At 33.5% G+C, this 44,923-nt stretch carries 38 protein-coding genes and 1 pseudogene; 13 read left to right on the top strand and 26 right to left on the bottom strand.

Annotated elements, in window-relative coordinates; translation table 11 throughout:
* The 9 genes from HDR40_RS06835 to HDR40_RS06795 all read right to left on the bottom strand — a co-directional run.
* Positions 1 to 5,714, bottom strand: a 5,714-nt coding sequence (locus tag HDR40_RS06835; protein ID WP_290627738.1) for a YSIRK-type signal peptide-containing protein, incomplete at its 3' end; no start/stop codon positions are given.
* A 683-nt stretch (positions 5,715 to 6,397) separates the two neighbouring features.
* Complete coding sequence (gene thrS / locus HDR40_RS06830; RefSeq protein WP_290625203.1) at positions 6,398 to 8,329, bottom strand: threonine--tRNA ligase; 1,932 nt, start codon at positions 8,327 to 8,329, stop codon at positions 6,398 to 6,400.
* Positions 8,330 to 8,614: 285 nt separating this feature from the next.
* Positions 8,615 to 9,517, bottom strand: a complete 903-nt coding sequence (gene dnaI, locus HDR40_RS06825) for a primosomal protein DnaI (protein WP_290625205.1) — start codon at positions 9,515 to 9,517, stop codon at positions 8,615 to 8,617.
* A gap of 12 nt (positions 9,518 to 9,529) precedes the next feature.
* Positions 9,530 to 10,912, bottom strand: coding sequence for a DnaD domain protein (locus HDR40_RS06820; RefSeq protein ID WP_290625207.1), 1,383 nt, complete (start codon positions 10,910 to 10,912; stop codon positions 9,530 to 9,532).
* A 4-nt stretch (positions 10,913 to 10,916) separates the two neighbouring features.
* A complete protein-coding gene (gene nrdR / locus HDR40_RS06815; protein ID WP_290625209.1) occupies positions 10,917 to 11,384 on the bottom strand; it encodes a transcriptional regulator NrdR in 468 nt (155 codons plus the stop codon).
* A 5-nt stretch (positions 11,385 to 11,389) separates the two neighbouring features.
* Complete coding sequence (coaE, locus tag HDR40_RS06810; RefSeq protein ID WP_290625211.1) at positions 11,390 to 11,986, bottom strand: dephospho-CoA kinase; 597 nt, start codon at positions 11,984 to 11,986, stop codon at positions 11,390 to 11,392.
* On the bottom strand, positions 11,983 to 12,813 hold the full coding sequence (gene mutM / locus HDR40_RS06805; RefSeq protein WP_290625213.1) for a DNA-formamidopyrimidine glycosylase: 831 nt from the start codon (positions 12,811 to 12,813) through the stop codon (positions 11,983 to 11,985). Before mutM ends, coaE begins: the two co-directional genes overlap by 4 nt.
* Before the next feature lie 16 nt (positions 12,814 to 12,829).
* Positions 12,830 to 15,496, bottom strand: coding sequence for a DNA polymerase I (polA, locus tag HDR40_RS06800; protein WP_290625215.1), 2,667 nt, complete (start codon positions 15,494 to 15,496; stop codon positions 12,830 to 12,832).
* A gap of 99 nt (positions 15,497 to 15,595) precedes the next feature.
* Entirely contained in the window at positions 15,596 to 17,050 is a 1,455-nt protein-coding gene (locus HDR40_RS06795; RefSeq protein WP_290625217.1) for an amino acid permease, read from the bottom strand.
* Positions 17,051 to 17,245: 195 nt separating this feature from the next.
* On the opposite strand from HDR40_RS06795, the pseudogene HDR40_RS09930 reads away from it, so the two are divergent.
* Positions 17,246 to 17,508: pseudogene (locus tag HDR40_RS09930) on the top strand (pyridoxamine 5'-phosphate oxidase family protein).
* A 62-nt stretch (positions 17,509 to 17,570) separates the two neighbouring features.
* Here the strand turns inward: HDR40_RS09930 and HDR40_RS06785 are convergent.
* A complete protein-coding gene (locus HDR40_RS06785; protein ID WP_290627736.1) occupies positions 17,571 to 20,564 on the bottom strand; it encodes an HsdR family type I site-specific deoxyribonuclease in 2,994 nt (997 codons plus the stop codon).
* Between the two features lie 272 nt (positions 20,565 to 20,836).
* Here HDR40_RS06785 and HDR40_RS06780 point away from each other — a divergent pair, with 272 nt between their 5' ends.
* On the top strand, positions 20,837 to 21,772 hold the full coding sequence (locus HDR40_RS06780) for a restriction endonuclease subunit S (RefSeq protein ID WP_290627734.1): 936 nt from the start codon (positions 20,837 to 20,839) through the stop codon (positions 21,770 to 21,772).
* Positions 21,773 to 21,805: 33 nt separating this feature from the next.
* Here the strand turns inward: HDR40_RS06780 and HDR40_RS06775 are convergent, their stop codons facing one another.
* From HDR40_RS06775 to HDR40_RS06760, 4 genes are all read right to left on the bottom strand, one after another.
* Positions 21,806 to 22,741, bottom strand: coding sequence for a site-specific integrase (locus HDR40_RS06775; RefSeq protein WP_290625225.1), 936 nt, complete (start codon positions 22,739 to 22,741; stop codon positions 21,806 to 21,808).
* A 68-nt stretch (positions 22,742 to 22,809) separates the two neighbouring features.
* A complete protein-coding gene (locus HDR40_RS06770) occupies positions 22,810 to 24,018 on the bottom strand; it encodes a restriction endonuclease subunit S (protein WP_290627732.1) in 1,209 nt (402 codons plus the stop codon).
* Positions 24,015 to 25,664, bottom strand: a complete 1,650-nt coding sequence (locus HDR40_RS06765) for a type I restriction-modification system subunit M (RefSeq protein WP_290625229.1) — start codon at positions 25,662 to 25,664, stop codon at positions 24,015 to 24,017. The genes HDR40_RS06770 and HDR40_RS06765 overlap by 4 nt, the downstream gene beginning before the upstream one ends.
* A gap of 369 nt (positions 25,665 to 26,033) precedes the next feature.
* Entirely contained in the window at positions 26,034 to 26,465 is a 432-nt protein-coding gene (locus tag HDR40_RS06760; RefSeq protein WP_290625231.1) for a hypothetical protein, read from the bottom strand.
* A gap of 117 nt (positions 26,466 to 26,582) precedes the next feature.
* Between HDR40_RS06760 and HDR40_RS06755 the strand changes: the two genes are divergently transcribed.
* The 3 genes from HDR40_RS06755 (at position 26,583) to HDR40_RS06745 (ending at position 27,803) form a co-directional block, all read left to right on the top strand.
* A complete protein-coding gene (locus HDR40_RS06755; RefSeq protein ID WP_290625233.1) occupies positions 26,583 to 26,987 on the top strand; it encodes an NUDIX domain-containing protein in 405 nt (134 codons plus the stop codon).
* Positions 26,988 to 27,061: 74 nt separating this feature from the next.
* Positions 27,062 to 27,199, top strand: a complete 138-nt coding sequence (locus HDR40_RS06750) for a hypothetical protein (protein WP_290625235.1) — start codon at positions 27,062 to 27,064, stop codon at positions 27,197 to 27,199.
* A 238-nt stretch (positions 27,200 to 27,437) separates the two neighbouring features.
* Positions 27,438 to 27,803, top strand: coding sequence for a pyridoxamine 5'-phosphate oxidase family protein (locus tag HDR40_RS06745; RefSeq protein WP_290625237.1), 366 nt, complete (start codon positions 27,438 to 27,440; stop codon positions 27,801 to 27,803).
* Positions 27,804 to 27,850: 47 nt separating this feature from the next.
* On the opposite strand, the gene HDR40_RS06740 is transcribed toward HDR40_RS06745, so the two are convergent.
* Positions 27,851 to 28,723: an alpha/beta hydrolase gene (locus tag HDR40_RS06740; RefSeq protein ID WP_290625239.1), complete on the bottom strand. Its 873-nt coding sequence runs from the start codon at positions 28,721 to 28,723 to the stop codon at positions 27,851 to 27,853.
* Positions 28,716 to 29,978: a PTS sugar transporter subunit IIC gene (locus tag HDR40_RS06735; protein ID WP_290625242.1), complete on the bottom strand. Its 1,263-nt coding sequence runs from the start codon at positions 29,976 to 29,978 to the stop codon at positions 28,716 to 28,718. Before HDR40_RS06735 ends, HDR40_RS06740 begins: the two co-directional genes overlap by 8 nt.
* Before the next feature lie 449 nt (positions 29,979 to 30,427).
* On the opposite strand from HDR40_RS06735, the gene HDR40_RS06730 reads away from it, so the two are divergent.
* The 3 genes from HDR40_RS06730 to HDR40_RS06720 all read left to right on the top strand — a co-directional run bounded on the left by HDR40_RS06730 (position 30,428) and on the right by HDR40_RS06720 (position 33,341).
* Positions 30,428 to 31,540, top strand: a complete 1,113-nt coding sequence (locus HDR40_RS06730) for a 5-methyltetrahydropteroyltriglutamate--homocysteine S-methyltransferase (protein WP_290625243.1) — start codon at positions 30,428 to 30,430, stop codon at positions 31,538 to 31,540.
* A 19-nt stretch (positions 31,541 to 31,559) separates the two neighbouring features.
* Positions 31,560 to 32,036 carry an S-ribosylhomocysteine lyase gene (locus HDR40_RS06725; RefSeq protein WP_290625245.1) on the top strand — a complete coding sequence of 159 codons (477 nt, stop codon included), beginning with the start codon at positions 31,560 to 31,562 and terminating at the stop codon, positions 32,034 to 32,036.
* 309 nt (positions 32,037 to 32,345) lie between these two features.
* A complete protein-coding gene (locus HDR40_RS06720) occupies positions 32,346 to 33,341 on the top strand; it encodes an alpha/beta hydrolase (protein WP_290625247.1) in 996 nt (331 codons plus the stop codon).
* Between the two features lie 122 nt (positions 33,342 to 33,463).
* Here HDR40_RS06720 and HDR40_RS06715 read toward each other — a convergent pair whose 3' ends face one another.
* The 3 genes from HDR40_RS06715 to HDR40_RS06705 form a co-directional block, all read right to left on the bottom strand.
* A complete protein-coding gene (locus HDR40_RS06715; protein ID WP_290625249.1) occupies positions 33,464 to 34,312 on the bottom strand; it encodes an N-acyl homoserine lactonase family protein in 849 nt (282 codons plus the stop codon).
* Between the two features lie 82 nt (positions 34,313 to 34,394).
* Positions 34,395 to 34,913, bottom strand: a complete 519-nt coding sequence (locus tag HDR40_RS06710; protein WP_290625251.1) for a hypothetical protein — start codon at positions 34,911 to 34,913, stop codon at positions 34,395 to 34,397.
* Between the two features lie 55 nt (positions 34,914 to 34,968).
* Positions 34,969 to 35,394, bottom strand: a complete 426-nt coding sequence (locus tag HDR40_RS06705; protein ID WP_290625252.1) for a MerR family transcriptional regulator — start codon at positions 35,392 to 35,394, stop codon at positions 34,969 to 34,971.
* 90 nt (positions 35,395 to 35,484) lie between these two features.
* On the opposite strand from HDR40_RS06705, the gene HDR40_RS06700 reads away from it, so the two are divergent.
* Positions 35,485 to 36,207, top strand: a complete 723-nt coding sequence (locus HDR40_RS06700) for an SDR family oxidoreductase (protein WP_290625254.1) — start codon at positions 35,485 to 35,487, stop codon at positions 36,205 to 36,207.
* Between the two features lie 196 nt (positions 36,208 to 36,403).
* Here the strand turns inward: HDR40_RS06700 and murC are convergent, their stop codons facing one another.
* The 6 genes from murC to HDR40_RS06670 form a co-directional block, all read right to left on the bottom strand.
* The gene (gene murC, locus HDR40_RS06695; RefSeq protein WP_290625256.1) at positions 36,404 to 37,720 is read right to left on the bottom strand and encodes a UDP-N-acetylmuramate--L-alanine ligase; all 1,317 of its coding nucleotides are present in this window, start codon (positions 37,718 to 37,720) and stop codon (positions 36,404 to 36,406) included.
* Positions 37,721 to 37,868: 148 nt separating this feature from the next.
* Entirely contained in the window at positions 37,869 to 38,516 is a 648-nt protein-coding gene (gene ytpR, locus HDR40_RS06690) for a YtpR family tRNA-binding protein (RefSeq protein WP_290625258.1), read from the bottom strand.
* Between the two features lie 26 nt (positions 38,517 to 38,542).
* Positions 38,543 to 38,863 (bottom strand): thioredoxin family protein, encoded by a 321-nt coding sequence (locus HDR40_RS06685; RefSeq protein ID WP_290625260.1) that lies wholly within the window; start codon positions 38,861 to 38,863, stop codon positions 38,543 to 38,545.
* Positions 38,864 to 39,041: 178 nt separating this feature from the next.
* On the bottom strand, positions 39,042 to 39,695 hold the full coding sequence (trmB, locus tag HDR40_RS06680; protein WP_290625262.1) for a tRNA (guanosine(46)-N7)-methyltransferase TrmB: 654 nt from the start codon (positions 39,693 to 39,695) through the stop codon (positions 39,042 to 39,044).
* 14 nt (positions 39,696 to 39,709) lie between these two features.
* Entirely contained in the window at positions 39,710 to 40,912 is a 1,203-nt protein-coding gene (locus HDR40_RS06675; RefSeq protein WP_290625264.1) for an ABC transporter permease, read from the bottom strand.
* Entirely contained in the window at positions 40,905 to 41,651 is a 747-nt protein-coding gene (locus HDR40_RS06670) for an ABC transporter ATP-binding protein (protein WP_290625266.1), read from the bottom strand. The genes HDR40_RS06675 and HDR40_RS06670 overlap by 8 nt, the downstream gene beginning before the upstream one ends.
* Positions 41,652 to 41,753: 102 nt before the next feature.
* Here HDR40_RS06670 and HDR40_RS06665 point away from each other — a divergent pair, with 102 nt between their 5' ends.
* The 4 genes from HDR40_RS06665 (at position 41,754) to HDR40_RS06650 (ending at position 44,128) form a co-directional block, all read left to right on the top strand.
* Positions 41,754 to 42,191 (top strand): HIT family protein, encoded by a 438-nt coding sequence (locus HDR40_RS06665; protein ID WP_290625268.1) that lies wholly within the window; start codon positions 41,754 to 41,756, stop codon positions 42,189 to 42,191.
* Positions 42,192 to 42,257: 66 nt separating this feature from the next.
* A complete protein-coding gene (locus HDR40_RS06660; RefSeq protein WP_290625270.1) occupies positions 42,258 to 42,764 on the top strand; it encodes a hypothetical protein in 507 nt (168 codons plus the stop codon).
* Between the two features lie 3 nt (positions 42,765 to 42,767).
* A complete protein-coding gene (locus HDR40_RS06655) occupies positions 42,768 to 43,109 on the top strand; it encodes a hypothetical protein (protein ID WP_290625273.1) in 342 nt (113 codons plus the stop codon).
* A gap of 101 nt (positions 43,110 to 43,210) precedes the next feature.
* Complete coding sequence (locus HDR40_RS06650) at positions 43,211 to 44,128, top strand: peptidylprolyl isomerase PrsA (protein WP_290625275.1); 918 nt, start codon at positions 43,211 to 43,213, stop codon at positions 44,126 to 44,128.
* A gap of 59 nt (positions 44,129 to 44,187) precedes the next feature.
* On the opposite strand, the gene HDR40_RS06645 is transcribed toward HDR40_RS06650, so the two are convergent.
* Positions 44,188 to 44,923 (bottom strand): HD domain-containing protein (locus HDR40_RS06645; protein WP_290627730.1); only part of this gene is annotated, 736 nt, incomplete at its 5' end.

Genomic DNA, 44,923 nt, shown 5'->3' with positions numbered 1-44,923 from the left:
TTGTCACCTGCTCCAACGTAATGGATAGTTTGCTTACCTGTCTTAGTTAAGCTATCTGCATCAGTACCATCTGGGTACTTAGGACCATCTGGATCGTTAGGGTTGATTGGTTCACCTGGTTTGCCTGGATTTTCTGGTGTTACAGGTTGAGTACCATGATTGAAAGTTACATAGAAAGTTTGATTAGTTGAGCTATCGTTATCGTATGCAGTTCCTTCTGGGAAACCATCGTTAACGAGAACATAACCTTGATCTTCTAAAGCCTTGATTTGATCAGCTGTACTGTAGTTGATCTTGTCACCTGGTTTACCAGTTAAGTTACCAGAAGTTGCTAATTGAATTGGGTTTGCTGGGTCATTTACATCTTGGTAAATAACTTGTGCAGTTTGATCTTGAGCTTCTGGAGTTGAGTCCTTAACATAAGGAACTTCTGTATCCTTAGTTGGGTCTTCAGGAGTAATTGGTGTTGGATCAACTGGTCTATAGTCTGGTACATTTGGTACTGGCTCATTTGGCACAACCTTAGTTGGATCTTCTGGATCATTAGAATAACTTGGGGTTGGGGAATTTGGAATAGGTTTATCTGTATCTTTATCAACTGGTACAATCTTACCGATCTTACTATAAACAATAGTAATTTCTTTGTTTGGATCGTCAGGAGTAGCAGTTTGACCAGTAACAGTCTTTTCTTTAGTTACGTAACCAGTAATTACTGGTGCAGTTGCATCGTTGTACTTGTGACTAGTTTCATTCCATTGTTTAGTATCAGCGTCTTGAGTAAATACAAAACTATCATTTACTTCATCTGGACGTAAAACATTACCTTGGTCATCAACATAATGAACAGTTTGTGTACCTGTTACTTTAGTGTCATCAGCCTTAGTATAAGTTACTGGTGTATCCTTAGTTGGATCATCTGGAGTAACACTTGGAGTATTTGGTGTGTATCCTGGAATTTCAGGCACTGGTTCATTTGGTGTTACCTTAGTTGGATCATCTGGATCATTAGTATAAGGCTTATCTGGTACATCCTTTGATGGATCACTTGGATCTGGAACTGGATTACCACTTGGATCTTGTGGAACAATATTTCCGATCTTGTCATAAATTACAGTATCTTCAAGATTTTCTTGAACAGCCTTGTCACCAGCAACAATTGAAGAAACAGCTTTGCCGTTCTTAGTTTGTTTTCTAGCAACATAACCATTAATTACTGGAACTTGTGCATCTTTATAGGTATCAATATCTGATGTCCAAGCTTCATCAGGGTTTTGTACTTCACCAGTTACCTTATCAATAGTTAAAGTACGAGTCCAAGTTGAAGTTTGTGTATTATCAGGAGCAGCAGTTGTACCGTCTGCATATTGATAATGAAGAGTTGAAGTGTATTGTTCAGTATATGTATCTTTAGAAGGCCACTTAGGTTGATCATCTGGATCACGTGGATCATCAGGGTTAACTGGAGTATCAGGATCATGTGGATCATTTGGTCCAACTGGAGCAGTACCATGCTTCAAGTGAACTTCAAAGTTATTACCATTTTCTTGGAAAGTTTCATTTCCATCATTGAAGTCATTTGAAACTAATACATAACCTTCATTTTCATAATTTTGAATCTTATCTTGAGTAGTGTAATCAATCTTATCACCAACATTACCATTCAAATCATCAGCTTTAAGGGTCTTGTTAGTTGTATCATCAATATAAGTTACTTTACCCGTAGCTGGTGTTTTATCAGGAGTTGTTGGTGCATCAGGTTCATAAGTTACAGTAACTGTGTAATCATTTGCATCATGGCTAACAGTTGCTGCATCAACGTTTACATTATCAGTAGTATCCTTGTCAACACTCACTACATGGTAGCCATCTACCTTAGGTGAAGTTTGAGCAGTAAAGGTTTGGTCTTCGGACCAAGTAAGTGGAGTAGTCCATTCACCGGTTACCTTATCTAACACACCACTTTGAGTAAACTTAACAGTTTGATCAACTGAAGCTGGAGTCTTATCGCCTGCACCCTTGTAAACAATGGTACGAGTTACATCTTTAGTTAAACTCTTATCATCAGTACCATCTGGGTACTTAGGACCATCTGGATCATTAGGATTAATTGGATCACCTGGTTTACCTGGATTTTCTGGAGTTACAGGTTGAGTACCATGTTTAACATTGATAACAATGTTTTGATCGCCCTTTTCAATGGTTGTTGGGATAGTTGGTACACTTGAATCTGCTAATACATAGCCTTCATCTTCAAGCTTAGTTAAATCTGTTTGTGGATCATAACTAACAGGAGTATCAACATCTTGTTCACCTGAAGTGTATCCTGCTTCATCTTGTGGAATATCTTTGTTATCAGTTACATCATGGAAAGTAACAGTTACGCTACCTTTATCCTTGACAGGTTCTCCTAACACAACTGTAAATGTAGGACCAGTAGTAGGTAAAGTAGCAGTGCCGTTAGCGATAGTTTCCTTAGTAAAGTTATCACCTACATCAAACTTATCTGTACCGTTGTTAACTGCTTCTTGCCATCCATCAGAAATTACTACTGGGTATGACTTTTGTGCATTAGCCAAATCAGTTGCATAATTTGTGTAATCAATGGTATTAGCTGTTACATTACCATCTGAATCAAAAATAACGTTATTATCTGCATCAACTGCTACAGGTGAATCAGTCACAGTACCTACAATAGCATTGCCGTCTGAATCCTTAACTGCTTCATAAGTTGGATTACCTTGAGCATCTGTACCAGTTTGGTGAACGTAATTAATAGTTGCAGTTTGTGGACCTACTTCGATGATTTCATCTTGCTTTTCGTTAAGAACAGTAGTAGTAGTTTCTACACCATTATCACCTTTAGTAGTATCAAGAGTCTTATTACCACTTGAAGGATCAACATTGTAGTAAGTAGTAGTGGTGGTACGCTTTAAACCATCAACACCCTTTTGAACAACTCGAACTTCACCTGGTTTAAGTTCATCATTTTCTTTGACAATTACTTGGTATGGATCCTTAACTTGTTCAGTTTGATCTTCTTGAGTAGGAATAATAGTTGCAACTAAAACTAAACGTTGTGAACTTTCAGGATCGAATCCATCATCTCCACCTTTAAAGTTATTAAGTGCAGTACCATTCTTCATACCAGCAGTGGCATCACCATTCATAGAAACACTATCAACATAGTGACCTGGGAATTCTGAAGAATTACCGTTCTTACTGTAAGAAGTTGCCAAGTGAGTAACATTTTGCCAATATTCACTTGAACTATTAATAAAGTTTTGTAATGATTGCTTAGTTGAATCTACAGTTGAATCATCAAAAGTATCTGTTTTACCGTTAAAGTCTTTATTGTTCCACTTGAAGACGTAGTATGATTGACCATCTTGAGAAGTAGCATCAATCAAACTCTTACCCATTGAGTAGTACAAGTTACCATGGTTAGAGTGAGCATATACAGTAGCAGTCTTTTGCCAGTTAACATATTTTGCACCATCAATTTGGAATACACCATTAGTACTACCACCTAGTGGGAAGGCAAAAATTTCACCATAGTAGTCTGTGTAGTCACTTTGACCATCAAAGACTGCGTTATTACCAACATAAACTAAAGGCTTAGATTTACTGTTGGTTGAGATAATATTCATGTTATCGTCATATGCGTTTGGATCTGGAGTACCTTTACGGTTAACTAAGGTATATTTAAATGTAGCATCGTGTTCTACACGGAATTGACCATTTTCACCAAGTCCAATAAAGTTACCACCACTCCATTGACCTGATCTATCTTTACCGTCAGAAGTTAAAATAAGTTCTGATTGAGGTGATACTTCAACAACACTGAATGCATCACCTAAAAGTCCAGCACCATTACCCTTAGAGTCAATGTGAACTTTACTGTGATCACCAGTTTGGAAAAGACTTCTATTACCAATTAAAATACCATCACGACCAGTAATATTAACTACGTTTGAATCACCAAATACTACTGAGTTATTAGTGTCTTGAGCGTAAGATTTATCACGTGTAGTACTTCTATTTCTGTACCAGCCAGTTTCCAAATTACTACTTTGTTGTACTGAAGTTGTACCACCAAATGGTTCATTAAATACAATAGCACGTCCATGTCCTGCATTAATTGTAATTTGAGCACTATCACCAGTAGTTACGTGACCATTATTAACTGCACGAATACCAGCAGAAGCGTTATCTAAACTAGACTTACTTTCATTTGAACGACTAGCTGTTGTAGCATCCTTTAAGTTAATAGTTAAAGTACTGTTAATACCAACAGTTAAAGTACCCTTATCATTAGATGGAGTAGTTTTACCAAAAGTTGAACCATCATCTGTAAATGTTGCAGCACCACCAGTTAAAGCAATACCGTCACCAGTGATGTCACGATTAATATTTAAAGTTGCTCCTTGTTCAACATCAACTTTAGAAGCAGAAATGTTAGCTGCTTTCCAGTTGCTACTCTTTACACCATCACCTGAGTGTTGACCAATTTGGGTATCCATCTCATCATTTGATAGAGTATCAGCACTAGCATCAGTAACATTAGAATTTACAGTTCCTTCAACGGTAACAGTACCAGTACCTTTAATGGAACCATTAATAGTAAGATTATTTAAAGTTAAATTACCATTGTTGTTAATAGCAGATGAATTAGTAAAAGTTAATGATGCATTATCTGTACCATTGATAGTAAAATCGCTATTAATATTTAAGTCAGTAACTGCAGTAATGTTACCAGAAATAGTAACACTCTTTTCACCACTACTTGCAGCAGACTGTAACTCAGCAAAACTAGTAATAGGCTTTACAGTATCACTGGACTTAGTTTGACTATCAGTAGTTACATCATTTGCATTAGCTGCTAATTGAACTAAAGAAGTTCTTAATAATGAAGCAGTCTTTAAAGCTTGTGCATCTTTAGAAGTATTAGTATCTAATTGAGCTGCATCAGTTGAAAGAGTATCAGTATTTAAATCAAGAGTATTAGTAGTTGCTGTTGAAGCGGAGGCAGCACTACTATCTGCTGAATTAAAAGAACTAGTAGCTGCAGCTGATTGAGTTGTTTCAGTAGCTACTGAATTTTTAACTGTAGCTGTATCTAAGTTAGCTGTAGCAGAACTACTCTTAGCGGCATTATTTTCACTAGTTGCAGTACTATTTTCACTAGTTTGAGCGGATTGTGATTGAGCCTTATTTTGAGCAGAACTTGCAGCTTCCTTGGTAGAAGCTACATCAGAAGCGCTACTTTTAGTTGTAGTTGCTTGTGCACTACCAACAGTAGTAAAGCTCTTAGAATTATCAACTGCACTAAATTCTTTTGCGGAAGAATTTTCACTATTAGCAGATGTAGCAGCAAAACTTGAAGTATTAGTGCTGTCTGATTCAACTGCGCTAGATGAAGCTACACTAGATTCTGCTTCGCTAGATGAAGCTGCACTAGTTTGGTCAGCAGCAGAACTTGCTTCAGTAATATTAATTGTCTTAGTATCTTGGATAGCATCAGTTGCATCAGATTTTTCACTGTCATTATTACCTTCAACAGTATCTGCGTGAACAACATGAGCACTAGTTACACCCATAATGAATGAACCGATTAATACTGAAGCAGTACCTACAGTAAATTTACGAATAGAGAACCGATCTTGCTTAGGTTCCATCTTCTTAATTTTTTCTTGATAATTATTCTTTGATAACATAATAATAATTCTCCTCAAACTCATAAGTGGTTAAACCACTTTTAGCATCAACGGTTACCCTAACTTCATCATTTGCTCCTTCAACAATTGATAAAGTTATGGCTTAGTCTCTGTAAATTAATGAGTAATTAAGTAGCTCTTTAAAGCTATTTCATTATTTCACATCAACTAAAATATTTTATTTATGCTCCATTTGCGGAAGCGGTATTGAATATTAATTTTAGATAACACGTTTTTGTTTTATAACCCTTTCAACTAAAACGTGCTTCATCCGTTACAACCATCTTTTACCACAAACAAATCGGGGGGGTCAAGCCCTCTTCAAAATTTATTTTAGCTTTTATTAAATAACACCAAAAAAAGTGGGAAATTAGTCTTTTTTGGGTGTTCGTTGTTATCTAATCACATTAGTATTAATCCAGTAATTATAAGGTTTAACCGAGTTATAATATTAACTTTTTGATTTATAATTTGAGAATTATTTATTATTTTAATTTTTTAGTTATTTAATATAAAATTTTTCCAATTTTTGTAAATGTATCCGTTTACATAAAATAACTAGTAAAGAAAAAATTCACACTTTCTTCACAAAAACTTCCAAAAAAAGATACACTATCTTTACAAAAATATAAAAAAATCATGCTCTGAAAAAATCAGAACATGATTTATTTTTTTATAAATTATTAATTTTCACGTGAGTATGACTTAACATCTTCATCAATCATCTTGAGGAATTCGTCTAAACTCATTGTATTTTGTTCTTCAGTACCATAAGGACGAACATTTACGTTACCCGCGTTCATTTCTTCATCCCCTAAAACTAAAGTATAAGGTAACTTTTGGGTTTGAGATTCACGGATCTTGTAACCTAATTTTTCATTACGAGTATCTACTTCTGCTCTAAATCCACGCTTAGTAAGTTCTTCTTCTACCTTCTTAGCATAGTCGTTATGAGCATCAAGGTTAACAGGAATAATTCTTGCTTGAACTGGGGCAAGCCAAGTTGGGAATGCACCCTTGTAAATTTCAATAAGGTAAGCAATGAATCTTTCCATCGTACCAACAATACCACGGTGAATCATAACTGGACGGTGTTCTTCACCATCTTTACCTACGTAAGTTAAGCCAAATCTTTCTGGAAGCATGAAGTCTAATTGGATAGTTGACATAGTTTCATCATTACCCAAAGCAGTCTTAGTTTGAATATCAAGCTTAGGACCGTAGAATGCGGCTTCACCTTCTGCTTCAACATAGTCAAGGCCAAGGTCATCCATAGCTGCCTTAAGCATAGTTTGACTTCTTTCCCACATTTCATCATTTGCGTAGTACTTATCAGTATTCTTAGGATCACGGTAAGAAAGTCTGAAGTAGTAATCAGTGATATCAAAGTCCTTGTAAACATCCATAATTAACTTCAAAACTTTAGCAAATTCTTCTTGAACTTGATCTAATTCAACAAAAGTATGACCATCATTTAAAGTCATTTCACGTACACGTTGAAGACCTGATAAAGCACCAGACTTTTCATATCTATGCATCATACCTAATTCCGCAATACGAAGTGGTAAATCACGGTATGAACGAATGTGGTGCTTGTAGATTTGAATGTGACTTGGGCAGTTCATTGGACGTAATTCAAGCATTTCGCCATCACCCATATCCATTGGTGGGAACATATCTTCACGATAGTGTGCCCAGTGACCAGATGTCTTATAAGCATCCAAATTCATCAAAACTGGTGTATAAACGTGTTTATAGCCATCTCCAACTTCTTTATCGATGATATAACGTTCAATTACACGACGAATAGTTGCACCATTTGGCATCCAGTAAGGAAGACCTGCACCAACCTTAGGATCAACAAAGAATAAGTCTAAGTCTCTACCAATAGTTCTGTGGTCTCTTTCTTTAATCTCTTCACGGCGTTTGATATCAGCATCCAAATCGGCCTTCTTAAAGAATGCAGTACCAAAGATTCTTTGAAGCATTGGATTAGAAGACTTACCCATCCAATAAGCACCGGCAACTGACAATAACTTAAATTGCTTAATTTTTCCAGTGTTTGGTAATAATGCTTCAAAACCAAAGTCTACAAAGTCACCTAACTTGTAAACTGCAACTTCGTCAGCTTCTTTTTTGAGTAAGTCTAGCTTGAATGGATCATCTTTAAAGATTTCTTCAAGTTCACTCTTCTTCATAGTAGTGTATTCAATCTTTTCACCATTCTTGATAGCTTTTTGCATTGCCTTTTCAAGCTTTGGTAATTCAGTAACCTTGATTTGGTTTTCTTTATCAGTATCAACAAAGAAACCACCTTCATCAGCAACATGTTCACCTAAACGAACATCGCCGTATTCACGCTTGACAACCGCTTCAAATAAGAATGCAGTAGTAGCACGTAAAATATCTAAGCCTTCTTCGTCTTTATCAGTAATAATTGCAGCTTCTACGTCACCATCAACTACGTATTCTAATGGCTTCATTACACCATTAATTTTGGCACCAACAGCTGCTTTTCCAAGAGAAGTTGCAATTGATGAAGCTAAATCCTTAACTGATACTGGTTTGTCAAATTCTTTCTTTGAGCCATCTGGCAAAGTTACAGCAAAACTCATATATATTTACCTCCAAATAAAAAATCCCAGCACTAATAAAAAGTGCTGGGACGTTAATTACGTGGTTCCACCCAAAATTCGAACTAGTAATCCTACTAGTTCCTCTAAGGTCGTTAATGGTACCTAACCAAAATATAATAAAATTGGGCTGAAGAAAGTTGGGGCTGCCTTCTATCAAGAGCTTCCAGAACTCGGCTCTTGTCTCTGTGGTGAAAACAGTCATGTCTCTCATCTTTTCTCATTATACTAGCTACGCAATTAGATGCAAGGGAAAAAATCAATTTTTTAACGATAACGTCGATTTTTACCAAGAACACGAACTTCTTTACTTACAAAATTAATTCTTTCCATTAAACGCTCAGCCTTTAAACTATTATTACTATTTTTTACTTGAGCAAAATGCTCATTTAGCATAGTTAAATTTAAATTAGAGCTGAAAAATGTAGGTAATTCATTATCCATCCGTTTTTGCAAAATTACACCTAATACATCATCACGAGACCACTCACTAAGTGTTTCTGCTCCAATATCATCAAAAATTACAACAGGTGCATTAGCAATCCGCTCTATTTCATCATTTAGGCTATTATCGCCAAAATGACTACTTAAACTGGCAATAAAAGATGGTACATGTAAAAAGATTACCTTGACACCTTTTCTCGCCACTGAATTAGCTAAAGCAGCCAATAAGTAGGTCTTTCCTACTCCAAAATCTCCTTCTAAATAAAGGCCACGTGCATGCTTATTATTATCAAATTCTATTAAGAACCTAGCTATTTCAGAAATAGCCTTCATCCTATCAGGATTTTGGTCTACTTCTTCTAATTCTACATGACGCAACTTTTCGGGTAAATCAATTAATTCTATTCTTTTTGCTGCCGCAGAATTTTCATCCTCTTTTTGCTTTTGCTCAGTAGGTGCATAAGTTATATCAATCACATTACCATTTAAAAACAATTTTGGACGATAACCCGCCATAACCCGTTGATTACTTGCAGAATTTAATTGCTGAACGTAAAAAACTAGATTATCCATCGAACGTTCAAGAGTTGCTTGGTCTATTTTATTTTCTGAAAGAAATTTTTGAACATCTTGATTTTGTAAAGCAGTTTCCCTAATTTGTGTTTGATCTTGATTCAAATGTTTTCCATCAATGATATTTTTTAATATGTCTCCAATTGATTCCATTACTTCACCACCTTATTCACTATCTTTCCCATATTTACGAAAGATTTTATTAATTTCATCTTGTGATAAATCCGGGGTATCATCTTCAGATTCAGGATGATAATTATTCCAATCGATTCGTTGGGTAGATTTTGAAGCCTTAGAATAATAACGCTTGGAATTATTAGTAGTCTGAGTCTGTTTACGCTCTTGTTTTGCTTGTGCACGTTCTTTCATATAAACAATTGCTTCGGCAGCCGTCGTTATTTCATGAGCTGTCCAATCATTGATGATGGTTTCTGCACTTCGAAGATATAAAGAAAAGTTCGACTGTAGGCATCCATAAATCACCGCATTAGCTAATTCTCTACTAATCCCGTAATTATTTTCCACTTTAAAAGCAACTACTCGTTCAGAAGAAGTAGCAATTTGCCTCTTAGCTGACTTCAAATCCTGCAAAAAGTCTACCGGTTTAATAGTTTTCATATCTCTTTCAAGGGCTTTTTCTTCTTCAGATAAAACAGGTGCTTCGATATTATTTTTTATTTTCTCTTCGTTAGCCTTTTTAATTTGTTCGCTAATAATCTTACTATTCGTTCGACTACCAAACTTATCATTAGCTGAGAGTTGGATTGCCCGCATATCAAGCTTATTATCAGCGGCAGATAATGTAGGCAAAGTTACATTAATAAAATCCATTTCCGTTAATTTATAAAAATTAATGATTTGACTAATCTCACTTTTATGGAGATTAATTTCGTTCCTATCAATATGATAAGTTTCAAAACTATCAATCAAAAATTGCCAATCAACCTTGATTAAATTATTTCCTACCTTGAGCAGACGCTTGGGTTTATCACCAACTTTTTGGGCAGCTACTTTTACTTCTTGCTCAGGGTCGATTGCCTTTTCTTTATTTAAATGAAACACATCAAAAAAGCTACTCGTCACTTCTTGAGCATTCTCTAAACCTTTAAAAGAACGGGGAGTAAAATCATTAACTAATCGTTGATAGGCTGTAGAACCTACTTTTTCTAATAGAAGACTTGAAAGTAAAAATGTTCTAAAAAATTCTTGAGCTGTTGGAATAGACTGGAGCTTAAAAATAATTACTTCTCCTAAAATAGGATTTTCACCAATAAAAGTCTTTACTAAGCCAGTTGCTTCTAAGCGATGAAGACTATTAAAGAGGTCTTTTAAACTACTGTTAGTCTGATCTTGTAATTGATAGAGAGTTTTATAATCACCTGCAATAGGAACACTATCAAATTCACTGATTAACGTTATATACAGACCGACACCTAATATTCCAACTAAAGGCTGATAAAGACGGGTCAAAACTCTTTCTTTTTCATTATCAATTTCTACTTTATTTGCAACATAAAAAGGCTCCTTGGGGTCTGTACTTGCAAACATTTAGCTACTTCTCCTTATCATGTTTGGCCATCATATCTTCCATGGCCTCCATAAATCCAGAAACATCCTTAAATTGACGATAGATACTTGCAAAACGGATATAAGCTACATCGTCAATATCTGCTAGTTCCTTCATTACATATTCACCAATATCCTTAGATGAAATTTCACTAACGCCCTGTTTTCGAATAGCATTATCAACATGATCAACTAGCGTATTTAATTGTTCACTAGAGACCGGACGTTTTTGAGCAGACATTACCACTCCATGTAAAATTTTTTCTCGGTTAAAGGGTTCACGAGTCCCATCATTTTTAACTACTAATAAGGGTGCTTTTTCCACTCTTTCAAAGGTAGTAAAACGAAAACCACAATTTTCACATTCTCTTCTTCTTCTAATCGCACGATTTTCATCACTAGGACGAGAATCAATTACACGTGAAGAATTTTGATGACAATTTGGACATTCCATATCTCTTACCTGCCTATTTCTTCTAATAAACTAGATAATTTATTTTCTAAATCATTAATTGTTCCACTATTCTCAATCACATAATCAGCTAGCTTTTCTTTTTTAGCAAGTGGCATCTGACTGGCAATACGTTTTCTAGCATCAACTTCGTTTAGATTATTTCTTGCCATTAAGCGGCTCAATTCTAGCTGAAAGGGCGCAGTAATCAATAAAGTGGCAGTACAGTAACTAGTTAAATTTCCTTCAAAAAGCAAGGGAATATCTAAAATTACAAAGGGTATATCCTGAGCTTGATATTGGATCATTTTTTCTTTCATATTATTTAAAATAAGTGGATGCGTCAATTCATTTAAGCGATTTAATTGATTTTTATCGTTAAAAACAATTGCACTAAGCTTCTTACGATCAATTTCACCATCTTCAGCTAAAATACCCTTACCAAAATGCCTAATAATGGCTTGATAACTTGCCTGATTCTTGGCCATCAGGGCATGAGCAATCTGATCAGTGTCAATGATAGGAATATTTTTTTTAAGAAAAAAATGATCTGCAGTACTTTTACCGGTTGCAATTCCCCCGGTTAATCCTAAAAAATATGTCATTTATATAGCACCTGACAATGAGGACAAAATGTTGTCCCTCTTCCACTAACTTTGATTTTTTCTAAAATTGTCCCACAACGCTCACATTTTTCACCTACATGACCATAAACTTTTAATTTATTTTGATAACCACCAGTTTCGCCGGCTGCATTTAAAAAACTATGAACCGTAGTTCCCTTTTCTGCAGTTGCTTCAGCAATCGTAGTATTGATATTATCATGTAATTTTCCCACAACTTCAGTAGGAATTTTTTGGGCGCTACTTAAGGGATGAATCTTACTTTGCCACAATACCTCGTCAACATAGATATTTCCTAAACCACATACAATCGTTTGATCCAGCAAAGTATTTTTGATATTTTTCTTCTTTTTAGAAAGTTTTTTAGAGAAGTACTCAATATTAAATTCATCTGTATTCGGCTCAGGACCTAATTTGCTAATCCCTGTTGTTTGTCTTTCAGTTCCAGTCTCCACTAAGTGCATCCGTCCGAATTTTCTTACATCATCATAACGAATTGCACTACCATCAGTAAAAATAAACTGAATGTGTTCATGTTTTTCCTTGGGAGCATCAGGACTAGTAATTCTATACTTACCTTCCATCCTTAAGTGGGAGACCAAAGTTAAATTATCACTCAAGCGAATTAATAAGTACTTCCCATAACGATCAACACCAAGGACTTTTTTACCCACTAATTTTTGAGCAACAGACTCACTATTACCAACAATAATTTTAGGATACCAGACCGTCATCTCTTGAATTGTTTTTCCCTTCATTAAGGGATCTAAAGTTCTTCTAACCGTCTCAACTTCTGGCATTTCCGGCATAAGAAATCACCTTCTTTTATTTAGCATCATACCAATTATGACCCCAATTAGAGTCAGCAATCAAAGGCACATCAAGTTGAACCGCTGATTGCATTACTTGTGGAACGATTTCTTTAATAGTCTCTAATTCATCTTTTGGTACATCAAATATTAATTCATCATGTACCTGTAAGACCATCTTAGTCTTTAAGTGTAATTCATCAAGTTTATTTTGCATGTTAATCATAGCGATTTTGATAATATCGGCAGCTGATCCTTGAATCGGTGAATTAATAGCTGTTCTTTCCGCAAAACTTCGTACATTAAAGTTCTTGGCATGAATATCAGGTAAGTATCTGCGACGATGCATAATTGTTTCAGCATAACCTTTTTCTCGCGCAACTTGAACCGCCTTATCCATGTATTCATGAACTTGAGGATACTGTTCAAAATAATTATCAATGAATTGCTTAGCCTGTTTTCTTGAAATACCAATATTTTTGGACAAGCCATAATCAGAAATACCATAGACAATTCCGAAGTTAACTGCCTTAGCATGTCGCCGCATTAATGGTGTTACTTCATCTGTAGAAGTCAGGCCAAAGATTTTCATAGCTGTATGAGCATGGATATCATAACCAGACTTAAAGGCTTCCTGCATTGCTGCATCCCCCGAAACATGGGCTAACACACGTAATTCCACCTGCGAATAGTCACAAGAAAAAATATATCCATCTTTAGTGCTTGGTACAAACGCCCTTCTAATTTGTTTACCTTCATCTGTCCGAGTAGGAATATTTTGTAAATTAGGATCTACTGAAGAAAGACGTCCAGTTGCAGTTAAGGTCTGTAAGTAACGGGTATGAATCCTACTATCAGGCTGAATGCAGTCTAGTAGCCCCTTAATATAGGTCGATTGTAATTTACTCAATTGGCGGTAATCTAAGATTGCCGAAACAATTGGACTCTTTTGTTTTAATTGCTCTAAAACTTCAACAGAAGTTGAATAACCTGTTTTTGTCTTTTTAATTGGTGGTAAGTTAAGTTTTTCAAAAAGAATATGACCGAGTTGCTTAGGCGAATTTAAATTAAACTCTTCACCAGCTTGGGCATAAATTTTCTTTTCTAATTCAGCAATCTTAATAGCTAATTCATTTCCCATTTGAACTAAAACAGAGGCTTCCACCTTGATACCAACGATTTCCATTTTAGCTAAGACAAAAGCAACGGGAATTTCGATAGTCTCGTATAAATCATCTTGCTCATGTTCTTTTAGCTTGTCTAAGAGTGGTTGCTTTAATTTATCAATAATAGAGACTTTTGCAGCTAAGTGTTTGAAAAATACCTCATCTTCTGGAATAGCTGCTTTTTTACCTTTGCCGTAAACTTCTAAGTCAGTCTTCACACTATATTCATCATAAAGGTGAGCTATTTCACCTAAGTCATTAGAATTATTTTCATTATTGACCAAATATGAGGCCAACAACATATCATAATCTAAACCTTCTGCTTTAATTCCCAAGCGATGTAAGCCAACATAAGTCCTTTTGATATCAAAAACATTCTTCTTTATATTTTTATTTTCTAAAATATCTTTTAGAATATCTTCTTCAAGTAAACTAGTATCTTTAGAAACATAGTTTTTATCGCCAACTTTTAAAGCAAAGCCATTAAAGGGAGCCAAGTGATAATTTTCACCCAACATTGCTAAATAAAAGCTTACAGATTGATCTTTCAGATTAGCTATTTTGCCTAAATTACTTTGAGTCAATACTTCGTATTCATAACTTTCTGCGGGACTAGAAGATTCACCGCTACCTGCTTCGCTTTGATCAAGTTGGGCTAAAAACTTTCTAAAATTCAAACGTTCATAAAGTTGACGTAATTTTTCATAATTAACAGGCTGGCGACTAGTATCTTCTAAATTTAGGTCAACTGGAGAATCACAATTAATGGTAGCTAACTTCTTACCTAAGAGTGCCTTATCCTTATCCTTAATTAAATTCTCCTTCATTTTAGACTTTTTCATTTCATCAATATGGTCATATAAGTTTTCTACACTACCATATTTTTGAATAAGCTTAGCAGCAGTTTTGGGACCAATCTTCTCTACTCCAGGGTAGTTATCTGAACTGTCCCCCATCAGAGCTTTCATATCAATGAATTCAGTTGGTGTAACCCCATTAACTTCCTTCATATGCTCCGGGGTAAAAGCTTCCAGTTCACCCACACCCTTCTTGGTTACCATAACTGTAGTATGATCAGAAGCAAGTTGTGTTAAGTCACGATCTCCTGTCACAACCGTAACTTTGAAGTCCTTTTCTGCACCCATTTTAGCCATAGTACCAATAATATCATCAGCTTCATAATTAGCTAATTCATAACTTTTGATACCCATATCCTCTAACAATTCCTTAATAACTGGTAATTGTTCAGAAAGTTCACTCGGAGTCTTTGCCCGACCGCCCTTATATTCGTCATACATTTTATTTCTAAAAGTGACTTTTCCTGCATCAAAAGCTACTAAGACATTAGATGGATCAGTATCACGCAAAACTACATCCAACATATTTTTAAATGCATAAATAGCATTTGTATGTAAACCATCGGGACTGGTAAAGTTATCGAGCTGGCGATATAAAGCATAAAAAGCACGGAAAGCTACAGAATTTCCGTCGATTAAAAGTAATTTTTTATCAGCCATAAATCCTCCCTAAATAAAAAAACTGTCAAAATTAATACGGTTTTCTCTCGTATTATATTTTAACAGTTTTTTGTTAATAACGTTTATTAGAACAACATCTTATATTTGATCTTCGATATTCTCACTTACTTCATCAGGTTTATCCTGGTGGACATGCCGGTAACCGTAAATAAAGTAAACAATTATTCCTAAAATCAACCAACCTACCATTAATAATTTAGCATCAACACTTAATTGCCAAAAAATAATCGCAGAAACAATGGCAGATAATGCTGGTAAGACAGGATAAAGTGGCATTTTAAAAGTTGGTTGAGGTAAATCTACACCTTCACGTTTTCTTAAACGATAGATACCAAGCGATACCATGATAAAGGCAATTAAAGTTCCAGCTGAAACTAGATTAGATAAGAAAGTAAATGGTAATACACCACCTACAATCGCAGCCGTAAAGGTGACAATCCAAAGTGATCTTTGTGGTGTTTTATTTTTATCCAGATGACCTAATGACTTAGGTAAAAAGCCATCCCGACCAAAAGCATAGATTAAACGTGACGAAGCCATCTGCATCCCAATCATACCAGTTAACATCCCAAAAATTGCCACAATTGAAAGTAAGTTAGCTGTAAAAGCATGCCCAGCTTTTCTTAAAGCAAAAGCTGCAGGTTCAGCATTTCCAGCATAAATTTTGTAATTAAACATCCCTACTAATACTAAGGAAACAGTCACAAACAAAGCAGTTCCAATTACTAGAGTACCAATAATTCCACGTGGCATTGTCTTTTCAGGATTCTTAGCTTCAGCAGTATTGGCTGCAATGGCATCAAATCCAATATAGACCAAGAAAAGCTGTGAAGTACCGGCTAAAATACCTTGCCAGCCACCAAAATTAGTTCCTGATTTATGGGGTGGAATAAATGGGGCATAGTTATTAGGATGAATTGCGGTTAAACCTACTGCAATAAATAAAATAATTACAATAACCTTCAAAATAACTAAAGCGTTCTCTACTCGGCTAACTTTTTTTAGACCACGAGAAAGCAAAAAACCGGTAAGCATAATGATAAAGACAGTTAAAATGTCAACACCACCATGTCCTTGAAAATCAGTTCCTTTAGCTAAAAATTCTGGGAGAACAATATTGAATTGTTTTAAAAATCCTTGCATATAAGCTGACCAACCAGAAGCCACAAAAGAAACAGCAATAAAGTACTCTGCTAATAAGGCCCAACCACAGACCCAACCTAAAAATTCTCCAAATAAGACATTAATCCACGAGAAGGCTGACCCTGCAAATGGTAAAACAGACGAAGTCTCGGCATATGCCAAAGCTGCCATTCCTGCCCCAATCGCACCTAAAATAAATGAAATCGTTACTGCAGGACCGGCATGATTAGCTGCTACAATTCCTGGCAAGGTAAAAATACCAGTTCCAACAACGATACCAATTCCTAAGGCTAATAAGTCAATCGTTGTCAATGAAGGAACCAATTTTTTATCCTTATCTGCATATACTTTTGGATCCTGTTTATGAGTTAATCTTTGCCAAAAACTCATCTAATCCCTCCAATACTTATTTTTGCAAGAAAATTGCTTAAAAACTACATACACACATATTACACGAGTTATCATAAAAATAAAATGAAAAAAAGTAAAAATATCAGATTTTTTTACTTTTTTTATAATAATTAAAATACTACTAATTTGCGTGATAATTTTTCTTGAAAAACAAATCAAAGTAGATAAGAAAGCATGAAACAATTGGATTCAAACAAATTAACAAAGGACCAACAATAATTCTTCAACAGGCACTTACAATATCTTTTACAACAACTTAAAGAACGGCTCTAAGGCTACAATCGTGGTTGCTGACGTGCCAACTCATAAGGCAATGAAGATTATTGCTACTCCACATATTCACGAAAATGACGACTATGCTAAGAGCGTTGTTGAAGGTACTGATACTCCAAATGCTTATGTAGTTTGTACTTGATATTGATAAGATTTTTGAATAAGTTTTTAATCTTAAGCAAAATAAAATCTCGATTCCATTTAGGCGTCGAGATTTTTTGTTTTTTTAAGATAAATGAATCAACGGACTGATTTGTTTTCGATAAAGTTCTCTTACAGCTTCTCGAACCATCTTTTTCCACTTTAGAGGAATAATAGCATGTTCTTTTTTATACTCTAAGAAACTTTCCTTTGCTAACAAATCCCGCATCCCTAACTGATCGAATTCATTTTTCTCCAAATTATAATGTCTCATCACATATTTAAGAGCATCAAGCTGAACTTTATATTCTTCAGCAAATTTCTTTAAAAAATTATTCTTTGCGTCATCAATCATACTTTGCAAGATTTCATTTACTTGCTTGTTTCTAAACTTCTTAGGATCAGCTTTAATCTTATTCCATAATTCCATCATAATATGAGCTACGGTTGGATTAGTGATAGCCAGATTCTTGATATATTCGTCAATTTCTTTAACTTCAGCCTCAGTCTTATGACTATCTTCTTCATCATCACTCGGAATATAAGATTGAATAAGTTTTACGATGTAACTGTAATCAACTGTCTGCTTATCAACTACTTCTAATTCATAATCAAAATCGATATCCGACACATCTTCTCCGTCATCACCAGATTTGAACTTTTCACGAATAATTTCATATTTTCCACGTAAGTCTTCTAAGAAATTATCATCTAAGCCATAATCTTTACTTGGATCAATCTGATCGAACTCACTATAAGTTTGAAGTGCCCCATAGGCCTTGTCAAAATGTTGATATTCTTTTAAGAATTGCTTTTGATCTTCATCAGATGCATCAAGAATTGAGATTCCAGAATTATTCTTATATTTAATAATCTGGTGTTCTGCTTTTTCAAATTTATTCTTAGAAACTTTCCACTCAGGTCTTACAATTTCATTGTTTCCGCCTTCTGAGTATAGAGTCAGAGCATTATTAATATCTTCCTTGTACTTCTTAGGATATTGGAAAGTAATAATCTGGCCATATTTTTTATCTTTATCAAAAATACGATTCGTTCTCGAAAATGCTTGAATCAAATCTTTATAAGGCATTGGGCGACGATCAATATAAAGCGTTGACAAGCTTGGTGAGTCAAATCCTGTAAGCAATCTATCTACAACAATAACGAAGTCCAATTGTTGATCACGAGCTTGATACTGTTTCTTTTTACGAGCCAATCTTTCAGTTACGTTAGTGTTATAAGCTTTAAGCAAATCCATACTATAATGAGTGCCAAATAAGTGATTGTAATCTTCAAGTGACTGCTTCATCTCATTTTGATTAGCCTCATCTTCATCACCATTTTCGCCTACTGAATATGTAATTGCCATCCTAGGAAAATCTGGCAAAAACTTCTTAATTCTTTCAGGAATCTTAAGTTCTTCATCTTCACCATTAATTACTTTTCTAAATAATTTATAGTATCTTTGTGCTTGCTTAATTGAACTAGTAGTAAACAAGGCAGAATAAGTATAGCCACGATTTTGTTTATTATAAATCCCAAGCTTTCTGTATGCTGTCTTAAAGAAATTTTTTACAACTTGACGCATATGACTTTCTGATAAATAGATTTGATTTAATTTTTTTGTATCATCTTCATCATCAGTTTCATTATCATCACTACCACGTTCTTCTACTTGAAAACCTAAGACAGAATTATCTCTAATTGCATCTTTAATAGTGTAACGATGCAAGCAATGACCATACTGTTGCTCGGTGGTTCTAGCGTTAGAGCCTTTCTCTTGTCGAGCATTCTCTTCAAAAATTGGCGTACCTGTAAATCCATACCATAATGGTTTTTTAGCAAAAAATGCATCAATTTCGTTCTTTTGATCAGGACTCACGGCACGGTGACACTCATCAACAATGAAAGTCATCCGCATGTTTCTAATTTTTTGATAGATTTTCTTTTCTTTTTCGTCTTTCTTAATATGCTTAAAAAGAGCCTGCATTTTCTGACGTGTAGCAACAATCACCTGCTTGTTAGGACTAGCCAACTTTCTAGCTAGATCAAAACTATTGTCAGTATCGCTTACTTCAATCGTGTCCGTTTGAGCATAAGTCTTAAACGCAGAACTTGTCTGAGTGTCTAAATCATTACGGTCAATTAAGAAAATCGTCTTTTGAACCGATGGAATAGATAACAAATTATGAGCAACTTTGTAAGAAGTCAAAGTCTTTCCAGAACCAGTTGTATGCCAAATAAAACCAGATTGGGGATTATCGCCTATTGAAGCTTGTTCAATGGCTTGAATGGCATGAATTTGGTAAGGACGAAGCAAAATAATATTCTTTTGGTCATTATCTAAAACAACATAGTCTGCAATCATATGGTGGGCTGCTGGAATAGATAATACATCCTTAGCAAAAGCCAAATAATCATGAACTGGCTTATTATTCTTATCGACCCAATTAGTCATAAACTTCTTACGTAATTGCTGACCAGCGGCAATATATTTGGACTCAGTGCCATTGGTTACAACGAACATTTGAATAGTTGAGAAAATCCCATTAAATATTTGTTCATCGATATATTTTTGAATTTGGTTGAAGGCATCATTAATACCATGATTACGATTCTTCAATTCAATATGAATCATTGGCAAACCATTGATTAAAAGAGTTACATCTGTGCGACGATTACGGTCAATATCCTCTCTTCTTTTGAACTGAATTTGGTGAACTACTTCATAGACAGAACTACCACCAGTAATATTGGTATTATCTAAAATTGTTAAGTCAGCAATTCCTAATTCACTCTTATCTCTTGGAATTGGTAATTTTACCATCCTATTGGCACCTGCTAGCCATTCAACACTACGGTAGAATGTGGGATGCACGACTTTCGACTTAATCATTGCCTTTTCATTTTCAGTCAACGGCACATCTTTTAGAACATTTTTATTATTTTGAGACAAAATTTTGAAGAAATTATCCCATAGATCATCTTCATTTTTTAAATCTTCTCGCAGCGTCCATTGAGATTCTCCATGAATTAATTGCTGAATAAGATTGTCTTCTAATACTTTTTCTTCTTCCATAGCTTACTCCTTACTTGCACAAAACATCTTACTTTTAAATTATCACTTTTTGAATTTTTCTGCTGATTTTCTTTTGGGAGCAACGAACTTTCTTACAGCTTATTAGAAGAGTAACTAAACAGGTCCAAGATAATAATTTACTAAATGTAACTTTTGATGATATTAAAGCTGGTGAAGGTAAATTATTAACTCCTTTCAAAAAACTTTCATCAGGAAAGCAAGGTACTCATTTTTATCCTACAAACATTCTTTTTGGCAAATTACGTCCATACTTGGATAATAGACTATTAGCTAATTTTGAAGGATCTGCTGTAGGGGACTTTTGGGTATTTGAAGTAAAGGAAAATTCCGATTCCAATTTTCTTTTTTCTTTAATCCAAACTTCTCGGTTTAAATATATTAGTAATTTATCTTCTGGATCTAAAATGCCACGTTCAGATTGGAATTTAGTTTCAAACTCCAAATTTAAAGTGCCTGGAATGAATGAACAAAACAAAATTGGACTTTTAATAAATGCATTAGATTATGAAAATACTCTTCAACAACGAAAATTGAAACAGCTAAAGTCTTTTAAAAAAGGTATTACTCAACAACTTATTAATTCTAAATCCGATGATTGGATAGAATATAATTTTTTAGATCTTATAGAAAAAATTATAGATTTTCGTGGAAAAACGCCTAAAAAATTAAAATCCACATGGTCAACTAAGGGACATATAGCATTGTCAGCACTTAATGTTAAACAAGGCTATGTAGATAAAAATGCCTCAGTACATTTTGGTAATGATGATTTATATAAAATATGGATGACGGGTAATGAGTTATATCAAGGTCAAGTATTGCTAACAACCGAAGCTCCGGTAGGAAATGTTGCTCAAGTGCCTGACAATGAAAAGTATATTTTAAGTCAAAGAGTTATAGCTCTTGTTCCAAATGAGAAGCTAATAACAAATGATTTTTTAGCATTTATTTTATCAACACCAAGAGTTCAAAATGATTTACAGAGATTAGCTACGGGAGGCACAGCACAAGGAATTAGTCAACGTTCATTAAAACATTTAAAAATCACTATTCCTAAAAATTTGGAAAACCAAATTCGCATAACCAATATAGTTAATAACATTAATGAAAATTTAATGGATTTAGATTTACAAATTAATAACTGTAAAAAAATCAAGAAATTCTTACTCCAAAATATGTTTATATAGCACAAAGACGCCCATTAAGAGCGTCTTTTTTAATTACATTAATTGAGATAAGTGATGGAGAATTTTATCATTATCTTTATTTTCAAGTTCGCGAATAATATGAATATAAGTTTCTTGAGTAGTAGTTGTATTAGTATGGCCTAATCTCTTAGCTACGCTGGCAATTGATACTCCTTCATAAAGTAAGAGAGATGCATGAGTATGTCGAAGACCATGGATTGAAATTTTTGGTATTTTTAGATTTTCGCAGTATCCAGCCAATTTTTTATTTAAGCTAGAATTATAAACTCGTTGGCCTTTGTCGAAAAATATTGGTAATTTTTTATCTCTATCTTCAATTAAGATTTTAAATTGTTGCATTAAATGCCAATCAATCATCACTTTCCGATTAGATGCCTTATTTTTAGTTGGTTGGAAGCCACCATTTTTATCTTTGTAATTCCAAGACTTATTAATAATCAAAACTTGATTTTCAAAATCGAAATCTTCTGGTGTCAAAGCTAATGCTTCGGCAAAACGTAAGCCACTTTTTGCGACTAGTAAAAAGAACCAATCCCAACTTAATTCTTCTTTCAAATTAAGAGAGCGAATTAGTCTTTGTAAATCAAATAAGTTTAAAAACTTTGGTTTCTTTTCTGAAGGAGTTCGTCCTTTAATGATAGCTCTACGTGTTGGATAATTTTTTAGTAAGCCATCATCAACTGCATCAAAGATACTTGCCTTTAAGTGATGATGAAAATCTAATACAGTTGCTTTTTCATGGGTTTGAGCATAAAGGTTTAAAATTTTTTGGTAGCTTTGACGAGTTAACTCATTCATGTGCAAATCTGGGGCTAACTCTTTTAAGCGACGTTGCACTAAATAATATTTATCTAGTGTAACTGAACGAACGGCATCATCCTTGTAAAGATGAATCCATTCTAAGTAATACTTGTAGAACAACTTGGTACTATAATTTTTTCGTGACATTTAAAAACCTCCTTGAATTAATTAAGTCACGTGCTTAATTGTTCAAAGAGGTTTTGTTTTTATCAAGTTTAAATAAACATGTTTTGAAGAAGAAAGTTTTTAGTCTGTTTTAAATTTTGAATATTTTTATTCAGATTATAAATATATGAATCTATTTTAGTAACTATATTTTTAATTTCTATTTGTTCTGCTAATGAGGGCAAATATATTGGCATTTTTGAAACTTGCGTTTTGTTAATACTTGCTTGATTTACAGCAGGATTAGCAAATCTTTGTGACCAAGCTAAAGTTTCTGGAAGATTAAGAAAAGTAAATAAGTAAGTAGGGTCTACTTTTTGTATGTTAGGCCTAATTCTTAATAAATTCATACCTTGGTATATGTCTTCACATGAAGTCGCTAAAGCAGTTTTACCTATATGTTTTAAGGAATTAATATTACTAAACAAAATATCCCCTTTTTTTAGAAGATATTTGTTATCTATTTTTTCGTTGGTATATCCAAGTTTTTCCTCGTTTAATACTCCTGAAGAAATTGTCTCGATTCTAGTTATTTTGAATGATCCTTTAGAGTGCCTAGAATCTACATTAGCGCCACTTGAAATTTCACTAATATCTTTTAAATTAACTTTTGACCATGTTTTTTTATTTTCAAACAATGTTGCAACTACAGTATTTTTTAAAGAATCAATTTGCTCTAATTTTCGTTGTTGAAGGGTTAAATTTTCTGAAATTAAAGACATTAATTTAGCAATTTTGTCTTGTTCTAATTTAGAAGCATATGGAATTACAAATTTTCTTAAATTTTTAACTGATAAATTAGGTTGAACTGCACCTTCATCAAATTTTAAAATTTGTTTGTTTCCTACATCAGAATTTAAAATTTGAAATAAATAATGATTATTTATTTTAACTGGTCGAATAAGGACTAAAGAAGATGCGATGGTACCGATTGAAACATCGAGATTTATAGCGTTTTTTCCTAAAGTACCTCTTAAGCAATATACTATATCTCCGATTTTTAACTTAGCACCACGAAGTGAATTAAATTTATCAGGAGTTATTTTCTTACAATTATTTGTATCAATTTTTCCGTTAATCAAATCTCCAGCATTAATAAATGGAATCCCTATTTTTACTAATTCACTTTCTTGCGGATAATTCCGGCCTCTATCACCATTATGAAAAGTAGCTACTTCCCCAAGCTTACGTTGCTCCCAATCGTCAGAAAAGCCCTTAAAGCGCAGTACAGGGGCTTTTTTAGAATCTTGATTCATCATTTATCCTCCGTATTGCTTTCAAAAAACTTAATAATATCGTTTAACCCAGTCATGATTTTTTCATCATCTGAAGTTAATTCTTTGAGCATCCCTACCAACTTCTTCTCATTCTCATCAATTTGAGCTTGAGTTTCAGTCAAGTTAGCTGCTACCTTTTCCAAGTCAACCGGAGGCTCTGGAACGTAAGAATCAATATATCTAGTGATGTTAAGGTTGAAGTCGTTCTCTTTAATTTCCTTATAATCAGCCAAATGAGCATATCTTTCGACATCTTCACGCTTTTCATAAGTTGAAATGACTTTATCAATATCTTCTTTTCTTAATTTATTTTGTTTCTTTTGCTTTTCAAATTCTCTTGAAGCATCAATAAAGAACACACTACGATCAGTCTTATTCTTCTTCAATACGACAATTGTAGTAGGAATTGGCGTGTTAACAAAGATATTTGGTGGTAACCCAATAACTGCATCAATTGAACCATCTTCAAGAAGCTTCTGACGAATCTTCCCTTCACCAGAACCACGGAATAAGACACCATGCGGTAAAACAATTGCCATAGTTCCTGTATTCTTCAAATGATAAAAGCCATGCAATAAAAATGCATAATCTGCCTTGGACTTAGGTGGAAGGACGCCATACTTACTGAAGCGTGGATCATCTAAAAATCCCTTATCAGCTGACCATTTTAATGAATATGGTGGGTTCATTACTACCGCATCAAACATCGTCTCACCAATTGGTGGCCAGTCTGCATCTAATGTATCACCTAATCTTAAGTGTTGATTTTCTGGACTAACCCCGTGCAAGATCATATTCATTCTGGCCAAGTTATAAGTTGAAACATTAATTTCTTGACCATAGTAAACAATACGATTAGGATTTTTCACTAAATCTCTAAAGTTCAAAAGTAAAGAGCCTGACCCCATTGCAGGGTCATAAACTGTTAATTCTGAAGGCTTTTCTTCACCAGCTAAAGTTAAACGGGTTAAAATCTTAGAAACTTCTTGAGGAGTATAGAACTCGCCAGCTTTTTTACCACTTTCAGAAGCAAATTCTCCAATTAAGTATTCATATGCATCCCCGAGAGAGTCTGATTTACTATCCTTGTCTCTATTAACTAACTGAATGTCACGTAATGCCTTCATCACATCCATGATAGTATCAGTTTGCTTTTGTGCATTTGAACCTAAGCGACGAGAATACAAGTCTACATCATCAAATAAGCCTTCAAATTCTTTTCCAGTACTTTCAATATCATTAAAAGCATCACCTAAATCAGAATTTTGGAAAGTTTTAACATTACCATCTTTAGTTCGAGCAGTACCATCAATCTCTTGCATCAAATAAGTAAAAGTATGTTCTGGCTCAATTGTGTAGCGCAAAGAACCTTTTAACTCATCCTTTAAATCTTGGTAATTTTCAGTATAAATTGTTTGTGCTTCTTCCAAAGAAACATCACTATCTTCACCCCAAGAATATTCTTCAACCGCTTGATACAATAATTTATCTGACAAATATTTATAGAAAATCAAACCTAACAAATAATTTTTATATTCATTAGCATCCATCTTTCCTCTTAAAGAGTCTGCCGCACTAAAGAGCGAATTAAATAATTTTGATTTAGAATTTTTAGTAGTTTCAACCATTTTAATCAATCCATCTAATCTAATTTAAGTTAATTTTTCGTTGTGTAGAAAACGAAAATTATTACGCTATACAGTTTAACATAATGCCTTTATCACTCTTCAAATATTATTGCAAATTAAAAAGTTAATTTAAGCTGGACAATCTTCTTGATATGCAGAATTTTTTGACAAAAAACCAGCAAATAATAAAATAAGAGTAAAGAAAAAGAAGCCAGCTGCCAACTGACTTCCTTCATAGTAGAATTGCTTATAAGCAATTGACTCTTAATTTTGTTAATAGTAACCGCTAGTCTGCCCGGCTAAAGCGGTTTTTTGTTTACTTATCTTTTTTATTGCTCAAAAAAGCCGCCCAACCAGGCGACTACCCTACTAACCAATAAATCTTTCTAAAATACCAATTAAAATTTCTAAAAATATCTGAAAAATTGTGATAGCCACAATTACAATACCACCCATCAAAATTAATGATATATGGAACTTAAGGTATAAGAATACAATTGCAGCCCCAATAATTATTATCGACAATAAGACAGCGATTATTGTAACTTTTTTATTACCACCACTCATTGCTTCTTCTAACACTTCATCATCATGATTAGGAAACCATTCTTTCTGCCAATTATTAATTAAGTGCTTAGCAATAATCAGTATGATAAACAAACTTACCATACACATCTTAGCCATAAAGTTCTCATCTTGACTTAAGCCTAAGTACATAAAACTAATACCAAACATCAATTGGAATAAAGTTCCTAACATTTCTAATCTTTTTAGCAACTGATCTGCGTCGATTTTCTTCACAAAATCCTCCAAATAACAAAATTTCTTTTACTTTTATCCTATTATAACCAAAATTAAGTGCTAAAATAGTTTTATTCTAAAAAGTTATAGCTACAAATTATTTTATAGGGGATGCGTATGGAATATTCAGCTGGTGCAATTATCTACCGCAAAATAAATAATAAACATGAATTTTTAATTGTTCAAAGTCTCTGGCATAAAACTTGGGGTTTTCCTAAAGGACATCTGAAAGACAATGAAACTAATTTACAAGCTGCTCATCGTGAAGTATTTGAAGAAACCGGTCTTAAGCCAGACTTTCTTTCAAAATTTAAAACTAGTCTAATCTATCCGGTTGCTTCTGGGCAAGACAAAACAGTTACTTTATTCTTAGCTCAATTTAACGAAAATCAGACTCCTAATTGGCAACCTGAAGAAATTGTCGATGGAAAGTGGGTAAATTTAGAAGTAGCAGAAAAGATGCTCTCTCGCCCAGCCTTAGTTGATTGTCTCAAAAAAGCTGATCATTTTTTAAAGAAGTAAATTAGTATAACTATTTCCTTTCAGTTTATCTCATGATAAAATACCTTAACATCTAAAATACTGCGAGGGATTTTATGAAGAAAAGTACATTACTATTTATCGGAACAATTGCTATCCTCAGTCTTGCAAGTTATGGTATCAATTGGTCAACTATTAGTTATCATATTCCTGCAATTCAAAATGCACTTTCCCATATTCCATTATTTAGATAATTTACATCGAGATTTTCTCGATGTTTTTTTAATCAAAAAATAATTTTAAATTTTTTTGCTATTTTTCTAAAATTTAGTTATTTTATTTTTCTTTATTTATCAGTATTAGCGTCTCTCCTTTTTATTACTCATACTTAAAATATCTATATTTTTCAAGGTCAATGTTTTTTTAAACTTAAAAATATGGTGTATACTTATTAATTGAAAGTACTATATTAATAAAAAAAGAGGTAATATTATGAAAAAATTAGACTCAACTACACTTACTGACAAGCAAAAGGAATTCTTCAAGACTCACTTGGCTTACTTATCAACTGTAGATGCCAATGGTAATCCTCAAGTTGGTCCTAAGCAATCTATGCACGTGCTTGATGACAATCATTTACAATACTTAGAAAAAACTAAGGCTCACGCATACGAAAACTTGAAGAATGGTTCAAAAGCTGCTGTAGTAGTTGCAGATGAACCAAGTCATACTAACGTACGTATTATCGGTACTGCTACCATCCATGAAGATGACGATTACCAAAAGAAGATTGCTACAGAAGCTGGTGCTCCTCAAGCTTACGTTGTTGATATTGAAATTGAAGAAATCGACGAATAATTAATTAATCCACAAAAAAACAACTTCCTCGCAAGGAAGTTGTTTTTTTAGTTGTTTTGTTTATTATTTGCCTTATCTTGGTTATTTCTACCCTGATTATTATTCATTTCAGGATGTAAAATATACTTTTGAATCAAATCTAAAACTTCACTATTTTGTGGTAAAGCTGAGTGCTGAGCTAATTTACCTGTAACAGTAATTTGAGTATATCTCTTTACCACATCTTGGTATATATACTTACCTGCTAAGACACTACTTACAGGCACTAACCCATCCTCAACATAATTCTCAGATCCGGCAATAGAATACATAATTAAATTACTTGGCAAATTTTTTCGATATTTAATAAAGTCTTTTAACATTTCTGTTTTACGAGATGTTGGTTCTGCAAAGTTATATGGCGTACCAATTGTCATCAATCGCTTAATCTTAATTTGTCGTTCATTAAAATAGTGTTCAAGATAATAAGTATAAATCAAACCACCATTTGAGTGACCGATTCCCTTAAAATTATTAAAATTATAAGTCTGCTTCAGTAGATTGAAAGCTTTACTAAACATCTTCGCTTGCTTTTTAATATTGCTATAGCCATCTTTATTATTTTCAAAGCCAACAACGATAAATGGTTCTTTATCACCTTTTTTTATATGTCCGTAATAAGAAATTTTGCCATTATTAAAAACTTTAACCTTAAGTAAACTATGTTGATGTTTTTCTTTTTTATTAATATTTTTTACTAAAGTATCAAACCGATTAATTGATGCACTACTACCTGGAATAAGAATAACTGGTGATAATTCAGAGTTTTGTCGATTTTTTAAGGTAGTTACGCTATTTTTAGTCCAACAATATGATGCAACTGCAAAGATACCAATCACAAGAGTCATAACTAAAATTAAAATTTTTTGACTTTTACGCATGTTGGTCACCCTTTTCATCTGCAATCAAACGATCATCAACTACATCCGCTAATTTAACAAATGGTATATATATCAGCACATCTATAATTAATAATAAAATTGAAAAGATAAAGGCATAAATATTACCACCTGAACCAATTAAAGGAATCAATATACTTGGTGTTACAGTAGGAACAGGATAAACCAATGGTGGCATCACTCTAAAGTAGATAACTACACTTGCCAAGACTATATTTATAATTGGTACAAAGACAAAGGGAATTATATAAATAGGATTAAAAGGTAAGCCAATTCCAAAATCTAATGCTCCTGGAATATTAAAAAATGCAGGCGCAGCAGCTATATCAGCCATTCTTCGCATATATTTACGTCTACTTACCCATAAAATTGCAATCAATAGTGCCAAACTACCAAATTGTGCAAAACCACTATATAAAGCGGAGGGCGTAAAAGGATAAGGTATTCCCCAGCTAGTTTTATGAGTTAAAGCATAATTCAAATTAGCCATTGTCTCACTATCGTATATTTTACTAGAAACTGACATTAAATCAGGAAAACCAAACCAAGTAACAATTGTTACTAATAAAGAAATAATAATATTTAACATATAGTTACTGCGTTGGCTGATAAATGAAGTTATACCTTGAGAAACAGTATTATCAATTCCAAAGAACCCAAATATTCTAAAAACAATATGAAAAATTAAAGTGGGAATAATTACTAATAGAATCGGTTTTAAATTATATAAAACTATTTGTAAAATACTTTCACGGTTTTGGTTATCACTTTTCCATAAGTCATGTCCAAATTTTACAAATACCTTACCCACTATATAGCCTAGGATAACGCCAATTAAAAACCAACTAACACCGTAGTATTGTTCATTATTGACACCATTACGATAAAATAATAATACATAACTTCCTACTGCTACTAAAGAACCTAAGATTCCTTCATATCCATGGCGCTTAGTTACTAAATAGGCACTAACTAATGCTGAATAAGGTGCTAGCCATCCAGTAGAAACATTGACTATATCACTAAATATCATGCGATAAAATCTATAGTTAGGAAGGTTGTTAATCTTTATTAAACTTCCTAAATACCCATTAGTAGAGAATAAACTTTCACTCAATAGCTGAGCAAAACTCCCAATTAAAACAATTGGAAATAAAATCAACATTGTCCGTTGCAAGATACGAATAAATTCTATTTTTCTGAACCGGACTGTCCAGTTAACTAATTTATCAGTCACATTCCGTCATCTTCCTTTTTTGTTTTAATTATACTTTTATAGAATTACAAAACCAATACATTCTAATAATTTTCATTTTTTATTAAAAAAGTATTGACATTATCAAAGTAAAAGTTTTATTATAATGACAACAAAATTACAAAAAGCAGAGAAAAGATGAGTAACTTTTTAATCTTTCTACAGAAAACTGGAATGATGAGAGCCAGTGATTGCATTAATAAGTGAATATGGTCTTAGAGCTTAAATGAAATGCGAGCCAATAAGGTTAGCAGGACACGATTGATGCCCGATAAAGCATCCGAGTATTCCTTTTGAGGAGCACTTAGTAAGGGTCTTATTGTGAAATAAGACTAAATTTCAGGGTGGTAACACGCAAAAGCGTCCCTAAAGATGAGTCTACAAACTTGTCTTTAGAGGCGCTTTTTTATTTATTTTTAAGGAGAATTAAAATGAGTAAATTACATTATGACATTGTTGGTAGTTTTTTAAGACCAAAAGACTTAAAAAATGCTCGAGCTGATTTTGAAGATGGCAAGATTTCTAAATATGAACTAGTTGAGGTGGAAAATAAAAATATTAAAAAGTTAGTTGATCAAGAAATTGCAGCTGGCTTAAAAATTGTAACTGATGGAGAATTCCGTAGAAGTTACTGGCATCTTGATACCTTCTGGGGCTTTAATGGTATTGCTCATATTCAAAAGAAACATGGTTATCTTTTCCATGATGAAGAAACTAGGAAAGATTCCGCTATCGTAAATGGCAAAATTAGTTTTAGTGGTGATCATCCAGATTTAGAAGCCTTCAAATTTTTGAGAAACATTACTAAAGATAAGAATGTAATTCCTCGTCAAAGTATCCCTTCCCCCGCTCAATTTTATTCAGAATTAATCCGGGATCAAGATAATATCACGGCAGTTAAAAAATATTATCCAAATGAAGAAGATTTATTTACTGATATTTCTACCGCTTATCGTAATTTAATTCTTGCTCTCTATGAAGCTGGTTGTCGCGATTTAAAGTTAGATGACTGTACTTGGGGTGTACTTGTTGATCAAAATTTACTAGCTATTTACGAATCACTTGGTTTTACTCAAAACCAACTCTGTAAAATATTTTTGAAACTCAATAACGATGCTATCGATAATTTACCAGATGACTTACGGATTTCAACTCATATCTGCCGAGGAAACTATCATTCTACTTGGGCAACAAGTGGTGGCTATGATGCCGTGGCAGATTACGTTTTTGCAAAAGAAAATGTCGATGCTTTCTACTTAGAGTTTGACGACGAAAGAAGTGGTCACTTTGATCCAATTGCAAAAATTCCTGCTGACAAAGAAGTGGTTCTTGGTATTGTCACCAGTAAAAAGCCAGAATTAGAAGATCCTACAAAGTTAAAAGAACGCATTAAGGAGGCGACGGCATTTCATAATTTAGACAAGCTTGCTCTTTCTACCCAATGTGGTTTCTCTTCTACAGAAGAAGGAAACAAATTAACTGACAAAGAACAATGGGACAAGATAAACTTAGTATTAAATACTGCTAATGAAATTTGGAATTAATTGAAAGGAATAATTTATTATGGCAAAAGTTGAAAGTTTTACATTAGATCACACCAAAGTTAAGGCACCTTATGTTCGTTTAATTACTGTTGAAACTGGTCCTAAAGGCGACAAGATTAGTAATTATGACTTACGCTTAGTCCAACCAAATGAAAATGCTATTCCTACCGCTGGACTCCACACTATTGAACATCTTTTAGCCGGATTGCTTCGTGACCGATTAGATGGGGTCATTGACTGTTCTCCATTTGGTTGTCGAACTGGATTTCATTTAATTACTTGGGGTGAACACTCAACTACTGAGGTAGCGCAAGCTCTTAAATCTTCTCTTGAAGAAATTGCTTATAAAACTCAATGGGAAGATGTACAAGGTACCACTATCGAAAGCTGTGGTAATTATCGCGATCACTCTCTCTTTTCTGCTAAAGAATGGTCTAAGAAAATTTTAGAGGAAGGTATTTCTGATAAACCTTTTGAAAGACACGTTGTTGAATAATTTTTAGAAAGAAGAATTCCTATGCCAGAAAAAACCAGCCATCTCTATTTCCTAACTCGTTTCTCTATTCTTAATAACCTTTATCAGTGGTTATTTTCTGGAGTGAATTCTAACAAAAATGTTCCCTCTCCCCTTAATAATCTTTATATAAAAAAACATCTTTAACTAAAAAAATATGTCTCTATTAGACATGTTTTTTTACTGCTAATTATTCATTATTCGAATAATTAATTATAGATATTAAATATTTTTAATTGTTCTGCCTAACCTCTATAATTAATATACCAATGAAAAGAAAGGCAGATTACTATGAAAAAATTAAACTTAACAACTGAGTGGGACAAAACCTTTCCTAAAAGTAATAAAGTGAACCATCAAAAAGTCACCTTTCATAATCGCTACGGGATTACTCTAGCTGCTGATATGTACACACCTACGGATATAATTGACAAGATGCCTGCCCTAGCAGTAAGTGGACCATTTGGTGCTGTTAAAGAGCAGGCGTCGGGACTTTATGCTCAAAAAATGGCTGAACGTGGTTTTATAACTATTGCTTTTGACCCATCTTATACTGGTGAAAGTGGTGGTCAGCCTCGTTACATGGCGTCACCAGATATTAATACCGAAGACTTTCAAGCTGCGGTAGACTTTCTTTCTACTCAAGATAACATCGATCCCGAAAAAATTGGTATTATTGGTATTTGTGGCTGGGGTGGCTTAGCCCTTAATACTGCTGCTTTAGATACTCGAATTAAGGCAACTGTTGTTTCAACAATGTATGATATGTCAAGAATTAATGCCAATGGCTACTTTGACAATGAGGATTCCGAACAGAATCGTTATAACAAGAAAGTTGCTTTAAATGAGCAAAGAACTAGAGATTATAAGACTGGGGATTACACCCTTGCCGGTGGTGTCGTTGACCCACTTCCAGATGATGCACCATTCTTTGTTAAAGATTACTACGACTACTACAAAACTAAACGTGGTTACCATAAGCGTTCATTAAATTCTAACAATGGTTGGAACGTAATTGGTACCATGTCCTTCCTTAATCAACCTATTTTACAATATAGTAACGAAATTAGAAGTGCCGTTTTAATCATGCATGGTGATCAGGCACACTCATACTACATGGGTAAAGATGCTTACAAAAATATGATGAAAAATAATCCTAATCCAGAAAACAAGGAATTTTTATCAATTCCAGATGCCGTTCATACTGATTTATACGATGGTGGTAAAGACAACGTCATTCCATTTGATAAAATAACTGATTTCCTTAATAAAAATATGAATAATTAATCAGCAAGAAAAAAACATTGAGGCTAATCTCAATGTTTTTTTGTATAGTAAATTTTTTTCTAGTTCACGCAAACACTTTTTCTACTCAACTCAATCTGTATAATCCGTCACGCTACATACTTCTAAAATGTAATTACATGTGGAGAAACTTCCTCACCATGACATGCAAGAGATTCGACACAATTCTTATTTAAGCTCTCTTTTCTAATCCATTCTAAAGATTTCTTTTGAGCAGGTTTATCGGTAGAAATTCCCGAAGTAATCATTTCTTTCCATGACTTTTCACCATATCCACCATCGCCATAATATAAGAAAAACTTCCCTGTATCTGGATTAGTAATCTTTGTCGCTACTAAACCATCAGTATGGCCAGGAATGTTAATTAATTCAACAGTTTTATCGCCAAATAAATCATATGATCTTTTAAAAGGTCCTTCATTATCATTCCAGTCGTACAAATCCAAATCTACACCTTCCCACCATTTTTTCTTGAAGCGGAAAGTAGAATGTTTTTGTGCATATTCATACTCTGTTCTTGCAACCATGATCTGTTTAGCTGCTTTAAATTGTCTTAGACCATTAGCATGATCACAATCTAAATGCGAAATTACTACATAATCAATATCAGAAGGCTTAATACCCATGCGCGCTAATTGTTCACTAGCTGTCATGCCTTTTGGTACCATTCCTTTATTTACACGATAGAGAATATAAGAACCTAAAGACTCTATTTGAGCTTTTTTATCATATACACCATCAGGACTCATCGACTTATCCCAGCCTGTATCTAAAAGCAATAATCCTTTAGGAGTCTCAACTAAAAATACCGCTACAGGCAACCAAATTTCTCGTTTAGCACTTTCTAATATACCAGCAGCTTTAAACAAAGAACAATGATCACCACCAAAAGCTAATTCTGGAGCAATTCTTACTTTTCCTGTATGCAAAACATGAATTTTATATTGAGACATTTGTAATACCTGCTTTCTTAATTTGATAGATTTATTCTAAATGAGCAGATATTAAAAAACAGAACATAATTTAAGAATGTGTCTAATTTTCTAAAATTTTTAGTGCTTTGACCACAATTTCTTGAATTTGTTGTTGACTAAATTGTTCAGAATTAAGTAGATAGTAATCAAATGCAGCAATTACTTCTGAAGCCACCATTTCATAAATCAATTCCTTCTGTGGCAAACCACGTCTACGTAAATTATCTTTAATGGCGTTTTTCCATTTTTCAATAAATCTCGCATTAGGATTATATTTTGTTAAAACTAAAATTTCATTCTTATGTTCACTAACAAAATCAACTACGTCAGTAAAATACGCAAAATCTGCTGGTTTATTTCGATGACTATCCGTAATTTTTTTATCCTTTGTACTTAGCTGCTCAACCAAATTATTTTCAATTTCTTCTAAAACTTCATCAATATTATTGTAGTAAGTATAAAATGTACTTCTACCAATCTGAGCTTGTTGGCACAACTTTTTAACAGAAATTTGTGTAAGATTTTCTTTAATTAGTAATTCAATTAGCGCTTTTTTTAACGATCCTTGTGCTTTTGTCATATTTTTATTCTCAAATATTTAAACAGATTTTAAAGTAAACAATAAACTCAATTGTTTACTTTTCATATTGCACACGATAGATTTTTTCCATTTTTTCACAATGAAGCGGATCATTTTTAGAAACAAACTTATCTATATTTTGATAGTACCAAATTTTATAATCAGCCCACCACATTTCTTCCTGAAGTTCTGTCATTCTTCTACTTAGAATTTCTTTTTGTTGCTTAAATAATTTTATACGTGCTTCCTCATTATTATCAGTTTGAAAAATTTTCATGTATGATTTTATTTTTTTAATACTCATTCCCGCTTTTTTTAGACAATCAATCGATTTAATAAGTTCAATATCTTGATCATTATAAATACGTTGTCCTAATTTATCTCTTTTAATATTTATAATTAAACCCTCTTTTTCGTAATAACGAAGTGTATAAGGGCTAAGATTTGTTCTTTGACTACATTCTTTAATTGAATAATTCATAAAAAATTTCTCTTTTCTGCTTGTCTTAGAGCTTACCCTAAGGGTTAAGATAATAATTGTCAATATTAATAAAAAGAAAGAAGAAAATAAATGAAAAATTTAGTTGTAATCACTGGTGCTAGTTCAGGATTTGGAAAAGCTATGGCTAAAGAATTTAGTAAAGCTGGTTATCCATTATTATTAATTGCTCGTCGAGTTGAATTATTAGAACAGATGGACTTACCTAATACAATATGTAAAAAAGTTGATGTTCGTGATAAAGAAGCTTTTCAACAAGCTATTGATGAAGCAACTAAACAATATGGCGCAGCCGATTTATTGATTAATAACGCTGGTATTATGCTTTTAGGAAATATTGAAACTCAAAATAGCCAAGAATGGCAAGATATGCTTGATATTAATGTTATGGGGACACTTAATGGAATGCAAGCAGTAATAAATGAAATGAAAAAACGCCAACATGGAACCATTGTTAACTTTTCTTCATTAGCTGGAGTCAAAACATTTGTAAATCACGCTGTATATTGTGCCACAAAATTTGGTATAGAAGGTTTATCAGAAACAGCTCGTGAAGAACTAGCACCTTACAATGTCAGAGTAATGCGTATTGCCCCAGGTGCTGTTAATACTGAATTATTAAGTCATACTACTGACTCTAAAATTAAAAAGAATTATAATGCGTGGCTAGAAGAAACTGGGGTAGGTAGCATTACTCCAGAAGATATTGCAAGAACAGTTCGTTTTGCTTATGAAATGCCACAAAGTGTAAATTTAAGAGAAATCCAAATTTCTGATACACGCCAAGATTCTTAAAAATAAAAGCACGATAAAATTCATTAAGAAAATTATCGTGCTTTTATATCTTTAAAGGTTATTTAAACTTCCACAAACTTCATTGCTGTTCCATAAACAATCATTATTTTTAAGTACTGCTCCAAAATTAGAAATTTCACCCACAATTTAATATTCTTTTCCTAGAACATTCTCAGTTATTGTCACTAAAGCTCCTCTATTTCACAAGGAATTCCTCATAAGCATCTTCATATTTAGGAATATCGCCTGCGCCCATAAAGACTACACATGCATTTTCGTGACGAGTTAAATCACTAATATTATCTAAATCAATCACTTCAGAACCTGGAATATTTGCAGTTAAATCTTCACTAGAAATATCCCCACTTGCTTCACGCGCTGAAGCATAAATTGGAGTTATATAAGCTTTATCTACATCACGTAAAATTTCTTCAAAATCTTTTTGATATTTCTTAGTTCTTGAGAAAGTATGTGGTTGGAAGACTACAACTAATTCCTTATCTGGGAACTTTTGACGAGCAGCTTGGATAGTTGCACGCATTTCAGTTGGGTGATGAGCATAATCATCGATCACGGCAATATCACCAAAGTCTTTTTCAGAAAATCTTCTCTTAGCCCCTTTGAAAGTGAGCATCCCTTCCTTGATATCTTCCATTGGCACATTTTCAGTATAAGCAACAGCAATTACAGCAGTCGCATTCAAGATGCTGTGGTCGCCAAACAAATGAATCTCAAAACGACCCAAATCTTTACCATGTGCCAAAACATTGAACTTAGAACCTGCAGTAGTCTTTTCAATATTAACAGCTTGGAAGTCATCAGTATCCTTGAAACCATAAGTATACTTAGGAATATCAGTCTTCAAAGATTGTAATCTTTGATCATCACCCCAAACAAAGAGTGCCTTTTTAGTTTGTTCAGCAGCAGTTTGAAAGGCAGAAGTATAATCAGCTTGATCTTTGAAATAATCTGGGTGGTCAAAGTCAATGTTAGTCATAATTTGGTAATCTGGGTGATATGCCAAGAAGTGACGACGATATTCATCAGCTTCATAAACAAAGAAGCGAGAATCTGCTACACCCTTACCACGACCATCACCGATCAAGTAAGAAGTAGGTTCTACTTCACCCAATACATGTGCTAAAAGACTAGTAGTTGATGTCTTACCATGCGTACCAGAAACACCAATTGAAGTATGTGCTTGAACAATTTCTTCAACAGTATCTGGGTAGGATTGCCACTTCACATTCTTATCCAGACAAGCAGCAACTTCAGGGTTATCTTCCTTAAAAGCATTACCCTTAACAATTACTTGACCTTCGCCTTTAATATTTTCTGGATCAAAATTCTTTACTTCAATACCAGCTTCTTCCAAAGGAACTTGAGTAAACGTGTACTTTTCAATATCTGAACCAGCGACATTGTAGCCCAAATCATGTAAAAGTAATGCTAAAGATGCCATACCGGTACCCTTAATACCAATAAACCAAATTTGTTTTGTCTTATCTAACATTTAAGTCGTCTCCATAAATTTTATGTCAAAATTATACGTCTTTAATTTTAACATTTTTACCAGAATATTGATTAAATCTAGCCAAAAAAGATATTAATTTCTTCTACAAAAAAATCCTATCCTCATAAAGAAGATAGGATCTTTTATACTAGTCTAAAGTAATTTCACCACTAGCCAGTAATTCATCACATTTAGTTGGTTCAAATTCATCGCCAGCCTTGAAGCTATCTGGAACTACCATAATACCACGCTTTTGTGGAGCATGTGGTAAACCAAGTTCACGAGCTGAACAAATCATACCATATGAATCTACACCACGTAATTCACCTGGCCAGATTTGTTGACCATTTGGCATCAAAGTACCTGGAAGAGCTACAACAACCTTTTGGCCTTGAGCAATGTTAGGTGCACCACAAACTATTTGATGCTTGTCACCACCAACATCAACAGTAGTTACGTGTAAGTGATCAGAATCAGGATGAGGTTCACAAGTTTCGACATAACCATAAACTAAAGTTGGCTTGCCAATTTCTAAGTTAGCTTCAAAACCAGCTTCAGAAATTTTCTTGTTTAAAGTATCAACCAATTCTTGAGTTGGGTGAACTTCACCATTAGGCAACTTATCATAATCTAAAAAGTCACTAACTTTAAAAAAGTTATAACCAATAACCTTACCATCTTCATCCTTAACAACCGTAACGTTATCACTTTCTTCAAATTGACTACGTCCCTTATCTTGGTCAGTAATAACAATTAATGTATCTGGATAACTAGTTTTATTAGTAGAAACAATCATTCTAGTAAATTTTTCCTTTCTTAGACTTACTTAAGAGAATTGAGGAAGTTTTCTACTTCTTCTTTTGTCTTTCTGTCCTTATTTACTAGTCTACCAATTTCTTTGCCATCTTGGTAGACAACAAAGCTAGGAATTCCAAAGATATTTAATTCTTTTGCGATATCAATTGAGCCATCACGGTCAATTTTATAGAATTTTGTATCAGAGAAATCTTTTTCAATTTCTGGTAAAAATGGATCTAGGAAACGGCAATCTGGGCACCAATTTGCACTAAAAAGTAATACTACACGACCATGAGCGGTAATTTCATCAAGTTTTTCTTTAGTTAATTCTTTGATTTCTTCCATAATAATGCATCTCTCTTTCTTACTTTTTATAAGTTACATATATTGTACTCATATTCCACAAAAATTTCCAGCAAATTATTCATATTATTACACACGAGCAAAAACTTAGTAATTCATTTCCGATATGTTCATAATTTCTATAAAAAAAGATTAAGCTAAAAAGCCTAATCTCTTAACCTTATTCAAAATGTGCGTGCAAGCAATAGATTGGATTGCCCTTTGCTACAAATTTATGTTCATATTCAGTTTCAACATTACGTTCTGCGATTTCATCTTCATCATGGTGTAAATCAACACTAACATGATCAAACTTCATTCCATAATTATTTAAACTGACTAAGCTATATTCAAATAAACCTCGATTATCTGTCTTAAATTCTAGATGACCTTCAGGCTTAAGTACTTCTTTATACTTATCCAAAAAACTCTTATAAGTCAAACGACGTTTTTCATGGCGAGTTTTAGGCCAAGGATCAGAGAAGTTGAGATAAAGAGTATCGACACTATCTTTAGGTAAATATATAGCAATATTAGCAGCATCTGCACACATTATTTGTAAATTATCAATACCTTCATTAAGCTTAGTTCTTAATATCATCCCTGCTGCGGTAGTTTGCAATTCAACCGCAATAAAATTCATTTCAGGATGTTGTTTAGCCAAAGTAGTAATAAATTGGCCTTTACCTGATCCAATTTCAATTGCTAGAGGTTTAGAAAAATCTTCAAATCTCTCTTCCCAATTAATTTTTACTTCTGGGGCAGGTTCATTTAAGATTGCTTCAGGGTGCTCTTTAACCAACTTTTGTGCCCAAGTTTTATTACGTAATCTCATAAAAAACTCCTAAATTAATATCTAATTTTACTAAACAACTTTTTAATTCTAACTGGTAAATAAGCGTAGAGCAAGATAAACGTGAATGCTAGCAAAGCAATAACGGCTAAAAGAGCATAAATTTTTTCTGGTGAAAAGGCAACTAATCCAATACTAATTACTACCCACTGTAAAAGCATTCCCTTTTGCAAAACTCTTGCTAAATCTTGTCCACGCTTTTCTTGAGAAATTGGTTGAACATGATACATCATATTATGCTCATATACTGTCCCCAAAGGAATCAATTGATACATTGTCAAAAAGATAACTAAAGCGCTAAAAGCTGCACTCCATAGATAACTTTGTAAAGCCCAGGATAAAAGCAAGGAAAATAAAGTCATTCTAATCACTAAATTACTATATTCTGGATCACGCAATAATGCTCTTTGATATAAGAAAGTATTTGGTGTTTGTTTTTGATGATTGATCAAAAAATCTAAGTACTTTCTCCTAGAAATTTTAATCTTTTTATCTGGTACATCAGTAAACATGCTATAAAAATTATCTACCATATCACGGCGACGTTCTTCATATTCCACTGCATAATTCCAGTTAAATACTTTTCCTTGAGGTAAGTAATTGATCACAATTGCACCTATTAAAGCCAAGAAAAAATAAAGATATGGTACATAGATTAAACTTAGCCACAATACAATTAAAACTATTAGAAAAAATAAAATTGGATTGTATAGGGTACGATCATTAAAATAAAAGCTTCTTGCAATCAATTTTAGTTGAATAAACTTCGTCAAAATTAATCCTACAGCCATGAAAAAATATGAGTGACCAGGAATTCCGGCTCGCGTTACTGCAAAGGGAAATAAAATCCCAGCAACAAGAGCAATTAATAGAATCGGCAAATACATACTATGTCTAATCATTGGCTTCAAATATAAATCCATCTGATTATCTTGATTAAACATAAATTGAATATCAGCCTTTTGAAATAAAGTGGCTAGATGACCAACACTCATGGTCACTGTTAAAATCAAGGCAATTATTGGTTTATAAAACCACAAATTATTTGGCCAAGTCTTTATATTTTGAGCATACCAGAACATCAACGCCCCAAACATAAAAATCAAAGCCAAAATAAAGAAATCATTAAACACTAAAGTCAAATAGTGCATTTGCTTTTTTAAATTAGCTTGCAGTCTTTTTTTTACTATATTATTCATTCTTAGTCTGCTCCTGGTTCAAAATCTTGTATAAGCGGTCAAATGAATCAGTTGGTTTAAGACCGTAGAAGTTTCTAATTTCTTCTAAACTACCGACAATTTCAATGGTTCCATTATTAAGCACTGCAAACTTCTGAACCGCCTCTTGAGCTTCAGCCAAAACATGCGTCGTCATTAGCACCATCTTATTTTGGCTAACAGCTTCCTTAATTAAATCAATAAAATTTGCTACAGCCAAAGGATCTAGCCCAGTAAAAGGTTCATCAATCACATAAAGGTCAGGATTAGCTAAGAAAGCGGCTACTAACATGACCTTTTGTTGCATCCCCTTTGAAAAGTTAATTGGCAACCAATCAAGCTTATTATCTAGTCTAAACATTTTACATAACTCATGTGCTCTTTTCCAAGCTTTATCAGTATCAGTTAAACCATAAGTAAGCATAGTTAGCTCTAAATGCTCTTTTAAAGTAAGCTCTGGGTAAAGAATTGGCGTTTCAGGAATATAGGCAACCATTTTTTTAAATTTAGAAGGTTGTTGAGCTAAATTTACACCATTTAACTCAATAGTTCCCTTTTGCATTCTAAGTAAACCCAATAAGTGCTTAATTGTTGTCGATTTACCAGCACCGTTAAGTCCAATCAAACCAATGGCTTGACCCGGTTCAATAGTTAAATTTACGTCTTTAATAACGGTGATACCAGTATAACCACCGGTTAATTTATTTATTTTTAAACTCAAAATTTGTGTCCCCCTATTACTGAAAAGACTGCTACTTTATGTTAGCATGAAATTAATTCAAACTGAATTATATATTAACTATATGTAGAAAGAGGTTTTTCTATGGCAGAATTAGAAAAAGACTGTTTATTTTGTAAAATTATCCGTGGTGAAATTCCATCCTACACTGTTTTCGAAAATGATGATGTTAAGGCCTTTTTAGATATTTCTCAAGTAACTAAGGGCCACACTCTTTTAATTCCCAAAAAACACTTAGAAAACATCTTTGATTACAACCAAGAAGACGCCGCAAAATATTTACAATACATTCCAGTTGTCGCCAATGCTATCAAAGACTCAGACCCTACAATTAAAGGGATGAATTTGGCAGTTAACAATGGTGAAATTGCCGGTCAAGCTGTAATGCACTCTCATATCCACCTGATTCCTCGATATGGTCAAGACGATGATATGGTAGTTCCACATGTTGATAATTCTAGCAAATATTCAGAAAAAGACTACCAAGCAGTAGCTGATGCTATCAAAAATAACCTCCAATAGCTTATAATAGAAGATGTAATTAGGAAAATTATTTTTTATTAAATATAAAAAATTGGAGGTAATATTATGAATAAATTTTTACTCGGATTTCTTTCTGGAGCTATCGTTGGTGGTGTAGCAGCTTTTGCTAAAAATCCATTAACTGATAAAACTATCAAAGAAGATATCCAAGATGCTGCAAACAATTTAAGCGATTCTTGCGATGATGTTAGAGCTACTTACTCTTCCCTTCAAGCAGAACGTAAAGCTGATTTAGAGAACTCTAATCCTGAAAATACTGATGAAGTTCAACTAAGTCAAAGTTCTATCAAAGATAAAGCTGCTGACTTAGTCACTGCAGTTAAGAGTGTTGCTCACAAAAATGATGAATTAAATGATTTAGCAGATCGTGTTCAAGATTTAAAAGATACTGCTGAAATTACAAAAGACGAAGTTGAAGATAAAGTTACCGACAAAGTAACTGATTTTAAAAATAAAGTTGACCAATACAAGCATTTAGCAGATGAAGATAAGGAAGAATCTGATTTAGCTGCTCAAAATGACTTTATCATCGATAATGCTGATAAGGACTAATTTATGATTAAAATAAAATCTTTCGCAACTGGACTTGGATTAGGTACAGTTCTTGGAACAATCGCATCATTTATGACTGACCAAAAAACTGGTCAACCTATCAAAAGAGAAGTAAAAAATTTTGTAGATGCTACAGGAGTAGACGTGAAAGATATCACTACTAGTACGCAAAGAGCTAAAAGTGATATTTCTTTAATTAAAGATAAAGAAATCCCTTTAGTGAAACGTGATATCAAGAGTCTTCAACGGTCAGTAAAAGAATTCCAATATTCTATTCAACCTAATCTTAAGACTATTAAAAATACCGTAAATAAAATGAGTTCTGAAGCAGAAAATTTAAAGTAACTCTTAAAAATTAAAAAACTCTTGGTGCTTTCTTTGGGCATTAGGAGTTTTTATGTTATATTTGAAGCTGTATTTAAGCAAAGGATGGTAGATTTATTCTTATGAAAAAGAATGTATGGAAAAAAGCTGCTGCTGTATTAGCATTAGCAAGTATCGCTCTTAGTGCCACTGCGTGCTCAAGCAATGGTAAGACCGTTGTTAGCTACAAGGGTGGTAAAATTACTCAACAACAATATTACGATGAAATGAAGAAATCTCAAGCTGGTCAATCTACTTTGGCTAACATGATTATTTATGATGCTTTAGAGAACCAATATGGTAAATATGTTTCTGATAAAGAAGTTACTAAAGAATACAACAAGTACAAGAAGCAATACGGTTCATCATTTAGCTCAATTCTTGAACAAAATGGTTTAACTACTTCTAGCTTTAAGAAAAACTTGAAGACTAATCTTTTAACTGAAGCTGCCTTAAAGCACATTAAGAAGATTACCTCAGCTCAAGAAAAGAAAGCTTGGAAGAGTTACCAACCTAAAGTTGAAGTACAACAAATCTTAGTTTCTAAGAAGAGTACTGCTGAAAAAGTTATCCAAGAATTAAAGGCTGGTAAGAGCTTCAAGTCATTAGCTAAGAAATATTCAACTGATACTGCTACTAAGAACAATGCCGGTAAGTTACCAGCATTTGATTCAACTGATACTAGTTTAGATTCAACATTCAAGAAAGCAGCCTTCAAGTTGAAGACTGGTGAATACACTACTACTCCAGTTAAAACTCAATACGGTTACCACATCATTAAGATGATTAAACACCCAGCTAAGGGTACTTTCAAGGAACACAAGAAAGAAATTGATAACCAAATTTACAACGAAATGGCTCAAGATCAAAATACTATGAAGAGTGTTATTGCTACTGTATTGAAGCGTGCAGATGTTTCAATTAAGGACGATGACTTGAAGAACGTATTGTCATCATACGTATCAACTTCCTCAAGCTCTTCATCATCTAGTTCTAACTAATAATTTTTAGACGAAAAAAAGCTCCAACTATCAATGTTGGGGCTTTTTTTCACAAATTTTCATTCAAGATTTTTGGCATTAGTGAGAGAGGAATCATGCTTTGGACGATAAAAACGACGATCATCTTGTGACCTAATCATATCAGTAAAATTACCTGGTTCAGTGTGTTGCAATGCATTTGTAATCGCATAAACAGTTGCATCTAAATCATCAATTTTATGAAGTAATTCTGCTTCAAGGATAGCTGGTCGTCGAGCAGCACCATATTCTGGTAAGCCATGATGAGAAATAACCATATGACGTAAAAGTAAAATATCCTCACTATGAGCATCTAAATTTAATTCATTAGCTGCCAAGATAATTTCTTCATCAATTAAAACTAAATGCCCAATCAAATTACCTTCCACAGTATACTTAGTCGCGACTGGACCAGTCATTTCATAAACTTTTCCCATATCATGTAAAATACAACCTGCATAAAGAAGCTCACGATTAACCTGCGGATAGTTATTAGCAATCCCTTCCGCATCTTTTAACATTGTAGCGGTATGAAATGCTAAGCCATTTCTTACTGCATGGTGATTTGATTTACCTGCAGGAAATGAGAAAAATTGTTTATCAAACTTTTTTAGTAAGTATTCAATAATCTTTTTCCAATTTGGATTAGAAATTTGAGCCACTTTACCCATAATTTCTTGTCTTAATTCCATCAGGGGCACAGGTGCAGTAGTGACATATTCACTCATATCATAACCTTCTTCAGGCCCTACAACGCGCATACTATATATTCTAATT

Source organism: Lactobacillus sp., from assembly GCF_014803895.1.
Note: the sequence above shows the minus strand (reverse complement) of the source record. Positions and strands in the feature narration are given on the sequence as shown.

Bases quoted from the DNA above. Each gene is read 5' to 3' on its own strand.
- thrS (WP_290625203.1), bottom strand. From the start codon at position 8,329: ATGAGTTTTGCTGTAACTTTGCCAGATGGCTCAAAGAAAGAATTTGAC.
- dnaI (WP_290625205.1), bottom strand. From the start codon at position 9,517: ATGGAATCAATTGGAGACATATTAAAAAATATCATTGATGGAAAACAT.
- HDR40_RS06820 (WP_290625207.1), bottom strand. From the start codon at position 10,912: ATGTTTGCAAGTACAGACCCCAAGGAGCCTTTTTATGTTGCAAATAAA.
- nrdR (WP_290625209.1), bottom strand. From the start codon at position 11,384: ATGGAATGTCCAAATTGTCATCAAAATTCTTCACGTGTAATTGATTCT.
- coaE (WP_290625211.1), bottom strand. From the start codon at position 11,986: ATGACATATTTTTTAGGATTAACCGGGGGAATTGCAACCGGTAAAAGT.
- mutM (WP_290625213.1), bottom strand. From the start codon at position 12,813: ATGCCGGAAATGCCAGAAGTTGAGACGGTTAGAAGAACTTTAGATCCC.
- polA (WP_290625215.1), bottom strand. From the start codon at position 15,496: ATGGCTGATAAAAAATTACTTTTAATCGACGGAAATTCTGTAGCTTTC.
- HDR40_RS06795 (WP_290625217.1), bottom strand. From the start codon at position 17,050: ATGAGTTTTTGGCAAAGATTAACTCATAAACAGGATCCAAAAGTATAT.
- HDR40_RS06785 (WP_290627736.1), bottom strand. From the start codon at position 20,564: ATGGAAGAAGAAAAAGTATTAGAAGACAATCTTATTCAGCAATTAATT.
- HDR40_RS06775 (WP_290625225.1), bottom strand. From the start codon at position 22,741: ATGTCACGAAAAAATTATAGTACCAAGTTGTTCTACAAGTATTACTTA.
- HDR40_RS06770 (WP_290627732.1), bottom strand. From the start codon at position 24,018: ATGATGAATCAAGATTCTAAAAAAGCCCCTGTACTGCGCTTTAAGGGC.
- HDR40_RS06765 (WP_290625229.1), bottom strand. From the start codon at position 25,664: ATGGTTGAAACTACTAAAAATTCTAAATCAAAATTATTTAATTCGCTC.
- HDR40_RS06755 (WP_290625233.1), top strand. From the start codon at position 26,583: ATGGAATATTCAGCTGGTGCAATTATCTACCGCAAAATAAATAATAAA.
- HDR40_RS06750 (WP_290625235.1), top strand. From the start codon at position 27,062: ATGAAGAAAAGTACATTACTATTTATCGGAACAATTGCTATCCTCAGT.
- HDR40_RS06745 (WP_290625237.1), top strand. From the start codon at position 27,438: ATGAAAAAATTAGACTCAACTACACTTACTGACAAGCAAAAGGAATTC.
- HDR40_RS06740 (WP_290625239.1), bottom strand. From the start codon at position 28,723: ATGCGTAAAAGTCAAAAAATTTTAATTTTAGTTATGACTCTTGTGATT.
- HDR40_RS06730 (WP_290625243.1), top strand. From the start codon at position 30,428: ATGAGTAAATTACATTATGACATTGTTGGTAGTTTTTTAAGACCAAAA.
- HDR40_RS06725 (WP_290625245.1), top strand. From the start codon at position 31,560: ATGGCAAAAGTTGAAAGTTTTACATTAGATCACACCAAAGTTAAGGCA.
- HDR40_RS06720 (WP_290625247.1), top strand. From the start codon at position 32,346: ATGAAAAAATTAAACTTAACAACTGAGTGGGACAAAACCTTTCCTAAA.
- HDR40_RS06715 (WP_290625249.1), bottom strand. From the start codon at position 34,312: ATGTCTCAATATAAAATTCATGTTTTGCATACAGGAAAAGTAAGAATT.
- HDR40_RS06710 (WP_290625251.1), bottom strand. From the start codon at position 34,913: ATGACAAAAGCACAAGGATCGTTAAAAAAAGCGCTAATTGAATTACTA.
- HDR40_RS06705 (WP_290625252.1), bottom strand. From the start codon at position 35,394: ATGAATTATTCAATTAAAGAATGTAGTCAAAGAACAAATCTTAGCCCT.
- HDR40_RS06700 (WP_290625254.1), top strand. From the start codon at position 35,485: ATGAAAAATTTAGTTGTAATCACTGGTGCTAGTTCAGGATTTGGAAAA.
- murC (WP_290625256.1), bottom strand. From the start codon at position 37,720: ATGTTAGATAAGACAAAACAAATTTGGTTTATTGGTATTAAGGGTACC.
- ytpR (WP_290625258.1), bottom strand. From the start codon at position 38,516: ATGATTGTTTCTACTAATAAAACTAGTTATCCAGATACATTAATTGTT.
- HDR40_RS06685 (WP_290625260.1), bottom strand. From the start codon at position 38,863: ATGGAAGAAATCAAAGAATTAACTAAAGAAAAACTTGATGAAATTACC.
- trmB (WP_290625262.1), bottom strand. From the start codon at position 39,695: ATGAGATTACGTAATAAAACTTGGGCACAAAAGTTGGTTAAAGAGCAC.
- HDR40_RS06675 (WP_290625264.1), bottom strand. From the start codon at position 40,912: ATGAATAATATAGTAAAAAAAAGACTGCAAGCTAATTTAAAAAAGCAA.
- HDR40_RS06665 (WP_290625268.1), top strand. From the start codon at position 41,754: ATGGCAGAATTAGAAAAAGACTGTTTATTTTGTAAAATTATCCGTGGT.
- HDR40_RS06660 (WP_290625270.1), top strand. From the start codon at position 42,258: ATGAATAAATTTTTACTCGGATTTCTTTCTGGAGCTATCGTTGGTGGT.
- HDR40_RS06655 (WP_290625273.1), top strand. From the start codon at position 42,768: ATGATTAAAATAAAATCTTTCGCAACTGGACTTGGATTAGGTACAGTT.
- HDR40_RS06650 (WP_290625275.1), top strand. From the start codon at position 43,211: ATGAAAAAGAATGTATGGAAAAAAGCTGCTGCTGTATTAGCATTAGCA.